Source organism: Pseudarthrobacter sp. S9 (assembly GCF_050156545.1).
Classification (GTDB): Bacteria; Actinomycetota; Actinomycetes; order Actinomycetales; family Micrococcaceae; genus Arthrobacter.
The window spans coordinates 57672-114300 of the sequence record NZ_CP189576.1; the positions used below are offsets into that span (position 1 = coordinate 57672).

Sequence of the window (56629 nt, forward strand, 5' to 3'; positions counted from 1 at the left end):
ATGTGGTTGGGGTCACACGTAAAATGTAATCTGTGATCACATATCAGGTCAATAGTTTGGTGTAACGGCTTTGTAAACTTGTTCCAACCCACCGCCCGAGCCCGCAAGGAAGCACATGACCGCCCAGCACGCCGCCCGCATCGTCCTGCCGCACGAGCTGCCATCAGCCCCTTGGGCCAACCGCGCGGGCCACACGAAGGAAATCAGCGTCAGTACCAAGAGCGGCCCCGAGTGCTCTTCGGACATGCGCTCCGTGGACTACGAGTGGCGGTTCAGCCTGGCCGAACTGACCCGGGCGGCAGATTTTTCGCTGCTTCCCGGGATCGACCGGGTCTTCACGCTCGCAAGCTACGGACCTTTGACACTGACCGTAGACGGCCTGGAATGCACTTTGCGGCTGGGTCAGAAAGTTAAGTTCACGGGAGAAGCAGCCGTAACGATCGAACTCGATACGGCTGAGCCCCAGCTTGGCTTGAATCTTATGACCCGCCGTGGCTCCTGCACCGGATCGATGAGCGTTGAGCGGCTGGACGGCAAAGTGGCGCTGGATCCCAGCACCGGCATTGTTGCGGCAACCGTCCTTGAAGGCACGGCTGCATTATCTGATGGCAGGAAACTGGCGGACCTGGCCACGCTGGTCCTGGGCGCACAATCCGAGGAGCTTGAAGCCGAAGGGTGCCTTGTGGCTATCGCAACGGTGCGCCCTGTGTAGTTGCCAGGTCCGCCGACGGCTTCAATCCGTCTCCGGCCCTGTGCAGTAGAAGCAACCGTCTACTGCGAGCCCGCTTCTGCAGACATCGTCGTCATCGGGCAGTTCCACGCCCTCTGCTTTAATCCTGTTCATTGGGTGAATTCCTTTCATGTTCGGAGGAAGGTGCCCGCGGCCAGGCAACTACTACAGTCGGGCGGCTGCCGAGAGGTCAAGAAATTTGGTTTCGGGGGCCTGCTTGTGGCAACCGAGCAGAAAGGCCAACCGTGGCCCCCCGGACGGCTGGCACGGGTAACAGTTGCCAACATGACCCCCCGCACTGCGTGCGGACTCGAAGGGTTGGACCGTCAGCGGCCTGATGGCCCGCACTATGCGGGCCATCATCGAAGCGAAGCCGTTGGCAGGACAGAGCTAAGCACGGAATTGCCACTGTTCTCAACCCCGGGAACCACTTTTAATTTGGTTCAAGTACACCTATTGTGTGATTTGTGATCACAAGATAATGTGGTTTGCACAACACTCGGAAGAGAGTTGGGCCACATTAACTGCCCGGGCCCCCGCATCCAGGGAATGGCCGGCAGCCGGGAACCGCGGTCCCACCGCGGCGACTCTTAGGAAGTGCACCTATGCCGAACAGACTTCTCCTGCATGTCGCAGAGAATAAGAAACTTGAAGCCATTGCCACGCGCAACCGGCTGACCCGCCCCATCGTGGACCGGTATGTCGCGGGCCGCGGCTTGGACGAAGCCTGGACTGCGACGAAGGCCCTCAACCGGGCTGGTATCGACGTAAGCCTGGACCTTTTGGGCGAGTCGGTACACCACCTTGCCCAGTCCAAAGCGGCCACCCAGGAATACCAGGGCGCCATCGAGAATATTCGAAACCAGGCCCCGGGCTCGACCGTCTCGGTGAAGCTCTCGCAGCTTGGCATCATGATCGACCCCCAGGAGTGTGCGAACAACCTGAAGGCGCTCCTGAACGCTGCCACCACCCACGGGGCGACCGTTGAGGTGGATATGGAGCACAGCTCGGTGGGCCGGGAAACCCTCGCCATCTACAAGAGCATCCTGCCGGACCATCCCAACACCCGGCTGGCCATCCAGGCCAACATGCGCCAAACGCCCGAGGACCTCTTGTCCTTCACGGACATCAAGCCCCGGATCCGTCTTGTCAAAGGCGCCTTTGACGAATCCTCGTCCGCTGCACTGTGCGATGCGGACGAGGTCACCGAGCAATACAAGTATCTTTCCCGCTGGGCGCTTCAGCACCTGCCGGACCCGGCCTTCGGAACCCACGACGACACCTGCATCGGTGTCGTCAAGGAAACCGCAGCCGAGCTTGGACTGGACAAGCGGGACTTCGAATTCCAGATGCTGTACGGAGTCCGGAGGAAGTTGCAGGATGAGTTGGTCCGCGACGGATACCGCGTCCGCGTGTACCTCCCCTACGGAACGCAGTGGTACCCGTACCTGATGCGCCGCATGGCGGAGAAACCAGCCAACCTGCTGCTCTTCCTTCGCTCCCTCATCGGAGGCTGATCTGGAATGACGTAAGCTGAGATGTGATCAAATATCACGTTTACCGCAGTGCAGCTAGAAACGGAGATGTCCATGAGCCTTCAAATGACCGGTCCAGTCACCCCCACGTTGGTGGCTGACCAGGTGTACGAGGTCCTGGAGAACGCCGTACTGACTGGAACTTTGGAATCCGGGTCGCCCCTCCGGGTCCGCGACCTGGCGGCCATGGTGGGCACCAGCGTCATGCCGGTCCGGGAGGCCATCCGCCGCCTGGAAGAAGCAGGGTTGGCCACCCGCATCCCCCACAAGGGTGCGGTGGTCAGGACGTTCACTGCCACCGAACTGATCCACATCTACGACGTACGGACCATCCTCGAGGTGCAGGCTGCCACCCAGGGAGCCCCCCAGGTCAGCCGAAGCAGCCTGCGGGAGATGGAAGCCACGTGCGGCAGGATGCAGAAGGCCGTTGCCGAAGGGCACATCATTGACGCCTTGGACCTGGACGAGGATGTGCTCCGGACCCTGTACCGGGCCTCGGGCAATCCCGTCCTCGTTAGCACCATCGAACAGCTGTGGCTCCAGTGCCGGCCCTACAAGGTGATCGGCGCAACGGAAGCCCTTGCCAAGAACGACAACACGCTCTGGACTCCGCAACCAGCGTTGGTCCAGGCACTACTCGACGGCGACACCGCCGCCGCCACCGCTATCACCGCGGACTCCCTGGCCAGCGCGCTGCGCCGGCTGGAGCTGCGGCTCGAAACCCAATAACCAACCCGCGGCCCCCGGCCCGGGAACGTCCAAAAGGAGAAACCCAGATAATGTCCACCCAATCTGTCAGCGTTACTGGAAACTTCAAGGTCCCTACGCCCTATAACGAGCCGTCGCGGGAATTCCGTCCCGGCTCACCGGAGGCGGCCTCGGTCAAGAAGATGATCGCCGAGGTCACATCCAGCGTCCGCGACCTGCCCCACGTCATCAACGGAGTACGCTCCATGACCGGCGAGCTGCGCAACGTCACAGCTCCCCACCGCCACTCCCAGGTATTGGGCCGCATCCCCACGGCCGATGAGGCAGTGGTCCAGTCTGCGATCGACGCAGCCCTGGCCGCCCAGCACGACTGGTCCCGGACTCCCTGGTGGGAAAGGGCCGCGATCTTCCTGCGCGCCGGAAACCTGGCCGCCGGCAAGTACCGTGACGAACTGGTAGCCACCACCATGCTCGGGCAGTCCAAGACGTTCCACCAGGCAGAGATCGACGCCGCCAGCGAAGTAGCGGACTTCTTCCGCTACAACGCCCACCTCGCCCAGCAGATCTTCGCTGATCAGCCCGAGTCCCTGCAGGGCGAAGGCAACTCGCTGGACCAGCGCGGCCTGGAAGGCTTCGTCCTGGCCATCACCCCGTTCAACTTCACCGCCATTGCCAGCAACCTTCCCACCACTGCCGCACTCATGGGAAACACCGTTGTCTGGAAGCCCTCCGAGAAGGCGGCCCTCAGCAATGACGTCCTCATGCGGATGTTCGAGGAAGCCGGCGTTCCGCCAGGTGTGATCAACCTCGTCCACGGCTCGGGCCGTGCGATCTCCGACCAGGCGATGAGCCACCCGGACTTTGCGGGCCTGACCTTCACGGGTTCCACGGACGTCTTCCGCAGCCTCTGGAAAAAAGCCGGAGACAACATCGACCAGTACCGCTCCTTCCCCCGCCTGGTAGGCGAAACGGGTGGCAAGAACGCTGTGGTGGCACACCCGAGCGCCGACGCCGATGCCCTGCGCGCTGCCCTGATCCGGAGTGGCTTCGAGTACTCGGGCCAGAAGTGCTCCGCGGCATCACGCACCTACATCCCGCGCAGCATCTGGAACCAAATCAAGGACGAACTCGTCGAGACCGTCAAGTCGCTCCGCGTGGGCGACGTGGCCGAGCACGAGACGTTCCTCGGAGCAGTCATCGACGAAACATCGCTCCGCAAGCTGGAAGGTGCCCTCGAGAAAGCCAAGGCCCTCCCGAGCCACACCCTCCTGGCCGGCGGCAGCGTCCACGCCGAAGAGGGCTGGTTCGTCGAACCCACGATCTTCGAAACCACCGATCCCCACGCGTTCACCATGAGCGAAGAGTTCTTCGGCCCCATCCTGACGGTCTACGTCTACGAGGACAACGAATGGGAGTCCGTCCTGGACCTGGTGGACCAGACCAGCAACTATGCCCTGACCCTGTCCATCTTCGCCAACGACCGTCGCGCCGTCTCGCTTGCCCTGGACAAGCTCCGCAACGCCGCCGGCATGACGTACATCAATGACAAGCCCACCGGCGCCCTCATGGGACAGGTCGCCTTTGGCGGCGGCCGCGGCTCCGGCACCAATGACAAGGCCGGTTCCCGCCTGGCCCTGCAGCGGTGGCTCAGCGGCCGGTTCATCCACGAGAACTTCTCGCCGTCCACCGAATGGCGGCAGCCGTACCTCGCCCAGTAACAAATCTAAGGCCCCACTGACCAAGGCCTCCCGTGACCGGCCGGGTGCGCGTCCGCGCACTCAGCCTCCAACCGCCGTCGGGTCCCTCGCAACGCTCCCAACGGCTCTCCAGCAGCCGCCGCCTGACCATGCTCAGGCGGCGGCTGCTGCCCCCTCCGGCCTTCCACACAGCCACGGAAGTTCTCCCATGAAGAAACGAATCCTCACCCGAAAAGCCATCCCGTCAAGCCAGACCGCGCTGGCGGCATCCCCCAAACGGCGGGACGAACGCGGAACGGCGATGTCCATACTTCTCCTGTTCGCCCGCCACCGGAGCCTCAGCAGCACGCAGATTTCAGGCCTTCTCCGGCTTCCCACATCCACCGTCTACCGGCACCTGCAGACCTTGCTGCAAGCGGGATTCGTGGTGGAAAGCCAGGTCATCGGCCGCTACTCGGCCGGACCTGAAGTGATACGGCTAGCGGACAACTACCACCAGGAGGCTCTGGCACAGGGTTTGGTAAGACAGAGGTTGGAGGAATTGTCGCGCGAAACCGGCGAACTGGCCGCCTACCTGGTGCAGAGCAGCCGCGAAGCCCTCTGCGTAGAATCGGTGGAAAGCACCCACATACTCAGTTGCAGCTACGCTGCCGGACGCTCCCGCCCCCTCTTGAATGGGGCAAGTGCACGAGCCATCCTTGCATTCTTGCCGGATGAGGAAAGCGACGAGATTCTTGCCAGCCATTTCCTGAGCAGGGAAGCAGAGGCCACCATCCGTGCCGACCTCTCAAATATCCGGGAGCGCGGCTACGCAACCAGCTCCGGCGCCCTCGCACCCGGCGTTTGGGGCGTCAGCGCCCCCGTCTTCAGCGAGACAAACAGCCTCGCCGGTGTCGTCACCACCATGGTTCCCCTCGAGCGCGCCGCCACAGAGGATGCACGTTCCCGGTTCATCAACAGCACGCGCCAGACAGCCGCGGACCTCAGCCACGTGGCTGCACCTGCCTGACGCGGGTTGCGGCATTCCTAAGGTCGACGACGGCGATGGCGGCACCGCGGCGAGGGGCGCCGCCGCCGTCAGCGAATCAATTCGTCCTCGCCGGCGAGGCCGTCTGCGGCACCCTCAGAGCTCAGCTGGCGATACCTGTTTGTCCTTGGCGTGCTGCCCGCCCGTTACCTTTTTTATAGCCCGTAGGCTGTGTTGGCCGGTCGGTCCCGGCATGGTTGCTGCCCCCAGTCATCAATGATCCGGGGGGGGTGTTGTCACCGGGAGCGGCTTGGCGGCAGCTGATCGCTGATAGAGGCACGACGACGGGTCCTTCGTAACGTGGATGCCGACTCCTGCCGCCGTTGACCAGCCAGCATACGACAGGGGACGCGCGAACGAGGGAGCGGGTGGTGCAGTGATCTTGGATCAGCAGGACATTGAGGTTTTCATCGGTTTGGACGTCGGGAAATCCGGCCATCATGCCGTGGCCATGGATCGTTCGGGGAAGAAGCTTTTCGACAAGGCGCTGCCGAACGACGAAGCCCGGCTGCGGGAGATCCTTGATTCCCTGTCCGGGCATGGGAAAGTCCTGCTCGTCGTGGATCAGCCGGCCACCATCGGCGCACCGCCTGTCGCGGTGGCCCAGGCCGCTGGCGCAGCGGTTGGCTACCTGCCGGGCCTGGCCATGCGCCGGATCGCGGACCTGCATCCCGGCCAAGCCAAGACCGACGCAGGGACGCGGCGATCATTGCCGAAGCCGCCCGCAGCATGCCGCACACGCTGCGGACTATCGCCCTGGACGATCAGACGCTGGCTGAACTCGCTGTGCTTTGCGGATTCGATGACGACCTCGCCGCCCAGATCACCGCGACATCGAACCGGATCCGTGGCCTGCTGACCCAGATCCACCCAGCCCTGGAGCGGGCCCTTGGCCCGCACCTCGATCATCCGGCTGTGGCAGATCTGCTCACCCGCTATCCGACCCCGGCAGCGCTGAAGACGGCTGGCCGCGGACATGTCCGGGCGCGCTTGAAGAAACAAGCGCCACGCGCTGCCGAACGCCTCACGAAAGCAGTCTTCGCTGCTCTTGCGGAGCAGACCGTCGTGGTCGTGGGCACCAGCGCGGCCGGGATCGTGTTACCCAAGCTCGCCGAACAGTTGCTGGCCCTGCGCCACCAACGGGACGACATCGCCGCCCAGGTCGAGGCCCTGGTGGAGGCCCACCCTCTTCACAAGGTCCTGACCTCGATGCCCGGCGTTGGGTCAGGACCTGCGCCCGAATCCTCACCGAAGTGACCGGCAAACACTTCGCCAGTGCCGCCCACCTTGCTTCCTACGCCGGGATCGCCCCCGTCACAAGACGTTCGGGAACCTCGATCCGCGGCGAGCACACCAGCCGGCGAGGGAACAAGAAACTCAAACGCGCCCTGTTCCTCTCCGCGTTCGCAGCCCTGCACCACCCGCCGTCGAGGGCCTACTACGACCGCAAGCGCACCGAGGGGAAACGCCACAACCAGGCACTCATCGCCTTGGCACGCCGACGCTCAGATGTCCTCTTCGCCATGCTCAGAGACGGCACGCTCTACCAAGACCCCGAACCGAGAACGCTGCCCTCAGCCGCTTGACGAAAACCATAGAGGCACCCCCCATTCCTCATCCGGAGAACCATCAAGGACACCGTGCACGTGACGACACCCGGAATACTCCCTGTGAGGTTATCGAACCCGAATATCCGCTACGCGTCGAGCGCAGTGCGGTTGCGGGGCACCGGCGGGAATTGTAGCCACCGAGGTAGCGACGGCCTGATCCGCGAGCCGACGCTCCCCTCGCGGACGTGCCAGCGCCAGTGTTGCGGAAGGCCCGTGGGCCGGAGATGCGGGCCGGGCTGTCACACGTTATGTGCACCTTGCCTCCAGCCTGGCATTGCCGGGCCTCAGGCAAACTCTTCTCGTCAGCGGAGCACACCTGCTGCGTCCGTTTCCAGGCCGATAAGTTCCTGAACCGTCTGACGGCGTCGTATCAGCGTGGTAATGTCGCCGTCGACGAGAACCTCAGGTACGAGCGGACGGGAGTTGTAGTTTGACGACATGCTGGAGCCGTAGGCGCCGGTGTCATGGAATACAGCCAGGTCGCCAACCCCGGCCTCAGGCAGCTTCATGGTCTGAACTTCGCCTGCCTCGGACTGCGTAAAGACGTCACCGGCCTCGCAGAGCGGCCCGGCGAGCACGACGTCGGAAAGCGGACCCGAGCGCGGGGATCCGTCGGCACCGAGGATTGTCACATGATGCCTACTGCCATACATGGCCGGGCGGCCAAGGTCATTGAAACCAGCGTCGACCAGCAAAAAGTGGTTGTGGGCAACCTGCTTGCTCGCCCTTATTTCGGCGGCAAGCACTCCTGACTGCGCGACAAGGAAACGACCTGGTTCAATTTCGAGTCTGACGCTGTGACCCAAATGGTCGCTGATCTCGCGTCTCGCGGCGTCCCAGACGTTGAAGTACCGTTCCGTGTCCACGGTCGGGTCATCCGGAGCATAGGGAATGGAGAGACCGCCACCGGCCGATATCGCCTCAAGGTCCCGGCCATGCCGTTTGACCTGCTGAACCATGGCGTCGCACACCTGCTCGAGATGGGAGTAATCGACGCCGGAGCCAATGTGCATATGGAAGCCGACCAGTTTCAACCCGTGCCGATCGACGAGGTCCAGGCTTTCTGCGAGATGCTCGTGCCAGATGCCGTGCTTGCTGTGATCGCCACCGGTGTTCGTCTTGCGGCTATGGCCGTGCCCGAATCCGGGGTTGATTCTGAGCCACACAGCGTGGCCGGGCGAGGCCGGTCCCAGCTGTTCCAGCATCTGTGGTGAACCTACATTCACCGGTATCCGTCGCTCAGCAACCAGCTTCAACGCTTCGCGGTCCAGCAGATCCGCCGTGAAGATAATCTGCTCCTCAGCCGTGCCAGGTGTGTATCCGGCGGTCAGGGCCCTTAGGACCTCGCCAGCAGATACCGCGTCCACCAGTACACCCAGCTCCTGCATCAGGCGGAGGATGTGGATGTTTGATCCTGCCTTTTGTGCGTATCGGATGACATCGAAGTTTCGAAGTTGATCAACTTGTGCCCGGATGGTGCCCGCATCGTAGATCCACACAGGAGTTCCAACGCGATCAACGATCCCCGCCACACGGGCTCCGGAAAGGCTTCCGGGAAGCGGCTTAATTGTGGGCTGATTGTGACGTTCGGACATTCGGTCCTCAGGGTTTCAGCACAGGTCGTCGGCCACGTTGCGCTGACGGCTGGGTTCGGGGCTCCAGCAGAAGGGGCAATCCAGCGAAAACTCTCCACCGGTGCAACCTGTCCAGGTGCGCTGGTCGGCCGCTTCCTGCTTCAAGGCTGGAAGTGCGTCGTAGTGCAGGCGCTGCTGGGTGGTTCTTGGGGCTGTCAGCTTCTTCATGGCTGCGGTTTCCTGGTCTTAGTGGCTTTGGACAATTATTGTCCTTGGGGCCCGGCCTCTGTCGGTGATATGGCACTGGGTGCGTGCCGCTACTGCTTACTTGACTTCTCTGGCGTGCTTGGCGCCTATATCCAGTTTAGATATGTGATCACAAATCACGCAATAGTTGGGCTGGAGATTTTTGGATCATGTTTAGTTTTGGAACGGCCTGCGCCCGAATGCAAAAGGCGGTCACCGAACGCCGCGTGTGGGATGCCTTGGATGATGACGAAGACCTGCTCCGCACTCCTGTACTCCGCGGGCCGCAACCCGGTCCTGATGGACGTCATAGAAAATCTCTGGCTTCAGTGCCAGCCCTACAAAGTCATCGGCGCCATGGAAGCAATTCAGCACGACGACGCCAGTCTTTGGACCCCCCAGCCCGCCATTTTGGAAGCCGCCCGGGCAAGGGACGTGAAGGCAGCCACTAAATTGACCAAGCAGTCCTTGGCCAGTGCTCGCCAGCGCCTCGAGAAACGCCTCGTCCCCCAGTAGGCATCATTCACCCGGAGCGGTCTCGTCAGGATCGGACTTTTGTAGGACACTCAAGGTGATGCCACCATCAGTAAACGTAGAGGACCCTTCCCCTCAACAGCTTCCATAAGCGGCTGGCCGTCTATTCAGCCGGCGGTCCCTTCCTTGATGGCTACGTCTTGAGCATCATCGGCGTTGCGCTGGTCCAAGCGACTCCACAACTGGAGCTGACCGTCTACTGGGAAGGCCTGATCGGCGCCTCCGCGCTCGTAGGAATCTTCTTTGGCGGATTCCTCGGCGGATGGCTGACCGATAAGTTCGGACGGCAAACGCTTTACACTCTTGACCTCGCCGCAATCGTCTTGTGTTCAGCGCTACAATTTTGGGTTCAGGACGCGCGTGGATTATTTGTGCTCAGGCTCCTGATAGGCATCGCGGTGGGCGCCGATTACCCGATAGCCACGTCGCTGCTCGTTGAGTTTACTCCTCGAAGATATCGGGGACCCCTAGTGGGCGGCCTGATCGTCATGTGGTTTGTGGGTGCCGCAGTCGCCTACATCGTGGGTGAACTGCTGCTCCAGCAGGACCTGACGGATGGCGGTGGATGCTGGCCAGCGCCACGTTCCCGGCTTTGGTCTTCCTCATCCTCCGGCACGGCACTCCCGAATCACCTCGATGGCTGGCCAACAAAGGGCGTATGGAAGAAGCGAGAGCCGTAGTTGCCCGGGTCTTCGGCGAAGGCGTGAAGCTGGCGAGCTTCGAGTCGGCCGCGGGCGATCGCGTGAGTGCCGGCGTCCTGTTCCGGTCCGGGTACGGCGGCCGTATCTTCTTCATATCCGTCTTCTGGACCTGCTCCATCATTCCTCTGTTCGCGATTTATGCCTTCGCGCCCAGGATCCTCGACGCGCTCGGCCTAGTAGGGACCATGGCCAACTTTGGATCCGCTGCCATCACCGTCCTCTTCCTGTTGAGAACGCTGGTGTTCGTCCTGTTAATCAATCGACTGGGCCGCAGAAAGGTGATCCTCCACAGTTTGTTGTGGTCGGGCCTTGCCCTGCTGGGATTGGGCCTTTTCCCCCAGTCTTCCCCGACCGTCACAATGATTCTTTTTGCAGGATATGCGCTTTTTATTGGAGGAACCCAAATCCTGCAATGGGTGTACCCCAACGAACTCTTTCCGACCGAGGTGCGGGGAACCGCCGTTGGACTCGCATCCTCGCTGAGCCGGATTGGCGCGGCAGCAGGCACCTACCTTGTTCCGCTCTCGCTGACCGAGCTGGGGATCGGAGCGACGATGCTGATCGCCGCGGGCATCACACTGGTCGGCTTCCTCGTAAGCCTTCGGATGGCACCCGAAACTCGAGGACTCGCACTGGAGGAGGCGGCGTCGCTTTAGCTGCTGGGGAGGCTCGCCGAGCCGTGCCCGTGGAGCCCTATCTACCTCGGGCAAGCACCGTCGCCGAAAACCAAAAAACCTGGATCCCCAACAGTCTGCACTCGACACTCGTCTACTCGATGGCTATTCAGGAACGATATGGCGTCCAACTAGGAAGATCTGCCTGCGCCCACAGGCGGACCTTCTCAGTACCTTGACCGATCGACCGAGGACGGGTTCCTATTGCCGCTCCGTTTACAACTTGCCCGTCCTCGCGTCTGCACTGCCCTTAAGGATCGGAGAGTCGCTGCGCCAGTTCTCCGGTTGGACCCTCTCCCAGAGACTTCCCTTGCCGAGGTCTTTGCCCAGCTGGTCTTCCCGCCTGAACCACTGTTCGGCACTCCTGATCCTGTTAGGGTGAATTTCGTCGAGCAGAGCATAATCCCTGGTGATGATTCCGTATTTCCATACATTCCAGAAGCCCGTGAAGTTATCCCGGAAGCTCATGGTGCTTTTGTCGTTGGGATCGGCGTTGTATCCGGCAGGCAGATCCGCAGCGCCGCTCAGCGGACCACCCCAATACGCGTCTAAATCTGTGTCGATGTATTGTGCGGGATGCCCCGTGACCTTCTCGAATGCGGCAGCCATATCGGCATAGGTCATGTGTTCGATAGCGACTTCGAGGTCCATGCCGTTCGCCCGTTCCTGATTGTCGAAAAGCCAGCGAACATAGAACCCGCAATCTTCCAGGGACACGTGGGGAACTGCGCCCTTTCCGAGCGGGACCCGCCACGTGAGAACACCGTCCTCGATATTGGGCGTCATGGGCGTGAGCGGTGAGATCACCATTTCGATGTAAGGACCCGAGGTGAAGACCGCTGCTCCCATTCTGTCCTTGTTCTTCTGGTTCTGGAACAGCACCCATTCGGCTATGCGGCCTTTACCGTCGTAGTGGCCGGTGCGGAACTTGGAGTCGTAGCCGGATTTCTTGAGTGCGTAGTCGAGGTTTCCGTAGACGTAGAACTTGATTCCTTCCTCTATCGCTATCTCATAACTGCGGATGGCCCAGTACATCTCCGTTTTCTCACCGGTATTGAACCCGTCGATGTTGACGTAGGCCCCGTCGCAGCCGCGGAATCCTTCCCGCAGCACATCTTCGTCGGCGAATGACCCTTCGAGGATGGAGACGTTGCCCAGCGCGAGGAGTGCCTGGGCCCTCGGGGAGGTGGCGTCGCGGGTGAGGACCCGAACTTTGTATTTTTTGTCGGCCACAAGACCTTGGACGATGGGCATCCCTTGGGCCCCTGTTCCGCCGATGATGAATATTGTGGGTGTGGTCTGGGAAGACATAGTTTTCGACTCCATAAGTTGAGGACGGACGCGATCAATACGCATTGGGCGGCGTGCTTGAAACCGATCGGTTTCAAGGAGCGTATACCGATCGGTTTTGATACTGCAAATGGTGCCCCACCCGTCACGGACCGATCGGTTTTATTTTCGGCGAAGTTCGCGCTAACCTCGCAGTATGCCCACCGCGACGAATCTGAGTTCCCGAGAGCGACTACTGGAGGCAGCGGCAACGCTTACTTACCGGGACGGTGTGGGGATCGGCATCCAGGCGCTATGCAAGGCGGCCGGCGTGTCCAAGCGCTCGATGTACGAGCTGTTCGACAGCAAGGATGAACTGCTGGCCGCGAGCCTGGAGCAACGCTCCTCCGCCTTCGTAGCGGGGCTCCTGCCTACGGCGGGCGATGGCCGTTCGCCTCGGGAGCGTATCCTGCACGTCTTCCAGCAGGTGGAATTGCAAGCTGGCGCGCCTGAGTTCCAGGGCTGTCGGTACCTGGCAGTGCAGATCGAGCTCAAGGATCAGAGCCACCCTGCAAGCCAGGTGGCTCACCGAGTCAAGGGAAACCTGACAGCTTTTTTCCGCGCTCAGGCTGCCGGGGGTGGTGCGAGTGATCCTGACCTGCTGGCCCGGCAGCTCAGCCTGGTCTTCGACGGCGCCAGCGCGCGGGCGGGCATCGGAGCCGACAATCTGAGAGGGCTCATCTCACCTACCGTCAACATACTGCTCGACGCAGCAGATATGCGTTAGTAATCGCGTTCTCGACCAAGGACTGTGACTTAGTGCCCTCCCAGAATCGAAGGTGCGGGTAGCGCTTCGCACCGATTCATAACCCTGCGGTACACCCACGACTGGAGGGGCCGGACCGTGCGAGTGCTGAGCCGCCTGCCGTCCGACACGGAGACGCCGTGGTTGCATCGGTGCTCGAAGACTTGCCAACTCGCTGGATCGCTCTGGATCCATGACAGGGGCCATCCAGGTTGCAATGACAGGACCGATCGGTTTACGGTAATAAAACCGACCGGTTTCACAAAGTTCGAAGCCAGCTATCACAGCACCTTAGGGTGGGTTCGAACTTGGTCAAATCCCGTTCACCGCTGCAAGTCATTGGAACGCAGCCGAAGAAGTAGCCCTCAATCCAGATTTGCAGGAGATCCTTGTGCTCAGTTCACTCACCCACCGCTTCGTCGACGTAAATGGGGTCCGGCTGCACATTGCCGAGCAGGGCGAAGGCCCGCTGGTGCTGTTACTCCACGGCTGGCCAGAGAGTTGGTACTCCTGGCGTCACCAGTTCGGGGCGCTTGCGGCGGCCGGGTACCGGGTTGTGGCCCCCGACCAGCGCGGTTACGCCCGCAGCGAGCAGCCGGCAGATGTCACGTCATACACGCTGCTCCACCTCGTCGGCGACATGATCGCCCTGATCGAGGAGCTGGGCGAGGAGCAGGCGATCCTCGTGGGGCACGATTGGGGCGCACCCGTTGCCTGGACCGCGGCAATGTTGCGCCCGGACAAGGTCCGCGCCGTGGCCGGGCTCAGTGTCCCGCCGATTCTGCCCGGCGGGATGGTCCCGCCCTCAATCACACGCACCCAATACGGCGAGGGCTTCTACCAGGTTTACTTCCAGCGGCCGGGAGTCGTTGACGCGGAGCTCGCGAAGGACATCCCGGACTCCTTCCGCCGCATCCTCGTCGGTGCCTCAGGTGACAACCCGGACAGCACGGAGCCCCGCCCATTGGTCATACCCGACGGTCTGGGCCTTCTGGACACCATGCCCGAGTCGCCCGCTCTCCCGGACTGGCTGACGGAGGACGATATCCAGGTTTACGCCGAGGACTACGCCCTGCACGGCGAGCAGGCCTTCACCGGAGCCTTCAACTGGTACCGGAACATCGAACGCAACAACGAACTGCTCGCGCCTTTCCGGGGCCTGGGGATCGACGTCCCCGCGCTGTACCTGGTGGGAGACCGCGACATGGTCACCTCCCTAAGCGGCCCAGGCGGGCTGGCCTCGCTGACCGCGCTGGTGCCTCGACTGCACGACCCGGTGGTGCTGCCGGGCTGTGGGCACTGGACTCAGCAGGAGCGTCCCGCCGAGGTCAACGCCGCACTCCTGGACTTCCTCGCCGGCATCGACGGCTCGACGGCCCGATGACACGACGCAGAACCGCCTGGCCGGCAAGACAGTCGCCAAGTACATCCTGGACGCTCTGAACATCTGACCCACCACAACCAGACAACCCCAACCAGACAAAAGGACACAAATGACAGAGCGCAATCCCATCCTGATCACCGGCGCGGCCGGCGAAATCGGTGGTGTGAGCAGGACGATGGTCAACATGCTGATTGAACAAGGGCACCCGGTGCGCGCGTTCGTGCGACAGGACGACGAACGCGCGCACTCGCTCCGCCAGGCCGGGGCCGAGGTCTTCGTCGGTGACCTGCTCAACATCGCCGACGTGACAGCCGCGCTGAAGGGCTGCCGACGCATCTACTTCAGCATGAGCCTGTCGCCGTACTACACCGACGCCGTCAGTCTGATGGCCGCGGCGGCGCGGGCCCAGGGCGACATCGAAGTCTTCGTCAACATCTCCGAGTACGAGCAGTGGTTCATGCCGTTCGAGAAGATGACCGCACCAGTCGAAGAACGGCGTGAGTGGCTCGGCGGACTCGTCACGGATTGGTCGCCGCAGCATCGGGCCCACTGGGTGGCCGAGCAGGTGCTGGACTGGTCCGGTGTGCCGACCGTCAACGTGCGGGCGGCCATCTTCGTAGAGAACCCCATCCTGACCTGGCTGGCGCTGGAGCCGCTGGGCAATGGCGAACTGCGCCTGCCCTTCGGCGCCCAGCGGTTCGCGCCCATCGCCGGTTACGACGTCGCGGAACTATGCACAAAAATCCTCCTCGACCCGGCACCGCACATCTCGAAGTCCTACGAGCTCACCGGTCCGGAACTGAAAGACATGCACGAGTTCGCGGAAGACTACGCAGCCGCGCTGGGACGCCAGGTCACCTACCTTCCCGAAGATGTAGAAACCTGGAACACGAAGTACGTGGACAGTGCCATGGGCGCCCATCCACACATAGCGGAGCACCTGAAGTCCCTGACCCGACTGGTCGCCGGCGGACGCTACGGCGCCGCCGGAGTCAGCGAACAGCTCGAAACCCTGCTCGGGCGCCCGCCAAAGACCATGCGGTGGGCGCTGGAGAACCATCCCCGCATCCGGAAAATGGCATCTGTGAGCCACTGAGCAGTCCAAAGCACAACCAGACCCCCGTATTGGAGTCCCCGGACCAGGGACTCCAATACGGGGCCGGGCTGCGGTTCAGCCGCGCTTCCTCTTCCAGGACCCTGGGACACTATTCTCAGCGGTGCAGTTGTCGCTGTCACCGCCGATGTGGATCCGCCTCCACCGCTCTTGACGACTACGACCTAAGCTTGACAGGGCACCAAGCAGAAGACGCCCAGAGAGCTCATGATCAAAGAACGAATTGCGACCATGCTAATCCGAAAGGAGGGTGTCGTGTCGGCTGAGGAGTTGGCTCTGAATCTGGAGGAAGTTAGTTTTGTAGATCCGCGTGCTGCCCGACTGCGGGATCTGCTGAACAAGGAACTCCTCGCCCTGTACGCCACGACGGAAGAGCCCACCCTTCCGGCCGCCGCCAGGTCTGCATTAAGCGTCCCGGCCGAAGACTTTGTCGCGAATGTCCTCGTGGTCACCTCCTTCGGGCACGCGATAGGGCACGGGGCACTTCGCCTGCTGGACGGGGAGTGGGAAGTCAAGCGTGTCATCGTTGACCCCGCAGCGCGTGGCCTCGGAGCCGCGACTCAACTCATGGCCGGACTGGAGCAAATCGCCGCCGCGGCTGGCGCCAGGCGGGTCATACTTCAAACCGGCGGCAAACAACCAGAAGCAGAAGCCCTCTACCGAAAGATCGGCTACAAGCAAATACCGGTGTATCCGCCCTACAACACGGCCATACCGTCGTCAGTCTGCTTCGAGAAGGAACTTGAGGCTTGAGTCCCAGCAACCTCAACGGAGCTCGCTTTCAAGCGCGTCACCGGTAGAAATTAGCCCGCGCACAGTCTGAAACTGTAGGATTCGGTGTCGTTGCAACTCACGCGCCAGCTAGACGCAGGGCCAAACCTTCCCGGAGGTGGTCAATGACAGCGGTGATGCGTCTGGGGGTCTGCGAGGTTGCCGAATAGAGGGCATGGATGTCGGCGTGCGGGGTGGGGACGTGCTGAAGGACCTGGCGGAGCGTCCCTGCGCGGATCAGTGGATCGACGTGCCAGCTCGAGCGCATGATTAGGCCCAAGCCCTGGGCGCACCAGCCGGTGACGACGTCTCCGTCGTCGCTGACCATGTTTCCGATGACGCGTACGTACTGCTGCTGGTTTTCGGCGCCGAATCGCCATAGCGCGTAGTCGGCGTTGTTTTCGCGCAGCACGATGCAATTGTGACGCTCCAGGTCCTCGACAGTCTCCAGCGGTGGCCTGTTGTCCAAGTACTGCGGAGCCGCGCAAGCGATTCTCCGGTTCCGTGCGAGCAGTTTGGCCTTGAGCCTCGAATCCTCCAGCGCGCCGACGCGGATGGCAATGTCGAAATTCGTGCCGGAAATGTTCAGCGGAAGGGCGGAGAGTTCCAGATCGATGTGAATCTGGGGATGTTGCAGCATGAATTCACCGAGCAGCGGTGCGATGTGGGTTCGCCCGATTCCGAGTGTGGAGTGGACGGTGATCCTGCCTTTAAGTTCGCCGTGCTGGTGTGAGACGAGGTCTTCGAGGTCGGCCTTTTGTTGCAGGATCGCGAGTGCCCCGGCGGCGTAGCGGTGTCCTTCCTCGGTCAGCGTCAACCGACGGGTGCTGCGTCTGATCAGCGTCACGCCCAGGCGGGCTTCCAGCGCTGAGAGGCGTTTGCTGACCGAAGCCACTCCTTTACCCCAGGTCCTCGCCGCTTCGGTGAGGCTTTGCGAGCGGGCGATCTGCTCAAAGAACTCCAGGTCGTCTATCTGGTAGAGGTCCATGATCGATTCTTTCTTTTGAGGAAAAATTGCATTGTCTCACAGCCCGTTAATTGTGGGCTTTTTGTTTCGTACGCTTGTGTGACTGGAAGCACAGCCGGAACCAAAGGCCCTCTGAGGACACGGCTCGATTCGGGACAACGGCGTTCACACGAGAGAAGGACCATCATCATGACCAGGACACACCGCATCGCAGTCATCGCCGGAGATGGCATCGGCCAGGAAGTCGTGCCGGAGGGCCTGCGGGCCCTGGAATCAGCCTCCGAGGCGTTCGACTTCAAGCTGGAAACCACCCAGTTCGACTACGCGAATGCCGACTACTACCTCAAGCACGGCAAGATGCTGCCGGACAACTGGTTTGAGGAACTGAGCACTTTCGACGCGATTTTCTTCGGCGCCGTGGGCTGGCCGGACGTCGTCCCGGACCACGTCTCGCTCTGGGGCAGCCTGCTCCAGTTCCGCCGCGGTTTCGACCAGTACGTCAGCCTCCGCCCGGTAAAGCTGCTGGCAGGAATGGACAGCCCCCTGGCCGGCCGCGTGCCCGGGGACGTGGACTTCTACGTCGTGCGGGAGAACACGGAGGGCGAATACTCCAGCATCGGTGGAAAAATCTTCGAAGGCACTGACCGTGAAACGGTGATCCAGGAAACCGTCATGACCCGCACCGGTGTTGACCGGATCCTGAAGTACGCCTTCGACCTTGCGCAGAGCCGGCCGAAGAAGCACCTCACGTCCGCGACAAAGAGCAACGGCATTTCCATCTCGATGCCCTATTGGGATGAGCGCGTGGAGCAGATGGCCAAAGGCTTCACTGACCTGAAGGTCGACAAGTACCACATCGATATTTTGACGGCTAACTTCGTGATGCACCCGGACTGGTTCGACGTCGTGGTCGCCAGCAACCTGTTCGGCGACATCCTCTCGGACCTAGGCCCGGCCTGCACGGGGACCATCGGCATCGCCCCGAGCGGGAACATCAACCCCGAACGCAAGTTCCCCAGCCTTTTCGAACCGGTCCACGGCTCCGCGCCGGACATCGCCGGCAAGGGCATCGCGAACCCGGTCGGCCAGATCTGGAGTGCTTCGATGATGCTCGAACACCTCGGCGAACGAGGGGCCGCGGCAGTTGTCCAGCAAGGTTTCGAAAACGTCTTGGCACGCGGCGGCAAGCGCATCCTCACCCCGGATCTGGGCGGCGAAGCCACCACGGAAATCCTGGGCAAGACTGTCGCCGAAGAGATCACGGCCGTGGCCCTGACCGCAACGGACCACTGAAATGACCGTTACCCCAGTCGAAGACCGGCTCCGCGTCAGTGGAGCAGGTCTCTCGGTGCTCATCGCGCCGGACAAGTTCAAAGGCTCCTTGACCGCATCCCAGGTGGCCCGGGCCATCGCCCATGGCCTCCGCAAGGAACAGCCTGGACTGAATGTGATCGAATTGCCGGTCGCCGACGGGGGCGACGGGACCCTAAATGCTTTTCTCGCCAGCGGATACGTCGCGCATCCGATTTCCGTGACCGGACCGGATAGCGATTTCCAGCCCTCGACCCTGGCTCTCAAGGACGGCACGGCCGTGATCGAGACCGCACTGACCTCAGGCCTGGCCATGCGCGGTGACCGGCCCTTGTCACCGTTGAGCGCCACCAGCCGGGGTGTCGGCGACGCCATCCTGGCAGCGCTCGACGCCGGCGCGCACCGGATCATCATTGGCCTCGGCGGCAGCGCCTGCACCGACGGAGGAGCCGGGATGCTCCAGGCACTCGGTGTGTCCCTCCGCGACGGATCAGGTGCCATCCTGTACCCGGGCGGAATCAGTCTGCTTGACCTTCATACCGTGGACCTCTCCCGGCTTGATCCACGCGTTTACGAGACCGAGATCATCCTGGCCACCGACGTCACTAACCCGCTATGCGGCCCGGACGGCGCCGCCGCCGTCTACGGCCCGCAAAAGGGCGCCAGCAGCGAGGACGTCACCGTCCTTGACCGGGCGCTTGGCCATTTCGCCTCTCTTGTCGCCCCCGAAGCCGCGCACCTTCCCGGTGCCGGTGCCGCGGGCGACATCGGCTACGCCGCGCTGGCGGTGCTCGGCGCCACGGCCCGCCCGGGAATCGAACTGATCATGGAACTGCTGGACTTCGAATCCCATCTGGCCGGCGCGGACCTCGTCATCACCGGCGAAGGCCGCCTGGACGATCAGTCCTTCCACGGCAAAGCACCGATGGGCGTGCTGATGGCAGCAGCCCGGCACAACATCCCCACCATCGCCGTATGCGGGTCCAGCCAGCTCACGCCGGCACCCCGTCACCCGGACTTCGACACCATTCACGCGATCACGGACATAGCACCGGATATTGCCGCGGCCATCCGCAACGCTGAACCGCTGCTCGAACGCCTCGCAGCACAAATCACGGTCCGGAAGCGATCCGCCCGCTCCGCGAACTAACGGACAAGACACCTATCACCCGGGCAGCGACGCCCACCCTCCCAATGAAGCGAGAAACCACTATGAGCACCACCACAGAAAGCAAGGAAGCACCAACGCGCGTCCCCCGGTTCCAGCTGGGCGGAGTGCCACTGATTGTCCCGGTCATCATGGCCGGCATCGTCATCACCGCCGGCGCCCTCGACGCGGTCCCCGCCAACATGATCGGCGGCCTGGCAATCATCACAGCCTTCGGCATGCTGCTCGGCCCGCTGGGCAATCGGCTCCCGGTTATCTCCAAGATCGGCGGCGGTGCCCTGGTCTGCCTGATGGTCCCGTCCCTGCTCGTCTACTTCGGCGTCTTCAACGCCAACATGCTCGAAGCAACCACGGCCCTGATGAAGGAAGCCAACTTCCTCTACTTCGTCATCTGCACCCTGGTCGTCGGCAGCATCCTTGGCATGCACCGGACCATGATGCTCCGGGCCCTGGTCCGCATCTTCCCACCCCTCGTCGCCGGAACGGCCGCGGCCGTAGCCGCCGGCATCGGCGTCGCCATGCTCTTTGGCTACAGCTTCGAACGCGCCCTGTTCTACATCGTGGTCCCCATCATCGGCGGCGGTATTGGAGAAGGCGTCATTCCCCTCTCCGCCGCCTACGCCAACGCTCTGGGCGGAACGCCCAAGGACTTCATCGCGCAGCTGATCCCGGCCGCTGTCATCGGCAACATCGTCGCCATCATCCTCGCCGGCATGCTCCGCCGCCTAGGTGAACGCAAAGCCCACCTCGACGGCGGCGGCATGCTCGTCAAGCCCAAGAAGGGCTCCAACGACGCCGAGATCTTTGAAGCTGCGCACCACGACACCGTCCAGGCCAACCCGAACTACGCCATGGGCATCCTGCTCATCTGCGGCATGTTCGTCCTGGCCAGCCTCGCCGAACCCTTCCTCCACCTGCCCGCACCGGTGCTGGTCATCGTCTTCTCCGTCATCCTCAAAGTCGCAGGCATCGTCCCGGCCAGCGTCGAAGGCTCCGCCCGCGCCGTCTACGCCATCGTCTCCAAGCACCTGATCTACCCGACGATGATCGGACTCGGGATGCTCTACGTGCCGATGGCCGACGTCATCAGCGTCCTCTCCATCGGCTACGTCGTCACCTGCATGGCAGTAGTCATCACCATGGCCCTCGTAGGCTTCTACGTCGGCAAGGCGCTGGGCATGTACCCGGTGGACGCCTCCCTCGTTACCGTCTGCCACAGCGGCCTCGGCGGCACCGGCGACGTCGCCATCCTCTCCGCATCCAACCGTATGAACCTCATGCCCTTCGCCCAGATCTCAACCCGCATCGGCGGAGTCACCACCGTGATCTCCGCGGCGTCCCTCATCCACCTCACGGCCAGCTAAACGGCTCAACTCCAGGCACACCACGCAGCGGGGCGGAACCAATCACCGGTTACGCCCCGCTGCACGGCTATATGAAAGCGATACACCATTGGGCAGAACGCAAGAAGCCCCAGCACAGCCCGCCGGCTACGGATACCCACGCTCATCCATCGCTGACTGGCGGGAACTCACCGCTGGCGACGACGTGGTACTGCTAAGCCCGGAACGGGGAGGAACCCCGTTCGCCGGACGCGTCGATGCCGTTTCAGCTGACGGTTCCCTCATCTGGCTTCGGCAGGGTGGGTGTGAGGGGCGCCGCCTGTTCCACCGTCAGGACGGATACAAAACCCTTGTTGACACCAGACCGAGGCCGCCCCTTGGGGACTCGGACTGAGAAGAGGGCGGCTTGCACGGAATTCCCCGGCGCGGGCGGGACCTTTCTTTGCGCCGAAGCCGAAAGCGAGCAGACCCGGACGGACCAGTACTGGTATGAGCTGTCGTCCTGCTGTTGTGGCATGAAATGAGCACTAACTGCTCGCCAAGGAGGGCGGCATTGTTGAGCATTCTGCACGACGGCCCGTCTACAGGAAGATTTCCTCGAACTCCTAACAGGTCTATATGCCCGCAAGCATGCAGTCGCAGCATGTTCGCATGAGGCGCGCTCAGCGCTGCTTGTCTGTTGCGGGTGTTGCTGGTACTTCAGGCACGGGCAGAGCGTAGTTTCACCGTGGCAAGGATCAGGGTGGCTTGCACGAAATCCCTGGTCTGGGCGACGTTGCCGCTGGTGGTGCTGGATGCTTCAGGCGCGGTGGTGCGCAGTTTCACGGTCGCTGAGGCCAGGTCAGGATGCCGGGGACCACCACGAACAGTGCCGGAGCATCCAGACGAACACCCACTGCCCCGAACAGCGCGGCCACCAGCAGGAGGGACCCCGTCCAGTCCCGAACGGACACGGCCTGGCCGGTTTCGAGTGCGGAGCGCCGGGCGCCGGCCAGGTCGCCGGCCGGGTCGATGGCCGGGTCGCCGGCAAAGTCCGACCAGGCCGCGGTGGCGCGCAGGAGCAGGACGGCGGCCCCGGCAGCGAGAATCAGGGTGACAGGCAGCACGACTTCCCGGCCGGGCAGCTGCCCCATCCAAGCGAGCAAAAGGGTAAGGACAATCACGACGGCGGCCACCGCCGTCGTGATTCCCAGCTTCCGGCTGCCCGGCAGGGCAGCCTTGAACGTGCTCCAGAGGCTGCGGACGGAATCGTCCCGGCCGGAGAGGTGCCGTTCCAGATGGGCGACCGCCGCCGCATACGCGGCGGGGATCGTCACCAGCGGAATGGACAGCATTGGCCTTCCGGCTCTTAGCCCTTGAGGCCCTGGGTGGAGACGCCTTCAACAATGTAGCGCTGGAACACTAGGAAGAAGATCAGCACCGGCAGCAGGGCAAGGACGGACATGGCGATCATGGCTCCGTAGTCCGAGGACTGGGTCTGGTCTACGAAGAGGGACAGGGCCAGCGGCAGCGGGTACTTTTCGGGGGTGTTCAGGTACAGGAGCGGGCCCAGGAAGTCGTTCCAGTTCGCGATCCCTTCATGGCCAGGTGTTCCGGCTTTTAGCCGCCGACGACCTCTGTGCTGATCGCCCATAGCCGGGCAGCAGAGTCCGGATCCATCGCATGGCCGGCGACGCCTTCGCGGGTCACGAAGGGCGGATTGACTACGGGAGCTTGCTGGCCGTACTCGAAGTAGCGCCCGCCGAGTCCGCGCAGGGTCGGGGAGGCGGCGAGCAGGACGGAGGTCGCGGCTCCTTGTTCCGCTGTCGAGAACGTCTTCGAGGGATCCTCGCGGGTGACGGCCAGGACGCTCGGCGGGAGGTGCCGGGAGAGCGCGGTGAGGATGCTCCCTGGTTGGAGGGTATTGACTGTGATGTCGTCTGCGGCCCAGCGCTCGTGCGCGGCGACGGCAAATAAGACGTTCGCCGTCTTGGAACGCCCGTAGGCGAGCTGCGGGTCGTAACTCGTGGAGAGAGAACGGATGTCGTCGAAATCGAGTGGGGCCGCGAGGTGCGCTGCGGAGCTGACCACGACCACGCGCGCGTCCGACGCGGCGCGAAGGGCCGGGAGCAGGCTGGTGGCGAGGGCGAAGTGACCGAGGTGGTTCGTCGCGAACTGCAACTCCCACCCGTCCGACGTCCGCGTCTCCGGTGGCGCCATGACTCCCGCATTCGCGACAAGGATGTGCAGCGGGCCGCTCCACTCCCGCACGAACCGCGAGATCGACACCGGATCAGCAAGGTCCAGCGCTGCGACGACTATCCGTTCGCGGCCGACTTCGGTGCGCAAAGCCCGCACGACGTCTTTGGCCCGGCCGGGATCCCGGACCGCGAGAGTCACCTCGGCGCCCGCACCGGCGAGGGCCCGGGCGGTCTCGGTTCCCAACCCGGAAGCCCCTCCAGTAACGATCGCGCGGCGACCGGTCAGCTCAACGCCCTCAACCACCTCTCGAGCCGTGGACTGCGCGGTGAACGGGGTCCTGATGAGCGAGGACATGGCATGCTCCTTCTGCGGGTGGGGTCTCCGGCAGCGATACGTTTGACGGGTGCAGTCGGGCTCGTGGTCCGCGCGTACGGCGCGGACCACGAGAGTCTGCTAAGTCAGGCTTGTTGCGGCCTGGTTCTCGGCCTCTGCCGAGAGCCATGCCCACTCGTTCCACTCCTCGAGGCGCGTGCCGTAGATGTGCGGGACGAGCTGCAGCGGCGGCGTGCCGAAGAAGACACGCAGTGGCGGGTTCTCGGCGTCGACGAGCTTCAGGATCGCCGGGCCGACACCGTCCGGATCGCCCATCTCGACATCAGCGAAGCCGCTCATGAATGCGTTCCGCACCTCGTCGTACTCGGCCAGCGGTGCGGAATACGACGAGGAAGTGCCGAAGTCGGTCGCGAACGCGCCCGGCTGGACGACCGTCACCTTGATGCCGAAGCCGGCAACCTCCTGCGACAGCGAGTCGGCGAGTCCCTCGACAGCAGCCTTGCTCGCGGTGTACCCGCCGGTAGTGGGGAAGGCAGCAATCCCGAGCATGCTCGAGAGCATGATGATGTGCCCGCTGCGCTGCTCGCGCAGATACGGCAGGGCGGCCTGGGCGACCCAGAGCGATCCGAACACATTTGTCTCGAACTGCGCACGGACGTCGGCCTCGGTCAGTTCCTCGAGAGCTCCGAACAGTCCGTAGCCGGCGTTGTTCACGACGACGTCGAGTGCACCGAAGTGTTCGTGCGTCCGAGCCACGGCACGGGCGACCTCGGCCCTGTCGGTGACATCAAGCTGCAGCGGCAGGACCGCGTCGCCATACGTCTCCACGAGCTCCGTGAGGGTGTCGGCCCGGCGCGCGGTCGCCGCGACCCGGTCCCCGCGGGAAAGGGCCGCTTCCGCGAAACGGCGGCCGAAACCGCGGGACGCGCCAGTGATGAACCAGGTCTTGCTCATGAACGTTCTCTCCTTGATGAGTAGCTTGCAACCGATTCTGGGACGTTATCACAAAGTGGTACTAAGTACCATTTTAGGCCGGTGTACTATTTAGGGATGGGAATCTCAAGCACCGACGGACAGCTCAAGAGCACTCCGCCTACGCTGCGGGAGCGGACCAGGCGGGCCATGCGCGCAGAAGTCATCGAGGTGGCGTTCCGCCTGTTCGCTGAGCACGGCTTCGACCAAACAACCGTTGAGCAGATCGCCGCCGAAGCGGGCCTGTCCCGGACCACCTTTTTCCGCTACTTCGGGACGAAGGAAGATGTCGTATTGGGGCGGATGGCCGAATTAGGCCATGACATCGCGTCGGCGCTCGACGCACGTCCTGCCAACGAGCACCCATGGCTTGCGTTGCGGCGAGCAATCGACGTCGTCACGCAGGTCGATACCGAAAATATGGACGAAGCCCGAAAGTTCATGCGGCTGATGAGCGACGCCTGCGCGCTCCGTACTCACGAGTGGGAGCGGACGCAAGGCTGGCAAGGCATACTGGCACCCCGCCTGCAGCAACGCCTGGGGAAGCAAAAGACAGGCGCCGACACTCGGGCCGCCGCCCTGGCCGCCTCCGCGATCGCATGCCTGAATGTCGCCACCGACTCATGGATGCAGGCCGATGGCGCGCGTCCTCTCAGCGAACTTGTCGATGAGGCAATGGGCGCCGTAGCACCACTCGAATAGACCGAGCGGCCCGCTACAACACATGCAACTGTAAGGTATTTCCAATGGGCCTCCTGTGCTCCATACGCGCCCAAGGCTACGCACTTGACCCAACTACTGGATGATGTGATCCGCCCACGAGCCGGCTGGGTTCAGTGGGAGGATCACATAACCGCGGGCAGTTGCCCAAGGGCAAAAAAGAAGGCACCTGTCCCGTGCATTCGGACAGGTGCCTTCTTGTCTCAGCGTCGCAGCGCTCGGTCCCGCGATGGCCCGCACTCGGACTTGAGGCTGCTGCCCTCCACGGACACCACCGTGGCGTACTGGGGTCAGATCATGGTTCCGGCTTTGCGCTGGACGCGTCCTGAGTGGAGGGCCAAGGTGCCTTGATCCAGGAGCTGAGGATGCGGAGCTTTTCGTGGGTAGGTGAGCCGGGTTCTGCGGACCACATAATCAGCTGCTGGTCGGGGTCGCCTGCCCACCGGAAGGCGTCCCCGTCGATGGTGAGATCGCCGAGGTCAGGGTGCCGGATTGTCTTGGTGCCGATTTCCTGGCGGGCTACGTTGCGGGCGGCCCACCAGCGCCGGAACTGCGGATAGGCGACGGACAGCTCTCCGACGAGGGCTGCGAGCCGCGGATCGGTGGGGTTGCCGACGGCTTGCATGCGCATGAGGGCGACGCCGGTGCATGTTTTTCCTCTTCGCCGCCATCAACATCGGGACACTCATCTTCTACATCCGCTCGATCCCGGAAACAAAGGGTCGCACGCTCGAACGAGTGGAAGAAGAACTCACCCTCCGCTTCACCGGCCCCATCCCCCTGCCCAAGCAGTAAACGGGCAGGCGCTCGAAGGGTCGACAAATCCACGGCGGTGCACACGAAAATCCGATTGTGCTTGGGTACAAGGCCAGGGCTAATGCAAAGTCGCTGGTGATGGCCTGATTCGTGCGAGTCTGAGGGCCCGGTGGGCGTTTCTGGCGGTGTGTCTGGTGGCCTTGGCGATGTTGGTCGTTTTGGCCATCCGGTAGAGGCTGATGGCGAGGTTCCGCAGCGAGGCCATGAGCCGCGGCGCGTTGCCCGTGCGCACCTGGGAACCATCCTCGGCGAACGTGACGTCCCGGGTCCAATGCAGCCGGTTCTCGATCGTCCAGTGCCCGCGGACCCAGGCGTTGAGCTGCGCGGGGCTGGCTTTCCGGGCCGGCAGGGACGTGATCATGTAGACCGTTTCAACACTCCATTTCCGGCTGGTGAGCGGACGGGACCGGCGGGTGATTTGGGCGGCCTGGGCCGCGTGGGGGAAGAGGATGCCGGCCTCGATGGTGACGACCTTGATGACCCGGGAACCGGTGCGGCCGTGGCTGCGGTACCGCTGGCGGTCCCCGACGGGTACGTCCTTCCAGGGCAGCGCTTTCAGCTGCCGCTGCAGGCTCCTTTGGTTTCCCTTGACGCAAAGGACATAGTGCGCGCCGCGGCCGTGCAGGTAGGTGGCGTGGGAGCGTTGGGTGTGCATCGCATCGGCGGTGACCACCATGCCGTCAAGGTCCGTGAACTTGTCCAAAAGAGTCGTGAACAAGGTGATCTCGTTGGTCTTCACGCCCACGTCGACCTGCCCCAGGACGGTGCCGGTGGCGTGGTCCACGGCGGCCATCAGATGCACCCGGGAGCCGCCGCCGTTCTTCGCGCCGCGGACTTCCTTGCCGTCCACGGCGATGACGGCCGGCTTCACCTGCGCGGTGACCCATGCCCCGATGGCGGTATCGAACGCATCTCCATCGATCCTGGCCAAGACACGCTGGATCGTGGTCACGTGCGGGACGCCAATTCCCGCTTTGGCCAGGGGTTGCGGCCCGTGTCGGCCGCCCATTCGGCGATCTCGGCGAAGGACTTCGCCCCGGAGAGGACGGCGCAGATTGCCAGCGCCAGGATTCCCGTCAGCCCGTACCGGATGCCCCGGCGTTTCCTGGGATCCGGGACGGAATCCAGGACGTCCCGCATCGTGCCGGGCGTCACGGCCGGCTTCGCCTGTGCCGGCATGTCCTCCAAGTGGCGTGCGAGGGCCTGGATGGGGGAAGATGGCATGAAGGAACTCCTGCTAAGCGGCGATCTAGACAATCACCTGTTTAACAGGAGTTCCCCTTCTTTAAAAGCACCCATCCAGCGCGTGTCAGCGCCTACTCGCCGGGCATGCTCAACGACTTTGCATCAGCCCTGGGTACAAGGCAAGGGCCAGTCAGCATGTTATAGCTGCGGATCTGGGCGTAGAAGAGTTCAGAGGGGGACGCCACGGCGCAGCGTGCTGTTTCTTCCGGCTGCCGAACCAGTGGGTACAAAACAGCAGCCAACCTGCCGCCCCAGCGCCATCTTCCCGGACTGCAAAGGTCATGAAGCGATGCGAACTGCTCGGCTATCGCGACCCGGAGGGCACATTCATCAGCGACCTGTTCGAAGAGGCGATGGGTTAGCGCACGTCTGCTGCATCGAGCAGAGTGCCCACGGTAGGCGTGATGAGCCCGGCGAGGTTGTCGGCTCCAATTCCGGCACGGGCGCTGGCGCCGTCGAAGACCAGGCTGAGCTGCCGGGCCAGCAGGTCCGGATCATTCGCTCCACCCTGGGCAGCCTCGGCGCGGAAAAAAGCTGTCAGGTTTCCCTTGATCCGGCGCGCAACCTGGCTTGCAGGGTGGTTGTGATCCTTGAGCTCGATCTGCACAGCGAGGTACCGGCAGCCGTGGAACTCGGGTGCGCCGGCCTGCGATTCCACCTGCTGGAAGACGTGCAGGATACGCTCACGAGGTGAACGGCCGTCGCCCGCCGGAGGCTGGAGTCCCGCCACAAAGTCGGCGGCGCGTTCCTCCAGGCTTGCGGCAAGCAGGTCGTCCTTGCTGTCGAACAGCTCGTACATGGAACGCTTGGACACCCCAGCCGCTTTACATAGCGCCTGGATGCCGATCCCCACACCGTCGCGGTAAGTGAGCGTTGCCGCTGCCTCCAGTAGTCGCTCTCGGGAAGTCAGATTCGTCGCGGTGGCCATACTGTGAGGCTAACGTGAAGTTCGCCGAAAATAAAACCGATCGGTCTATGACGGGCGGGGGTAGTGGGCGGAGCTTTGCATAAGCCACGATCGGCGTTGAGGCTCCGCCCCAACCGCTCATTGCAAGCTATCTACGGCCCGCATACCCATCGGAGATCGGCCGGCCGTTGGATTCCACGCACTCCCGGCAACTTGCGGTCCTGAAACCGATCGGTATACGCTGCTTGAAACCGATCGGTTTCAAGCACGCCGCCCAATGCGTATTGATCGCGTCCGTCCTCAACTTATGGAGTCGAAAACTATGTCTTCCCAGACCACACCCACAATATTCATCATCGGCGGAACAGGGGCCCAAGGGATGCCCATCGTCCAAGGTCTTGTGGCCGACAAAAAATACAAAGTTCGGGTCCTCACCCGCGACGCCACCTCCCCGAGGGCCCAGGCACTCCTCGCGCTGGGCAACGTCTCCATCCTCGAAGGGTCATTCGCCGACGAAGAAATGTGCTGCGGGAAGGATTCCGCGGCTGCGACGGGGCCTACGTCAACATCGACGGGTTCAATACCGGTGAGAAAACGGAGATGTACTGGGCCATCCGCAGTTATGAGATAGCGATAGAGGAAGGAATCAAGTTCTACGTCTACGGAAACCTCGACTACGCACTCAAGAAATCCGGCTACGACTCCAAGTTCCGCACCGGCCACTACGACGGTAAAGGCCGCATAGCCGAATGGGTGCTGTTCCAGAACCAGAAGAACAAGGACAGAATGGGAGCAGCGGTCTTCACCTCGGGTCCTTACATCGAAATGGTGATCTCACCGCTCACGCCCATGACGCCCAATATCGAGGACGGTGTTCTCACGTGGCGGGTCCCGCTCGGAAAGGGCGCAGTTCCCCACGTGTCCCTGGAAGATTGCGGGTTCTATGTTCGCTGGCTTTTCGACAATCAGGAACGGGCGAACGGCATGGACCTCGAAGTCGCTATCGAACACATGACCTATGCCGATATGGCTGCCGCATTCGAGAAGGTCACAGGGCATCCCGCACAATACATCGACACAGATTTAGACGCGTATTGGGGTGGTCCGCTGAGCGGCGCTGCGGATCTGCCTGCCGGATACAACGCCGATCCCAACGACAAAAGCACCATGAGCTTCCGGGATAACTTCACGGGCTTCTGGAATGTATGGAAATACGGAATCATCACCAGGGATTATGCTCTGCTCGACGAAATTCACCCTAACAGGATCAGGAGTGCCGAACAGTGGTTCAGGCGGGAAGACCAGCTGGGCAAAGACCTCGGCAAGGGAAGTCTCTGGGAGAGGGTCCAACCGGAGAACTGGCGCAGCGACTCTCCGATCCTTAAGGGCAGTGCAGACGCGAGGACGGGCAAGTTGTAAACGGAGCGGCAATAGGAACCCGTCCTCGGTCGATCGGTCAAGGCACTGAGAAGGTCCGCCTGTGGGCGCAGGCAGATCTTCCCAGTCAGAAGCCATATCGTTCCTGAATAGCCATCGAGTAGACGAGTGTCGAGTACTGACTGTTAGAGACCGGTTTTGTTTGGCTTCGGCGGCGGCACTGAGCGTTCCCTGCGGATTCGAGCCGGCCGCTGGCGCCGTTGATTGCTTCTTCCGTGAGCTGGTGAGCGAGTAGCGTCAGTCGTAGGGTCGAAAAAGACACGCGGTGCAAGCCGGCCAAAGTCATCTCGCCGATGTCAAGGTAGGGCGGGGGTGCCAAGCCGGAACGTGTTGGTTGGAAACTGCCCCTTGCCCTGTTTCTGGTCTTCGACGTTTTGGCTGCTGTCCTGATCTCGATACCGAACGAAGTTCCGCGCGGCCGTTGTAGGGTCGTGGCTACCCAGGGGATCCCGCCACGCGCCGGTCGACGACCTCCGACGGGTCGCCAAATCCCGCCTGCTCAGGACAACCCTCAACGCGCCGACGGGACCCTCAGCCGCGACTTCCCGATCATGTCGTGTCACCGACTCGTGCAAGAGAGAATTAGTGGTGAATCGAACAAGGAAGGGACTTTATGAAGTGATCACAGGCGCACTTATCTGATCAGGGTCACTGCAGAAAACGGATCAGGTGGGGGTGGCTTCCAAAGCTGTCTTACGCCAAACGATGACCATTTGCCTTAGGAGACGTTGGAATTCCATACGTTGCGGCACCTTCCCCTGCCGACGGTAAGTATGGGAGGAGGACCTGGTCGTCATTGGGTCCGCCGCCCGGCACCGTGGAGCAGGGTGTCAACGACCAGCTCAGCCAGGGCATCGGTGTCGGCGTCTTCTGATCCTGGGGTGGGCCGCTGCAATGCCTCGCTCATGAGGGCGTAGTAGACCTGGCGGGTCCACTCCAGGTCTGCGGCCGCGTCCAGTAGACCCTCTCGCCGTGCCCTAGTGAGCAGATCCATGCAGCGCGTGTTGATCCTCTCCCAGATTAACGCGGCGGCGCTGGTGTCTGCCGTGGGATTGCCGAGGGTGAATTTCCAGGCGTTCTTGGTCTTCAAGACGTTGGTGGTTACCCGGTACAGCGCCACCAAAGGTGGGGCTGTATCTGGCCTGCCCTCTTCGATGGCTTCGGCCAGCTGTTGTATGGCCGAGATCGCCAAGGCGTCGATGAGGGTCTGGCGGTTGGCGAAGCGGCGATGAACCGTCGTCCTGGCCACCCCGGCAGCGTCGCCGATCTGCTCCATGGAAGCGCCTGAATCATGGCTCAGCACTTGTTCTGCTGCTTCCAGAATTGCCCGCACACTTCTCTCTGCGTCAGCCCTTAGGGGTCTCGCCACAGTTCCTCCGATCTTCCTCCGTCCATCGTAACCGCTACCGTCAAGCCGCACCTAACCGAGCAACTAGAACAGAACTGTTGCATTTCACTCGATAAGAGCTACTCTAGTGATAATCTTTAACCTACCAGCAGCAGGAGCAGACAATGACAACAGCACGGCAGGTAGCCCTTATAACCGGGGCATCTTCAGGAATCGGGAAGGCGGCAGCTGCCGCCCTGGCGGAAGCGGGATACGAGGTTGTCGGGACCAGCCGCGCCTCGGCAGGCGTCACGCCCGTCCCCGGAGTGACATTCGTTGACCTAGACGTCACCAGTGACGACTCCGTTGCAGCTGCAGTCCAAGAGGTCATCAACCGTTTCGGAAAGATCGATGTCTTGGTCAACAACGCGGGCATCGGGTCCTCGGGGGCAGCCGAAGAAAGCTCGCTTGACCAGGATCGCCGCGTGTTCGACATCAATGTGTTCGGCGTCATGCGGATGACCAAGGCGGTTCTGCCCCACATGCGCGCCCGGAAATCGGGGCGGATCGTGAATGTTTCTTCGATCGTCGGCCTCATTCCGCAGCCGTACATGGCCACATACTCTGCCTCAAAGCACGCGATCGAGGGGTACACGGAATCCCTTGACCACGAACTCCGCGAGCACGGTGTCCGCGCCGTCCTGGTCGAGCCGGCCTGGACCAACACCGATTTTGAAGCCAACAACCTGCAGGCCGACAAGCCCATGGATACGTACGCCAAACAGCGTGCGATCTTTACCGAGTACATGGCTGGCGCCATGAAGGAAGGCCATCCAGCATCAGTGGTTGCCGACGCAGTAGTTGCCGCCGCTCAGGATTCCAAGCCCAAGCTCCGCTATGCCGCCGGCTCCCGCGTCCGGCAGGTCAGCATGCTCCGACGCTACGTCCCTGCATCGGCCTTCGACAGCCAGATTCGCAAGCTGAACCACCTGCCCAGCTAACTAACGCGCTTCCCAGCAACCTTTTTGATGAGCCACCCCGGCTCTCCGGCACCATTCGGCTGGGACAGGGCCCCTGGGTCTTTGTGGAGGCTGTCATCTTACTCATCACCTTCGCCCACGGGGAGGACTTCTTCCACCTCCAGCAGCCCACGACGGTCGCCAAGTACATCCTGGACGCTCTGAACATCTGACCCACCACAACCAGACAACCCCAACCAGACAAAAGGACACAAATGACAGAGCGCAATCCCATCCTGATCACCGGCGCGGCCGGCGAAATCGGTGGTGTGAGCAGGACGATGGTCAACATGCTGATTGAACAAGGGCACCCGGTGCGCGCGTTCGTGCGACAGGACGACGAACGCGCGCACTCGCTCCGCCAGGCCGGGGCCGAGGTCTTCGTCGGTGACCTGCTCAACATCGCCGACGTGACAGCCGCGCTGAAGGGCTGCCGACGCATCTACTTCAGCATGAGCCTGTCGCCGTACTACACCGACGCCGTCAGTCTGATGGCCGCGGCGGCGCGGGCCCAGGGCGACATCGAAGTCTTCGTCAACATCTCCGAGTACGAGCAGTGGTTCATGCCGTTCGAGAAGATGACCGCACCAGTCGAAGAACGGCGTGAGTGGCTCGGCGGACTCGTCACGGATTGGTCGCCGCAGCATCGGGCCCACTGGGTCGCCGAGCAGGTGCTGGACTGGTCCGGTGTGCCGACCGTCAACGTGCGGGCGGCCATCTTCGTAGAGAACCCCATCCTGACCTGGCTGGCGCTGGAGCCGCTGGGCAATGGCGAACTGCGCCTGCCCTTCGGCGCCCAGCGGTTCGCGCCCATCGCCGGTTACGACGTCGCGGAACTATGCACAAAAATCCTCCTCGACCCGGCACCGCACATCTCGAAGTCCTACGAGCTCACCGGTCCGGAACTGAAAGACATGCACGAGTTCGCGGAAGACTACGCAGCCGCGCTGGGACGCCAGGTCACCTACCTTCCCGAAGATGTAGAAACCTGGAACACGAAGTACGTGGACAGTGCCATGGGCGCCCATCCACACATAGCGGAGCACCTGAAGTCCCTGACCCGACTGGTCGCCGGCGGACGCTACGGCGCCGCCGGAGTCAGCGAACAGCTCGAAACCCTGCTCGGGCGCCCGCCAAAGACCATGCGGTGGGCGCTGGAGAACCATCCCCGCATCCAGAAGCTGGCATCTGCCTGAGCCACTGAGCGGCCCCGACGAGAACCATGACGCCGAACTGGAGTCCCCGGCGTGGGGACTCCAGTGCGGCTGGGAGCAGAGCAGCTCCGCCCAGAAAACTCATGATCAAAGTAGGAATTGCGACCATGCTAATCCGAAAGGAGGGTGTCGTGTCGGCTGAGAAGTTGCCTCTGAATCTGGAGGAAGTTAGTTTTGTAGATCCGCGTGCTGCCCGATTACGGGATCTGCTGAACAAGGAACTCCTCGCCCGGTACGCCACGGCGGAAGAGCCCACCCTTCCGGCTGCCGCCAGGTCTGCATTAAGCGTCCCGGCCGAAGACTTTGTCGCGAATGTCCTCGTGGTCACCTCCTTCGGGCACGCGATAGGGCACGGGGCACTTCGCCTGCTGGACGGGGAGTGGGAAGTCAAGCGTGTCATCGTTGACCCCGCAGCGCGTGGCCTCGGAGCCGCGACTCAACTCATGGCCGGACTGGAGCAAATCGCCGCCGCGGCTGGCGCCAGGCGGGTCATTCTTCAAACCGGCGGCAAACAACCAGAAGCAGAAGCCCTCTACCGAAAGATCGGTTACAAGCAAATACCGGTGTATCCGCCCTACAACACGGCCATACCGTCGTCAGTCTGCTTCGAGAAGGAACTTGAGGGTTGAGTCCCAGAACCCGCAAGACCCGCAGAGAACCTAAAGAGGAAACCCCTATGTCAACCAACACGTCAGCGGAACGCTCGGAAACCTTCACCTGGAAGGATCCAGCAATGGCGCTCGAACAACTGCCACGACTGTCTGGTCTGGACTACTTTTCCGGCCTCCGCGACGGCAGCATTTCGCCGCCACCGATCGCTTCCCTCATGAATTTCGATCTCGTCGATGCGGAGTACGGACACGTCGAGTTCGAGTGCTGGCCGGGAGAAGCGCACTACAACCCCCTCGGAAACGTGCACGGCGGGCTGGCCTGCACGCTCCTCGACACGGTGCTCGGCTGCGCAGCACACAGTACGCTGGAAGCAGGGATCGGCTACACCTCCATCGACCTGGCGGTCAAGTACCTGCGACCCATCACGCTCCAGAAGGGTGCTCTTCGCGCAGAGGGGTCAGTCGTGAAATCCGGCTCGCGCGTGATATTCACCGAAGGCCACCTCAGCACCGCCAGTGGAGAGCTCCTCGCCACGGCGACGAGCACGCTGCTCATCTTCACCCACCAACCGGGCGCCCTGACATGATGACTGATACCGGTACCGATGTTGCGCTGACGCCTACATCTCAGGGTCGCGCCTTGTACCCGGCCACCCCTTCGGGAATGCCGGCTTTGAGCCGCTTCGGCATTCCCTTGGGGCTTGCCGGTCTCGGCGGCGGCTGGTCGGCCGCGAGGAGCTCTCTCGGATCCCCGATGTGGCCGGAGGAAATTCTTTACGGAGCAGCCAGCTCTCTGTGGCTGGTCCTGACCGCCGTCTACGTGTTCCGTGGCCTTCGCAGAAGAGGAGCATTCCGGGCCGACCTGAGACATGAACTGGCGGGGCCCTTTGCATCCTTCATCCCGCTGGTGGGGATCCTGCTTTCGTCGCACTACAGCCAGTATCTGCCGCCATGGGGCGCCTGGCTGTGCACGGCTTTCATTGCCGCCCTTGCCATCGTCGCTGCCCAGCTCCTCGCTCACTGGGTCACCGGCGGGGTATCCATGCAATCCATCCATCCCGGCTACTTGCTGCCCGTCGTGCCCGGATTCTTCGTTGCCAGCATCGGATTCTCAACCGTCCACGCCCATAGTGCGGCCATGGCCGCGTTTGGCATCGGCGCGTTCTTCTGGCTGGTCATAGGAACCGTCGTCACCGTGCGCCTGATGACCGGCGGCGAGCTGCCACCAGCTGCCAAGATCGGACTGTCCGCATATCTGGCTGCGCCTGCAACGGCCAATATCGCCTGGATGGTGTCACATCCAGGACCCGTGGGGGGAGTGCAGCTCGGCCTAACAGGCGTGCTGTTGATCATGGCGCTGATGCAGGTCATGCTCCTCCCCGAGTACCGCAGGCTTCCCTTCACGCAAATGTTTTGGGTATTCACTTTTCCTGTTGCTGCCACCTCGAACTATGCCATCCGCTGGCTAGCGACAACCGATATCCCCGGCCGGGAAATTTATGCCTGGACGGTTCTCGGCCTCGCAACAGCCTTTACCCTGTTCATTGCCGCGCGCACCGCCCTCACCGCCATTTCCCCAAAGTCAGCTGCAGGAAAGCAGGTCCGAATCCCGCTTTCGAGTGTTGGCCCCTAGTACTACAGTCGCGTTTATGGGGTGTGTCCGCGGGCCTTGTAATGACAGTATCGGGCGCGGTGTTGGTGTTTCCGTCGCCAGGTTGAGTGTTCCAGGACGTGTTTCGGGCTGGTGGTGCGGTGCCAGACGAGCCGGACGAGCAGCCGCCTGATTTCAGGCAGCGAGAGCCGGATCAGTTCCCCGTCTCCGGCGGCAGCGCCCCTTTTTTGGACCGGATTACGGTCAGGAAGGCTTGGGCGAACATGGAGAGGGTGATGTGCCGGTACCAGCCGGTGTATTGGCGGACCTGGTAGTGGTCCAGGCCCGTTTCGCCTTTGGAGGTTTGGAAGGTTTCCTCGATCGCCCAGCGGGCGCCGGCGATCCGCACCAGCTCGGCGAGGGAGACCCGGTTGGGGCCGTGGCAGATGTAGTAGGCCAGATCGGTTGGGTCCTTCAGGGAGCGGCGGGCCAGCAGCCAGTGTTCTCCGGTTTCGGCGGGTCCGTTAATGCGGGTCCGTGCCCAGGTGTAACGGCGGTCGCCCTTGGTTCCTGCCCCGGCAGTGCGGGTCCGCCAGGCATTGGCGCGCAGGGAAGCGATGAGTTTATCCGCGCGCCATTGCTCGCCGATCCCGGCGGTGGGAGCGATGATGTTTTGGTTCATGGGAACGGCCAGCACGTAGTGCAAACCCCTGGCTTCCAGACGGCGGCGCAGCCCCGAATGCTGCCCGTAGACCGCGTCCCCGGTGGTCCAGCGGGCAAGGATCCCGGCGTCCAGGGCGCGGTCGATCATATCCGCGGCGAGCACCGGTTTCGTGCCGAATTCCCTGCTTTTGGGGATCCCGGCCCGGGTGCATCTTTCCCGGTCATCGGCCCAGGTTTTGGGCAGGTAGAGTTCCCGGTCCAGCAGGCTGCGCCCGGCCGGGGTGGAGTATGTCAGGAACACCCCGATCTGGCAGTTCTCCACCCGCCCGGCGGTGCCCGAATACTGGCGTGCGACCCCGGCTGAGGCGGCGCCCTTCTTGAGGAATCCGGTCTCGTCGATGATCAGGATCCCGTCGGGATCGCCCAGGTGGCGGTTGACGTAGGTGAATAGGTCATCCCGCACAGCATCCGGGTCCCAGTCGGCGGTCGAGAGCAGGCGTTGCATGCCATCCGGGGTGCCGTGCCCGGCGCGTTCAGACAGGGTCCAGGAGTTTTTGCGTTCCTCATCCGAAAGCAGCCCGCGCACATACCCAACAGCATTCCGCCGTGGTTCGGACCGCACAAACCGCGGCCCAATGAGATCGCCGATTTCCTCCAGACCTTCGGCCCACTCTTCTACGTCCGCCACACAAATATCATCACTCACCACCAACGATTAACAGGCCACGACCGGAAAGTCCGATTAAACCGCCGAGGTTCGCCAAAATAAACGCGACTGTAGTACTAGGGCGTGTCTCCTAATGCTGGGGGTGGCTTTTTGGCAAAATTGAGTGGTGAGTTCGCGTTATGCCTTGTTGTCCGATGCCCAGTGGGAGTTCATTGCCCCGTTGATGCCTGATTCGTCGGGGAAACCGGGGCGGCCGTTCAATGACCACCGGTTGATGACAGAGGGCATCATCTACCGCTACCGGGCAGGTATCCCGTGGCGGGATCTCCCTTCCCATTTCGGGTCGTGGAAGACCGTGTGGAAGCACCACCGCCGCAACAGCGCCAGCGGGACCTGGGACAGGGTGCTGGCTGCGCTGTTGACCCGTGCCGACGCACAAGGGCTGATCAACTGGGAGGTGTCGGTGGACTCCACGGTCAACCGTGCCCACCAGCACGGCACGAACCTTCCCCGCCACACAGGGGGACCTCTCGAATTACAGGAATCTGCTTGATGAGCCGGATGATCATGCCGTCGGACGCTCCCGCGGCGGCCTGACCACGAAGATCCATGCCCTGGTTGACGGCAACATGCGCCCCTTGGTCCTGCTCCTGGGGCCCGGGCAGGGCGGGGACTCGCCCATGTTTGAAAACCTCATGGATGCCCTGAAGGTCGAACGGGAAGGTCCCGGCCGGCCCCGCAGCCGCCCGGACCGGGCCATGGCTGACAAAGCCTACTCATCCAAAGCGATCAGGAGCTACCTGCGCGGGCGTGGCATTGAATGCGTCATCCCCGAAAAGGACGACCAGAAAGCCAACCGGAAACGCAGGGGCTCCTCCGGAGGACGGCCCGTCACCTACGACAAGGACGCGTACAAGCGGCGCAATGTCGTCGAACGCAGTTTCAACACCCTCAAGCAATGGCGCTCCCTGGCCACTCGCTACGACAAATTGGCCCTCACCTACCGCTCAGCGGCCGTTCTGCACGCCGTCGTCATCTGGAGCACACGATTAGGAGACACGCCCTAGTGTGGACGCGGCTTCTTCAGTGAGGGTGCCGTGTAGGGAGAGCAAATGTCTGACATCGTTCCGGTTGAGTCCGGGTGTACGGCCGGTGTGGTTGCGGTGGTTCAGTTTAACGAATACATCCTCGAGCGTTGGCTCAGAGCGGTTCTCCGGGTAGCGACAGCCTCGGCAGACCCAAGGGTTTAGGGTGGAACGGCGCGGTTCAGGCAACTTGAAGATCCTGTCAGCTGGGATCCAGGTCGCTCCACAAATTCCGCAGACACCTGAGTACTTGGAAACGACACCGAAATTCTCCTCATAGTTTCCTCCTGCCTGTTTCCCAACCTTCTGGAGTCGAGATTGCGGCAAGTTCTCCGTATTCGTCATGGCATTAACCTACTGCGTCACCAGCAGGGATCTCCCCTGAACTGCGGAGACAGTGAGCAGGTGGTATTCGATCGGCATCCGGGGCCCTGACGATACCTGAACTACGCAGGAAAAATGCGGAGCTCAGGCCAGTTCGGTGGCGGCGCGGGCGAGACGGGGAGGTCAGCGGGTCACATTGCGACACCCATCCTCCTGCATTTCACCCCGTTGTCGGTGAGGGCAAGACGACGGACGAAGCGGCCCTGCCGGTCGCTTCGTCAGGCGATTTGGATTCGTTCGTCGCCGAGTTCAACCTCAACACGAAGTCGGCCGCCGAGCGCCTCAACGTATTTCCGCAAGGTGTCTACCTGGGCGCGATCAATGTCACCATGTTCAATGCGGGATACCCTGTTCTGGCTGACGTGCAAACGTCCAGCCAGCTCGATCTGCGTCAGCTCCGATGCCTCACGGAGCTCCCGAAGCCGGTAGGCCCGGACTTCATCGAGCATGCGCTTCTTGTGGGCATCCACAGCAGTCCGGTCAACCGGACGCTCAGCCAGCAGTTCCTCAATGGACTTCGCCATTATGCCTCTCCTTTCAGAATCCTCAGATGATCGTCAAACAGGTCATCCGCAACTGGAATGTTCGTCTTGTACCACTTGGTCCAGTTGCCCGCCTTGTCCCCCGCGACAAGCAGGATCGCCCGCCGCTCCGGATCAAAGGCAAATAGGATTCGCAGTTCCGACCGCCCGCTCGATCCCGGGCGCAGCTCCTTCATGTTCTTATGCCGTGAACGAACCACCGTATCGACCAGTGGACGACCAAGTTGAGGTCCGCGCTCGGCGAGAAGCTCCAGCGCAGCAACAATCTGCTCATACGAATCTTGGTCAAGACCTATCAGCCACGGCTCCACGAGTCCCACGTCAACATTCCACATCGTGTCCATCATACAACTCACAGGTGATACAACTCAAGCGTTATATTGCCCGTCGAAAAGAAGGCCCGCAAGAAAACTATCTCGTCGTATTCGAGGTGGGACTCACGCATCCTCAAGACGCTTCAGCAGCCCAGCATCACGGCTCATAACGAAGTCCGTACCGGCCACGATACATAGGACGGGGCGATGATCGGCGCCTCGATGAGGCCCCGGCTCGGACGTTGGTCGCTGTCATCTGATGTTGATCTTCCGCGGATCAGGGAATCCGAGTGAGACGTACCCTGGCGCCCGTTTGCTCAGGGACGCTGCGAGTACGGGTGTGGATTCGTCGTAGTAGTCGTGAACGGTTGCTACAGTTTTCCCCGGGTATGGCCGGATAACCCGGCCGACGTACTGGACCAGTCTGCCTTTGAACGACACAGGCGCTGCCAGGAACAGGGTATCCAGTTTGGGGCAATCAAAGCCTTCTCCAATGTATGAGCCGGTGCCCAGGACCAGCAGCGGCTGCGCATCATCGGTGGTAGCAAGAAGGTCGACGGCGGCCTGCCGTTCCTTGGCTTTCATGGCGCCGGTAAAGACCACTGGCTTCAGACCAGCCGCCTCGAACCGGGATCTGAGGGATTCTAGATGGGCTTTCCAGGTCGTCAGTACAAGGATTCGGGAGTTCTGTTCGTAAGCTTCGATGACGTCGTCGTAAACTTGCTGGATGCGTTCCGCATCCGCGATCAAGTCCTTGTAGATGGCAGAAATCCCGCCCGGCTCGCTGGGGTCCGCGGCGCCATCGTACGCGTATGTTGTCCGGTGCAGTTCCAAAGTCAGCGCCGGCCCGACTATCTCGCGTGCGTGCGTTGGCAGTTGTTGCGGAACGGCTGGGGAAATCGTGTGTGAGATTTGGCCGAGCTGGTGGTAGATCAGCGAGTCCAGCTTGTCCCGCCGGTACGGTGTGGCCGTCAGCCCCAGCCAGTACCGGGCGTGGATCTGGTTCATGACGTGGGTGAACGCTGCCGCCGGGACGTGGTGACATTCGTCCACGATGACGAAACCGTAGCCGGCGGTCAGCTCGGCAACATTTTCCCGCCGTGCCAGCGTAGGCAGGAGTGCGACGTCGAGCCGACCCGTCGTCTTTGCACGCCCGCCTCCGATTTGGCCGCATTGCTCGTCTAAGAACTCACGGATGCGGCTGCGCCATTGCTCCGCCAAGGCTTTGCGATCAACCAGAATAAGCGTTGAGACGCCACGAAGTGCCATCGCAGCACACGCGATTACAGTCTTTCCGGTACCGGGCGGGGCCACCAGGACTCCATGCTCGGCGGCAGTGGCGGCGTCCACGGCATCTTGTTGTTCCGCGCGCAGGCGGGCCGAGCACTCGAAACTGTGAGCAGTGCCTTCCGCCCGTTGATCATCGATGCGCAGCGAGCTGCCACTCGATTCGACGAGTTGCTTCAAGAAGGGCAACAACCCACGCGGCAGAATAAGGTCGCCGTCAAGCGTTTCGTCGTAGTTGCGTAGGTATCGGGGAATATTCCAGGTGGATCGCCTCTGGCGTTGGCGTTCATAGAACTCAGGGTTCGGCATGGAAGCGGCATGCTTGACGGCTGAGATCATGGCTGGGCCAAGGTCTGCTGCCTTGATAGTAAGGCGTGATGCGAATGCGACTCGGACGATCAGAGCGGGGCGTGGAACGATCTTGGACGATTGCGGCAGTTCAAGCCGGCGAACCTCTTGTCCCAACTTGACGGCGGGCAGCCTTCGGACATGGGTACAAGCTTCTCGCTCCGAAAGCCGATCCAGGCTGGACAGGTACGCCCATTGGTCCTCATATGGTTCGAGGGTCGTAGTGTCGAGGAACAACGTCGTGCCGTGGTGTCGGCGCTTGCCGTTCAGCGGCGCAGCAATCAGGTTACCCATGCCTTTGCCCGAATGAACGTCCTGGGCGGGGAAAAGCCTGTCATAGCTGGCCAGGCTCATGCTGCCACGCAATGCCATCGCCTCGTGGATGAGACCGGTGCCAAGCTGGCGTGCTACGGACGCCGGTACTGCGGTGCTGAAGAAGATCCACACGTGGGCGCCACGTCCTGATTGGGATACTTCCAACGCTGCGGGAATTCCACGAAAGCGAGCAGCCTTGATGTACGCCAAAGCATCCAGCATTGCGGCGCCGCCGTCAAAGTCCGCCGCCACCCACCAACAGGTGTCCTGTTCGGTCAAGGGATAGAGGCCAATGTGCTGTATTCCGCGTAAATGATCCGCAACAACGAACGGAGTAAGCGCCAGGAAACTGGCACCCGCGATGTTTGCGCCCTTGCGCCAGCCACCGGCGACCGCAGGAACCCAGCCGAGCGACCGTCCCGGGAGTTTTCCCACCGAACGGCATAGACGTCGCTGCGCGCCCTGAACAAGTCCTGAAAAAGACGGACTTTCGCTTCCGGAGACGATTCCATGGTTACAGGGCCATGGTGCAACACCGCGGGAATTACAGCCTGGGCCAGGTGCGCTGCCTTTGACTCCGCTTCCGTGAGTTCCAAGAGTTTCCGCAGCCTGGCATTGTCGAGACGAAGCTCCTCGAGCTCACGTCTGACCGCCCTGTCTGCCGCAGCGGACAGGCCCGGCAATGCAGGTTGACCACCAGCTTCGGGAGTGTCTTCAATCACGGTTCCATTGTTGTCGGTAGAAGCCACTACACCGAAACCAGAAAAAAATCATTACCCCGAAGGTGGTAATGCCGAACGTACCGCCAACTGCGCCCGTCCCCCAGCTTGGGACGAGTCATGTAGTCGCCGCCCCACCCCGCTATGAAGTTGCAAGAACACAGGACTATCGGTCACCCAAGGAAAACGAGGCACCAGGCCAGATCAACGGCCCCCAACAAAAAATGGCCCCCAAAGGGGCCCCTATGTGAACATTTGTCCACACTCAGAGGCCCACAAGCCCCTGAACAGGGAAAACACGTGCCCGAGGTGGGACTCGAACTGCATTCCAGGCCTTGGAAACATAGGGGACTCGCGAAAACATGCGGAAACCAAGCCAATCCGACCGATCTCCGACCCGATCCGAAGCCAAAGGTGTTGACAGTGTCAACACCTTTCTTTTCGCCTATCCGGACGGTTATCGCTCAGAGACCCAGCTTTTGATGCTACTTACAGGAGCTTCCCTTCATCTCGTTGAGCACAAAGTCTCTGAGGACTCTTTAAGGGGCAGCGCATGGGCTACGCCCACTACTTTCCCGGCCTAAGCGCCACGCCCATAGTCGTCGCCGACGCCAGCAAGATCATCAAAGCATCTGTTGTGCCGATCTGCGGACCGCGACGCGAGGGAACGCCCGTCCTCCGCTGCATGTTGTCATCCTGAAAAGCCCGATAATAGCTGGGCCGGTCCTCCGCGCAACCAGGGCGCTGCCGCGCCGGCCCGGAACCGGAAACTTCTCCACCGCGACGTGACTGCTCCTAGGGCCTCACGAAGTCTCCCAACCCCGTTGCCGGTTCCCCAAGTTGCCCTCCAGCCCCTCAACCAGCAGCTGGTCCCCTACCAGAACGACGCCCCAGCCCGACCACAGTGTAATCACGATTAAAAAGCCACCACCCAAGCGCGTCCACAGACAACGCAACTGGCATCGCACAGCACCAACTGGCAACTTGACGGGAGGTCCATTATCGGCGTTCAAAGTCGGGAGTCCGGCGAAAGGGAGTCACCACGACGCTGATTTTGGCCGTTTGGGCCTTGCGTAGGTCACTGTTGAAGAAACCGGCGGAATTTGGGTACTTCGACGTCGACGAGTCGACCGCCACGGTCGTCCACCCTGTGGAGTACGCAAGCGCACCGCACATGGCGAACCAAGACCTTCCGCGGCTCTGCATCCTCGACGGCGACAATCTCACCTTGGACTCACCGCCCATGAGCTCCAACGGCGAGGACCTTGGCAGTTACATCAAGTGGACGCGGAGCTGGATCTGAGGGGCGCGCCATGGACTCGATTCGCCGTATCGTCACGGGACATGATTCAGCAGGCAAGGCTGTCTTCCTGGAAGACGGCGACCCCCTACATCCAGGAGATCATCGGACCGCGACCGCTGACTTCTGTCAGTGATGGTCGAAAACTGAGCCGTTTTGTGGGCGGCGGAATTCAGTGGTCGTTGCAACGGTTTATGGTTCTGTCGGTTGGTGAAGACAGTCTAGCCAGGTGCTCGGCGGGGCTCTGCCAGCTCAGGATTTCGCGAGGCCGCCGGTTGAGTTCAGCGGCGACTGCGGTGAGGTGTTCTGGACTATGGACGCTTAGGTCTGTTCCTTTCGGGAAGTACTGGCGGAGCAGGCCCATTGGTGTTCTCATTTGACCCGCGTTGCCAGGGGCTGGCGGGATCACAAAAGTAGACGGGTATGAGAGTGCGCTGGGTGAAGTCCTGGTGGCAGGCCATTTCGGTGCCCTGATCCCAGGTGAGGGAACGGCGCAGATGGGCAGGGAGGATGCTCATCGTTGCTTCCAAACGGTCGCGCACGTTCTCCGCTCCGCGGTTGCCTGCCAGGTGCACGAGGAGGACGAAGCGCGTGGTGCGTTCAACCAACGTGCCAATGGCCGAGCGACTGCCCTTTCCAATGATAAATGGTCTCCGGCACAACGTGCATTTCCGGTTGTCCCGGATAATCCGAGCGCAGACGCTTGCTGATCTGACGGGGGCTCCAGCGTTGTTCCAGGCGCTCGTGCACGACGTCCCGCAGCTCCTGGTTGCCGGCGATCTTCCCGGTGCGCTGACGGCTCCTTCTGCGCTCGGCGCTGCGCTGGGCAGTCCGGGGACGGTAGTTGCCGGATGGTTCATGGACGTTGCGGCGGATCTCCCTGCTCACGGTCGACGGACTTCGCCCGAGCTCCACGGCAATGGCACGGATACTGTGGCCGGCGTGCAACAGGTCCGCGATGGTTATCCGGTCTGACTCGGATAAAAACCGGGCTGAGATTACCGCCGGCCGCTGGTGGGAAATCGGAGGGTACGTCTTGATGTCTCCGGACTTCAAGACGACTTCGTGGCCGTGCCGCCAGCGAGTGCCCGAGCTACGGCTGATCCCCACGATCCGACAGGCTTCTGTATTGCCCATTCCCTGCTTCATCAGCTGATCATAGTGAACCCGGGCAGCGTTCTTGGGAGGGGCGCCCCGGGACTTTCTTGGTCTTTTCATCTCTCCCAATTGCAACTCCTAAAAGCTCAGGTGTTGCAACGACCACTGGACGCCAAGCCGTCACAATGGCTCAGTTTTCGACCGTCACCGACAACTTCTGGCAGAACACGCACACGCCGGCGGATAACGAGAAGGACTACTTCTCAGGAGGCGCTACCCTGCGTCCGCCGCCCAACGGCAGTGTGTCTAAATGCAGCACGGGGATCGCTCAGTTCGGGGGCTTGCAGCTCGCTTCCGTCAAGCTGTCCTTCGAGCGTCAATCTGTCCTTCGACATGATCAACCTTTCAGAAGGTGGCGGTGGGGGGCTTGGCGAGGAAATGGTAGTCCGGCGCTGTTACGAAGGATTGGTGGAGGTCGCCGATGCTTTCGATCCAGGTGTCAAGCCTGTCGCCGGGTTGTAGGAACAGTGGAGGGTTTCGGCCCACTCCGACCCCTGCGGGCGTACCCGTGAAGATGACATCACCCGGGTAAAGGGCAGGGCTAATGCAAAGTCGCTGGTGATGGCCTGATTCGTGCGAGTCTGAGGGCCCGGTGGGCGTTTCTGGCGGTGTGTCTGGTGGCCTTGGCGATGTTGGTCGTTTTGGCCATCCGGTAGAGGCTGATGGCGAGGTTCCGCAGCGAGGCCATGAGCCGCGGCGCGTTGCCCGTGCGCACCTGGGAACCATCCTCGGCGAACGTGACGTCCCGGGTCCAATGCAGCCGGTTCTCGATCGTCCAGTGCCCGCGGACCCAGGCGTTGAGCTGCGCGGGGCTGGCTTTCCGGGCCGGCAGGGACGTGATCATGTAGACCGTTTCAACACTCCATTTCCGGCTGGTGAGCGGACGGGACCGGCGGGTGATTTGGGCGGCCTGGGCCGCGTGGGGGAAGAGGATGCCGGCCTCGATGGTGACGACCTTGATGACCCGGGAACCGGTGCGGCCGTGGCTGCGGTACCGCTGGCGGTCCCCGACGGGTACGTCCTTCCAGGGCAGCGCTTTCAGCTGCCGCTGCAGGCTCCTTTGGTTTCCCTTGACGCAAAGGACATAGTGCGCGCCGCGGCCGTGCAGGTAGGTGGCGTGGGAGCGTTGGGTGTGCATCGCATCGGCGGTGACCACCATGCCGTCAAGGTCCGTGAACTTGTCCAAAAGAGTCGTGAACAAGGTGATCTCGTTGGTCTTCACGCCCACGTCGACCTGCCCCAGGACGGTGCCGGTGGCGTGGTCCACGGCGGCCATCAGATGCACCCGGGAGCCGCCGCCGTTCTTCGCGCCGCGGACTTCCTTGCCGTCCACGGCGATGACGGCCGGCTTCACCTGCGCGGTGACCCATGCCCCGATGGCGGTATCGAACGCATCTCCATCGATCCTGGCCAAGACACGCTGGATCGTGGTCACGTGCGGGACGCCAATTCCCGCTTTGGCCAGGGGGTTGCGGCCCGTGTCGGCCGCCCATTCGGCGATCTCGGCGAAGGACTTCGCCCCGGAGAGGACGGCGCAGATTGCCAGCGCCAGGATTCCCGTCAGCCCGTACCGGATGCCCCGGCGTTTCCTGGGATCCGGGACGGAATCCAGGACGTCCCGCATCGTGCCGGGCGTCACGGCCGGCTTCGCCTGTGCCGGCATGTCCTCCAAGTGGCGTGCGAGGGCCTGGATGGGGGAAGATGGCATGAAGGAACTCCTGCTAAGCGGCGATCTAGACAATCACCTGTTTAACAGGAGTTCCCCTTCTTTAAAAGCACCCATCCAGCGCGTGTCAGCGCCTACTCGCCGGGCATGCTCAACGACTTTGCATCAGCCCTGGGGTAAAGGGGCGTGAGCATAAACGATCTCTACGGAACCGGCTGTCTTGGCATGTCGGGGAGAGGAAGAGTGGCTTCGGCAGCGGTATTCATATCGGTCGTGCTGCCCGTCGAATGGCCTCAATATGGTGAACGCGAAGCTCTACGCCGCGGGCCTTCTCCAGGAGCCGGCGGTCACAATGGCTATCAGCAGCGGCCCAGGCGATGGAAGAGTCAGCGGTGGCCGAATCTATTAGTCCGGTACTTGCCAAGCGTCCATGAATCCATATTTCAACTTCAGCTCCCGGCAGCTTACTCCAGTCATCGAACCGGACGATCACGTTGGAATCTCCCTTTTGCTCTTGAGATGGTGTGAATTATGTCGCTATGCGCGAGGGAAGGACCATGAGGCCGCCGATCGTCCGGGGATCGACTCATTCTCGGGCCTTAGAGCTCGCCCGAACCGACCGCGCCAGGGAATCTTCGTCCGGAAAAGACTCTTCCGAGAGCAGTTAGATGACCATCGTCAGGCCCCTCATCAGAATCTTGGCGGAGCGTCAGGCGGGCTTACGGTTCCGCAGAGTTTCCGATGGCGATAGTCCGTACCTGTTTCGGTATGCGGCTGCAAATCGCGGCACATGGCTAAAACCCCATTTGTAAGCGATGTCTTTGACGTTCGTTCCGTCTTCAGCGTTGGTCCTAAGAAGGTCCTCATGTGCCCTTGCCAAACGGATATCGCGCAAATACGCCATTGGAGTTGTCCCTAAATGAACTTTGAAGCTGTCCTCAAGTGTGCGCAGACTGACCCCGGCGGCCTGCGCCAGATTTGCAGCAGAGTATTGTTCTTCGGGTGCTTCCTGGACTAAGTCAATGACGCGCTTTACTGTCCGCGGACGAACCTCGAGTGTTCCGTCACGGAGGCTAGCCGAGTAATTGTTGGATTGCGCGTGCAGTAGCTGAACCATCAGCAGGTTTTCGAAATTGGACAGGATCAGCGGTTGGTGAAGAATGTCGGGATCCTCCCTAAGATCGTCAAGCAGAATCCGGAGCGTCCTCCGCCAGGCCCTGACTGGGTTATCGGAGGTCCTCATGCCGGGATCGAAATGCAGCGGAGCGTCCAGGCGATGTCCGAGTGCCTGGGACAGGTGCTGTTCGATGGCTTCACGGCTGATCTTGATGCACAGTTGCTCGCATCCTTCGCTCCACCGCATTTCCGACCGCTCCGCTGGGTCAAGAACGACACCGAGCTCCGGCCCTGAATATATGGTCTCTTTGCCGCTCTTGGAGATTGTCGTTCCGCTTATAGGTAGATTGACCTGAAAGTAGCCAAGCCTGCCAGTGCGAATAATCACTTCGGGCCCGTGCCCCAGCTGAGCTATCGTCAGATTTTTCAGTCTGGCTGCCGATAGCCGGACGTTCAGTTGGCTCCCCCCCTCAGCGGGAACAAGCTCATGGGGGCTGAACAGGGAGGAAATCCTCCGCTGGGCATCGTCCCTGTTCTCCGATCGATAGGTGTCGGTGGCACCGATTAAATTTTGGTCCTCTTTGACCATGAATACTCACTACCTCAGTAGGCTGGGCCAGTCAGATTTTGTGGTGCATCAGGTTCAACGTTACTCGCGGACTCAGGTTCCTGGTGTGCGCGTGGCGCGTAGGGTTACGGTGTTTCCGCCAGGAAGTCCTCGACAAGACTGACAAAACGCGCGGTGTGCTCTATCTGCACCCAGTGCCCACACCTGCCGAAGACATGCAGCTGTGAGTTGTCGATCAGGTCAAGAAGACGGTAGGAGTTCTGCAACGGGATGACTTGGTCATCCCGGCCATGAACAATGAGCGTACTGTGGGAAATCCCCTTGATCAGCTCCTCACTGACGGCCATTCTGTTCACTGATTCCTGCCGGGGAGCAGGAAACATTGAAGAATATGCCTCTTGGACGCCGGGACGGATCGCAGCCGTCAACCTCAGCGCGGCGAGTTCCCTGTCGTTGGCAAGTGAACTGTCAAAAGCGAAGACCCCCAGAAGTTCTTGCATTGCTTCCAGTGAAGGCTTAAACCCCCAGACTTTTTCGAGACCTTCGGTGATGGGAAAGGAAACCCCGACGCTCCCCATCAGAACCAGGCGATCTATCCTTTCCGGGAAGCGTGTGGCGAGGTGAAGTGCCAGTGATCCGCCAAAGCTGTTCCCGACGATGGACGCCTTGTCTACGCCCAGTGCATCAAGAAGGCCCACGAGGTGGGATACCCAGAGGTCGGCACTGTACTGCTCCCCCTCGAGCCGCTCGGTGTATCCGAATCCCCTGACGTCCGGGGCAATCACGCGGTGCTTCTTGGACAACTCGGGGATTACAAGCCGCCAGTTCGCCCAGGCGGTAACGCCGGGACCGGAGCCATGAATCAGGACAACGACCGGACCCTCGCCCTCGTCGTGATAATTCGTGGATATCCCATTCACCTCGACGGAGCGGGAGATTTCGGGCGTACTGGCTGTGGTGGTCGACATGATTTTCTCCTGAATTTGGCGGGCGTTTCATCGCTCTGCAGCGAGCGTACATCACGCAGGAAGGCCAAAAGTGAGTCTCCTCACACGTAACTGCGAGATGTGGATCATCGCTGCGCAACCCGGATCGCCACGCTGATTCTGAATCCTAATGTTGATCACACGCAGGCCGATGGGGAGTGTCAAGGCATCCCCGGACAAGGAGGTCCCATCATGAAAAGCGCGACACTAGTAGAACCCGTAATCTTCCGGGAAGCCCTTAGCCGCTTTCCCTCGGGAGTGACGGTCGTAGTAACTGAAGACAGCCACGGAGGGCTCCGAGGATTCACTGCAAGTGCCTTCACCGCGCTGTCTCAGGATCCCCCCCTGGTCCTGGTTTGTTTGGCCCGGACCGCCGATTCTTTCCCGGCCTTTCTCACTACGTCGCGATTCGCCATTCACATCGCCGCTCAAAGCGATAAGGACGTCGTCATGCGATTCGCCACCAAGGGAGCGGACAAATTTGCCGGCGACGATTTCCAGACGCATCGTGACGGGCTGCCCGTTCTTAATGGCGGAGCTGCGCGCCTCTCCTGCACCACGCAGGCAGTCCACGACGGCGGTGACCACGTCATCCTCGTCGGCCTGGTCGAGGATGTGGACCTCGGAGACGATGAGGCGCTGGTTTATCACGACCGCAAATTTAAGACGATGGCAGAGATGTCGAAGGCACAGTAGCGCACTAACGGGGTGCGGCCATCCAGCCGCGCAGCTTGCATCAGCAGTTAGACCAACGGAGGCGAAAAAAATGTCAACAGTGTCGTTGGCCAACGGAATCAGCATCGGATACGAAGAACAGGGCGATGGCTACCCTGTCGTACTGTTGCCTGGTTCCGCCGTGGACCACCAAATATTTACTCCAGGAGGGCAATTCTCCGCTCTTAGCGAGAATTTCCGCGTCGTCGCCCTGGACTGGCGGGGGACGGGCGAATCCGACCGTCCAGGCAACGAGTATTGGGCCCCAGACCTTGCCGATGATGTCATCGGCGTATTGGATGCCCTCAACATCGACAAGGCCCACATCGTGGGCATGTCCCAAGGCGCAACCATCGCAATCCGCCTGGCCGCCGAACATCCGGAAAGAGTTAACCGCCTGGTTCTGTACAGCCCTTGGGACCACTCCGATAATTTCCTCGCCCGGCAATTTCGAATCTGGCAGCATTTGTACGCCACAGCCGACCCGTTGGAGTACGGCAAGGCCACGCTCTGGTGGCTGCTATCCCCGGAATTCATCAACGGGCACCCTGACATGGTCGACGGCATAGCCGAAGCCTCTTTTGCCGGCGAGGCTGCCGCCAGCCGCCATGCCCAGGTGCGTTCAGCGCACATAAACGAACTGCATGACGCACGGGACCAACTCCCCGACATAAAAGCACTGACGCTAGTCATTGCAGGAGAAGACGACCGGACGATCCCAGTGGCATATTCGCGTCGGACAGCCGAAGCGATCGCCGGGGCAAAGATCGAGGTCCTAACAGGACCTGGTGCCAGCCACGCTCATTTCCTGGAGCGAGGCGAGGAAGTCACCAAACACACAGTGAACTTCCTTCTGCCCTAAGGGCTTTCACGCAGGAAAACCAGTTTTCAACTCGAACATTAAGGAGGATCCGATGTCTTCTCAAGACGCACGATTCGAAATTGCACACCTGGCCACAGCCGAACTCCTTACCCCTGATTTGGAGGGTTCCCTCTGGTTCTTCACGACGCTGCTTGGCATGCGCGAAACAGGCAGGAGTAACGGGTCCGTCTACCTTCGCTGTTACGAAGACCCATACTCGCACAGCCTCAAGCTGACAGAATCGGACAAGCCCGGCATTGGGGGGCTACGTTGGCGGACCACTTCAGAGGATGCGCTCAACCGGCGCGCAGCTGCCCTTAGCAAGGCCGGTCTGGGAAAGGGCTGGACCGCCGGCGATCTCGGTGTCGGCAAGACATTCGCGTTTGACACTCCCGATGGGCACGCAATGGAGCTGGTCTGGGACATCGAAAAGCACAAGGCAACAGGCGCTGAACGTTCTCCCATCCTGAACCGCCGCTCCAAGCGCCCGCTGCAGGGACTTCCACCCAAGCGCCTGGACCACGTGAACATCATGGCTTCCAACGTACGAGAACAGCGTCAGATCCTTGAACAGACCCTCGGATTCGGAACCCGGGAACAAGTCGTCTCCGGGGACGATGAATTCGGGGCCTGGATGAGCGTCAATATCCTTGGCCACGAACTCGCAATCATGAAAGACCAGACCGGTGCCAAGGCACGCCTTCACCACCTCGCCTTCTACTTCGGGATCCCCCAGCACAACACCGACTTCGCCGAAATCTGCCGCGAGTACGGCATCCAGATCGAAGCCGGCCCCGACGTCCACGGGGTCACACAAGGTGCATTCCTGTACGTCTTGGAACCAGGCGGAAACAGGATCGAACTCTTTGGGAACGCCGGCATTCTTCAACTTGAGCCGGACTGGGAGCCCGTCGTGTGGGACCTGGAAGAGTTCGCCACCGGTGCGGGCCTGGCCGTCGGTGGAACCGTCATGCCGCAGGAATTCCTGCTCTACGGCACGCCCGCAGTCACAGGCCAAGAAGCTATGTTCAGGCAGCAAGCACGCGATTCGAACTACGACTTCCGTGCAATCAAAGTTCCCTAACCAGCGACAGTACCTATCTGCACGAAATACCAACTAAACGGAGGAAAACCCAATGGTTAAGTCCTGGGCATTTGACATCTTCAACTACCCCTTCGACACTCGGGCCGAACACTTCGACCCGGAAGCAACGCAGGAACTCTACGACTGGCACATGGAATCTTGGGTCAAGGCCGAGGAACAAGGATACGAAGGTGTGCTCTTCAGCGAGCACCACTTCACGGCATACAACGTCACGCCCTCCCCCAACCTGCTGATCGCAGCACTCGCACAGCGCACCTCGACACTTCGCATGGGTGTCATGGGCAGCATCCTGCCGTTCCACAACCCCCGCAGGGTCGCCGAGGAAGCGGCCATGTTGGACTACCTCACTCACGGCCGGCTCGAAGTCGGACTGGGGCGAGGCGTGGACGAGCAAGAGTTCAAAAAGGAAAAAATCCGGATGGAAGACACCCGCAGCTATTTCCTGGAATCCCTGGAACTCATCGAAAAGGCCTGGCGAAATCCTGTCTTCACCCATCATGGAGAGCACTTCCATTACGACGACGTCAGCATCTGGCCCCGGCCCCTGCAAAAGCCAACCCCGCCCGTATGGATGTTGTCCTTGAGCCCCAGCACCCTGCAAATGGCCGGCGAAAGAGGTTACAAAGCGACATCGGCCTTCATGCCTGTCGGACCCACTGCAGAGGCCTTCGAAACCTTCCGGACAGCTGCCCGATCTGCCGGGCAGCCGGCGAATAGCGACATGGTCGGCGTACTTCGTCCCACCTTCGTCGCTGAAACGGATGAGGAAGCCCGGCGCATCGGTGAACCGGCGCTGAACCACATGTTCGGCCTCTTCAAGGAAGCTGCCCTCTTTGAGGACATGGATAATGTACCCGAGGGCTACGAGTTCTACAGCTCCTTCTTCCGGCCCTTCGTCGGCGGAGACATGAGCTGGGACGCCCTGAAGGAAGCCGGCGTCATCATCGTCGGCTCACCTGAGACGGTCCGTGATCAGGTCATTGAGCAGGCAAAGACCCTCAACTGCGGCAACTTCTTCATCTGGCAGAGCTTCGGCACGCTCACAAAGGAGCAGACCCTGCGCTCCTACGAACTCTATGCCGAACATGTCATCCCCGCATTGAAGCAACTCGAACTCGACTCGGAACCAGCCAGCGTCTGACGTCGAAAAAAGCTGATGACGCTGGCTCCATTTTGGGGCCAGCGCCATCAGGCCGAAGTACCGACGAAGCGAACCGCCGAGCTGCCGAATTGCGCTGGTTTGCTGGAGCCTGCCCGGTCCCTCCGTGCTCAGGTCGCTGACAGCGACCCCCCCAATGCTCGAGGCCCCGCAGAGTGGGGCAGAACCTGCTTAATCGAAAAAGCTTGAGCACGCTGCTGGACCTTCCGATTCAGAATGGACATCTTGTGACTGCCTCCTTAACAAACGAGCCATCCGAAATCATTCGGACCTTCATCGCTGAACTGCTAACCGCTACGGAAACCTTGGAACCCGTACCACCTCTGCGGAACCGGATGGAAGGGATGACGTTGCAGGACGCCTACGACGTCCAGGACGCACAGCTACAGCACCATCTGACTAGCGGCCGGGTGCTCGTCGGCCGGAAAATCGGCCTGACCTCGTTGGCCATGCAGAAGCAACTGGGCGTGGACTCACCGGACTTCGGCTTCTTCTTTGAAGACATGGTGCACCACGACGGCGCGGACATCTCCGCGTCCAATTTCATCCAGCCCAAGGTGGAACCCGAGTTCGGTTTCGTTCTCAAGCATTCCCTCCAAGGTCCCGGCGTCACACTTGAACAGGCAGCTGCCGCGATCGACGCTGTTTACCCTGCGATCGAGATCATCGACTCGCGCATTACCGACTGGGACATCAAACTCGTCGACACCGTAGCGGACAACGCCTCCTGCGGAGCCATCGCAGTCGGGTCTACCGCTCTCGACGTCGATCCCTCCGTTCTCATGGAGATCTCCTGCTCCCTGGTGATCGATGGCCAAACGATGGGAACCGGAACCGGCGCCGACGTCATGGGCAACCCCGTGGCACCGCTGGCCTGGCTGGCCAACGTCCTAGGCGAACAGGGCGTCGTGCTCGACTCCGGCCAGCTGATCCTGCCCGGTTCCTTCACCAAGGCCGAGCCTGTCACCGCCGGGAGCACCGCGGCCGCGGATTTCGGTCCGCTGGGCAAGCTCACCATCAACTTCATCTGATCCCCAGTAGGGACAACACCAAAGGACACCCCATGGCCAAAAAAACCGCCGCGATCGTCGGATCCGGCAACATCGGCACGGACCTGATGTTCAAAATCATGCGCCGCAGCACCAACGTCGAAGTCAAATACATGATCGGCGTCGACCCTACCTCCGACGGGCTGGCACGGGCCGCCGGGCTCGGCGTCACCACCTCCGCCGAAGGCGTTGACTGGCTCATGGCCCAGGACGAGCTTCCTGACTTCGTCTTCGAATGCACCTCCGCAAAAGCCCATGAAGCCAACGCTCCCAAGTACAAAGCCGCCGGCATCCATGCGATAGACCTGACCCCCGCCGCCATCGGCCCGTACCTATGCCCCGTGGTAAACCTCGACGCGCTCGAAGACGTCCTGAATGTCAACATGATCACTTGCGCCGGCCAAGCCACCACCCCCATCGTTGCCGCCGTCTCCTCCGTGGTTCCCGTCGAGTACGCCGAGATCGTTGCTTCTATCGCGTCCAAGTCCGCCGGCCCGGGTACCCGGGCGAACGTAGACGAATTCACCGAAACGACGGCGAAAGCACTGCAGGAGGTCGGTGGTGCTAAACGCGGCAAGGCCATCATCATCATCAACCCGGTCGAGCCGCCCATGATCATGCGCAACACCATCTACGCCGCGATCCCCGCGGCAGCCGCCGAGCCCGGTGAACTCCGGGACAAAATTGTTTCTGCGATCAACGATGCCGTGGTGAAAATCCAAGACTACGTCCCCGGGTACTCCCTGCGCGTGGAGCCGCAGTTCGACGCGGCCCGCGAAGACTGGGGCGGCAACGGCCGGGTCGGCATCTGGGTGCAGGTCAAGGGCGCAGCGGACTACCTGCCCGAATACGCGGGGAATCTGGACATCATCACCGCCGCCGCCACCCGGACAGCTGACCTGTTGGCCGAACGCATGGACGCCCACGTCTCTTCACCCGTAGGAGCATGATAATGAGTACCCCCGCCGAGCTGAGCGTAAGGCTCACCGACACCACACTTCGCGACGGCTCCCACGCCATGAGCCACAAATTCACTGAAGCGCACGTCCGCTCCGTGGTACGCGCCCTCGACGACGCCCACGTCGAAGTTATCGAAGTCACCCATGGCGATGGGCTCGGCGGCTCGTCTTTTAACTACGGTTTCTCCCTGACCCCCGAGCTGGACCTGGTCCGTGCCGCCGTCGACGAGGCGAAGAACGCCAAAATCGCCGTTCTAATGTTGCCTGGTCTAGGCACCATTCATGATCTGAATCGTGCTCACGGTGCCGGCGCATCCGTGGCCCGGATCGCCACACACAGCACCGAGGCCGACCTCTCCATCCAGCACTTCCAGCACGCGCGGAAGCTGGGCATGGAAACCGTCGGATTCCTCATGCTCTCCCACCGGACCACTCCCGAAAACCTCGCGAAACAGGCACGTATCATGGCCGATGCGGGTTGTCAGTGCATCTACGTTGTCGACTCCGCCGGAGCCCTGATTCTGGAGAACGTGTCTGAACGTGTCTCGGCCTTGGTCGCCGAACTCGGCAGCGACGCGCAGGTGGGTTTCCACGGCCACCAGAACCTCAGCTTCGGCGTCGCGAACTCCGTCTACGCAGCACGGGCCGGGGCCAAGCAGATTGATGGCACACTCCTTGCCTTGGGCGCAGGGGCAGGAAACTCGCCCACCGAGGTGCTGGCAGCCGCCTTCGAACGTCTGAACATCCATACCGGCGTCGACGTCCAAGCGGTAATGGCCGCCGCGGAAGACGTCGTGAAACCCATCATTACGCGCATGCCCATCATGGACAGGGCCTCCATCATGCAGGGATACGCCGGCGTCTACTCCTCCTTCCTCCTCCACGCCGAACGCGCCGCTGAACGTTACAACGTCCCCGCCTGGCAGATCCTCGAAGAAATCGGCAAGGCAGGCTACGTCGGCGGCCAGGAAGACATGATTATCGATGTGGCCGTGCAACTGGCCGCTGCACGCTAGCCACCTCGGTTAGCGGTACCGGGAGAGGCCGTCGGGCTGCATGTGATCCGATGCCCTCTCCCACCGGTGCAACACCCAAGCAGCGGAATAGCCGAAGGGGCTGCAGGAACGATTGAATGGCCCGGAACCGTTCGTCAACCCGAGGAGAAATCTATTGCGCCTGCGTGAAAACCGGAACAAGGAAGACTATGAACATCGGGAACCCACCGCAAAGCGTCGCGATACCCTCAGCCGATACGTCAGCGATCCCCTCCACCCAAACAGTAGTTGCGGTTGTCATCGAATGGCGAGGAAAGATAGCACTGCTCAAGCGAAGCCGGGACGTCCACAACGACCGAGGCCTGTGGCACTGCATCACCGGTTACCTCGAGCCCGGAGCCTCTCCGAAGCAGCAGGCACTTCAAGAACTTATCGAAGAAACGGGCCTGCATGCGGCAACTCTGCTCGACCTCAGGGCTGGGCCTGATTTAGTCATCATTAGTAAAGACGCGACGCCATGGCTGGTGCACACCTTCACAGCCGTCACATCCCAGCGTCGGCTGAAAATCGACTGGGAGCATGATGCTTACCGCTGGATAACACCAAACAAGGTAAAACGATTTGTCAACCGCGTAGCATGGCTGGACGACGTACTACATGCAGCACTCCTCACCCCATAGGTCCGACACCGAATCGACTTAACCAGGGAACAAACCTCTGACCTGCATCCGGTGTCACAAGGGGAATCTAAGGCATGGCTTCTTGGAGTCTCTTCGTCGCCAAAGGCGCCCCCGAACTCACGCAACTGCATTGGGTCCTAATCGCTGGGCTCGTCCGACCTCTCAGAAGACCCCCTCCGGGGGTGGATCACAGGGTAGGGCTTTGAGCTTATTCCACGCGTGGCCCTCACAAACGGGCCGCCCGATTGGAGGGATCGTAGGCCGCAAATGGAGGCTCGGATTTCGGCGTCGTGCTTGCCGCCCATCCAGGGCACTGTTTCAAGCAGCGCTGCGGGGTGGGCGCGTCAGTGCGTCGAGCGCAGCCTGTCCAGCTCACCGAGGTCGGCCAGCGAAGGCCGCAGACCACGATGAAGCACTATTCCTTCGGGCAGGCCCGTCACCTCCACC

Annotated in this window: 54 protein-coding genes and 6 pseudogenes (1 of these 60 running past the window's edge); 35 read left to right on the forward strand and 25 right to left on the reverse strand. The window is 61.7% G+C overall.

The features are described 5' to 3' along the window. Positions 1-115 precede the first annotated feature (115 nt). The 6 genes and pseudogenes from ACQCSY_RS00300 to ACQCSY_RS00325 all read left to right on the forward strand — a co-directional run bounded on the left by ACQCSY_RS00300 (position 116) and on the right by ACQCSY_RS00325 (position 7283). A complete protein-coding gene (locus ACQCSY_RS00300; RefSeq protein WP_427132235.1) occupies positions 116-712 on the forward strand; it encodes a HutD/Ves family protein in 597 nt (198 codons plus the stop codon). A 623-nt stretch (positions 713-1335) separates the two neighbouring features. Further along, positions 1336-2247 carry a proline dehydrogenase family protein gene (locus ACQCSY_RS00305; RefSeq protein ID WP_427132196.1) on the forward strand — a complete coding sequence of 304 codons (912 nt, stop codon included), beginning with the start codon at positions 1336-1338 and terminating at the stop codon, positions 2245-2247. Positions 2248-2319: 72 nt separating this feature from the next. Then, positions 2320-2994, forward strand: a complete 675-nt coding sequence (locus tag ACQCSY_RS00310) for a GntR family transcriptional regulator (RefSeq protein WP_427132198.1) — start codon at positions 2320-2322, stop codon at positions 2992-2994. A gap of 50 nt (positions 2995-3044) precedes the next feature. Next, positions 3045-4691, forward strand: coding sequence for an L-glutamate gamma-semialdehyde dehydrogenase (gene pruA, locus ACQCSY_RS00315; protein ID WP_427132237.1), 1647 nt, complete (start codon positions 3045-3047; stop codon positions 4689-4691). 187 nt (positions 4692-4878) lie between these two features. After that, positions 4879-5679 (forward strand): IclR family transcriptional regulator, encoded by an 801-nt coding sequence (locus ACQCSY_RS00320; RefSeq protein ID WP_427132200.1) that lies wholly within the window; start codon positions 4879-4881, stop codon positions 5677-5679. 397 nt (positions 5680-6076) lie between these two features. After that, positions 6077-7283 (forward strand): annotated as a pseudogene (locus tag ACQCSY_RS00325) (IS110 family transposase). Positions 7284-7609: 326 nt separating this feature from the next. Here ACQCSY_RS00325 and lysA read toward each other — a convergent pair. Both lysA and ACQCSY_RS00335 read right to left on the reverse strand, forming a co-directional pair. Then, positions 7610-8902 (reverse strand): diaminopimelate decarboxylase, encoded by a 1293-nt coding sequence (gene lysA / locus ACQCSY_RS00330; protein WP_427132239.1) that lies wholly within the window; start codon positions 8900-8902, stop codon positions 7610-7612. Positions 8903-8917: 15 nt separating this feature from the next. Next, positions 8918-9109, reverse strand: coding sequence for a hypothetical protein (locus ACQCSY_RS00335; RefSeq protein WP_111907055.1), 192 nt, complete (start codon positions 9107-9109; stop codon positions 8918-8920). A gap of 261 nt (positions 9110-9370) precedes the next feature. Between ACQCSY_RS00335 and ACQCSY_RS00340 the strand changes: the two genes are divergently transcribed. The 3 genes from ACQCSY_RS00340 to ACQCSY_RS00350 all read left to right on the forward strand — a co-directional run bounded on the left by ACQCSY_RS00340 (position 9371) and on the right by ACQCSY_RS00350 (position 11018). Then, a complete protein-coding gene (locus ACQCSY_RS00340; protein WP_427132241.1) occupies positions 9371-9643 on the forward strand; it encodes an FCD domain-containing protein in 273 nt (90 codons plus the stop codon). A 113-nt stretch (positions 9644-9756) separates the two neighbouring features. Continuing rightward, complete coding sequence (locus ACQCSY_RS00345; RefSeq protein ID WP_427136014.1) at positions 9757-10341, forward strand: MFS transporter; 585 nt, start codon at positions 9757-9759, stop codon at positions 10339-10341. Continuing rightward, complete coding sequence (locus ACQCSY_RS00350) at positions 10227-11018, forward strand: MFS transporter (RefSeq protein WP_427132243.1); 792 nt, start codon at positions 10227-10229, stop codon at positions 11016-11018. Before ACQCSY_RS00345 ends, ACQCSY_RS00350 begins: the two co-directional genes overlap by 115 nt. A gap of 234 nt (positions 11019-11252) precedes the next feature. Here the strand turns inward: ACQCSY_RS00350 and ACQCSY_RS00355 are convergent, their stop codons facing one another. Further along, the gene (locus ACQCSY_RS00355) at positions 11253-12347 is read right to left on the reverse strand and encodes an NmrA family NAD(P)-binding protein (protein WP_427132245.1); all 1095 of its coding nucleotides are present in this window, start codon (positions 12345-12347) and stop codon (positions 11253-11255) included. Positions 12348-12522: 175 nt separating this feature from the next. Between ACQCSY_RS00355 and ACQCSY_RS00360 the strand changes: the two genes are divergently transcribed. The 4 genes from ACQCSY_RS00360 (at position 12523) to ACQCSY_RS00375 (ending at position 16361) form a co-directional block, all read left to right on the forward strand. After that, the gene (locus tag ACQCSY_RS00360; RefSeq protein WP_427132247.1) at positions 12523-13092 is read left to right on the forward strand and encodes a TetR/AcrR family transcriptional regulator; all 570 of its coding nucleotides are present in this window, start codon (positions 12523-12525) and stop codon (positions 13090-13092) included. A 409-nt stretch (positions 13093-13501) separates the two neighbouring features. Next, the gene (locus tag ACQCSY_RS00365) at positions 13502-14494 is read left to right on the forward strand and encodes an alpha/beta fold hydrolase (RefSeq protein ID WP_427132249.1); all 993 of its coding nucleotides are present in this window, start codon (positions 13502-13504) and stop codon (positions 14492-14494) included. 109 nt (positions 14495-14603) lie between these two features. After that, the gene (locus tag ACQCSY_RS00370; RefSeq protein WP_427132250.1) at positions 14604-15590 is read left to right on the forward strand and encodes an NAD(P)H-binding protein; all 987 of its coding nucleotides are present in this window, start codon (positions 14604-14606) and stop codon (positions 15588-15590) included. A 273-nt stretch (positions 15591-15863) separates the two neighbouring features. Continuing rightward, complete coding sequence (locus ACQCSY_RS00375) at positions 15864-16361, forward strand: GNAT family N-acetyltransferase (protein ID WP_427132252.1); 498 nt, start codon at positions 15864-15866, stop codon at positions 16359-16361. 97 nt (positions 16362-16458) lie between these two features. Here the strand turns inward: ACQCSY_RS00375 and ACQCSY_RS00380 are convergent, their stop codons facing one another. Next, entirely contained in the window at positions 16459-17367 is a 909-nt protein-coding gene (locus tag ACQCSY_RS00380) for a LysR family transcriptional regulator (RefSeq protein WP_427132253.1), read from the reverse strand. Positions 17368-17535: 168 nt separating this feature from the next. On the opposite strand from ACQCSY_RS00380, the gene ACQCSY_RS00385 reads away from it, so the two are divergent. The 3 genes from ACQCSY_RS00385 (at position 17536) to ACQCSY_RS00395 (ending at position 21189) form a co-directional block, all read left to right on the forward strand. Further along, complete coding sequence (locus ACQCSY_RS00385) at positions 17536-18639, forward strand: tartrate dehydrogenase (protein WP_427132255.1); 1104 nt, start codon at positions 17536-17538, stop codon at positions 18637-18639. 1 nt (position 18640) lies between these two features. Further along, on the forward strand, positions 18641-19807 hold the full coding sequence (locus ACQCSY_RS00390; protein WP_427132256.1) for a glycerate kinase: 1167 nt from the start codon (positions 18641-18643) through the stop codon (positions 19805-19807). A 62-nt stretch (positions 19808-19869) separates the two neighbouring features. Beyond that, the gene (locus ACQCSY_RS00395; RefSeq protein ID WP_427132258.1) at positions 19870-21189 is read left to right on the forward strand and encodes a 2-hydroxycarboxylate transporter family protein; all 1320 of its coding nucleotides are present in this window, start codon (positions 19870-19872) and stop codon (positions 21187-21189) included. A 789-nt stretch (positions 21190-21978) separates the two neighbouring features. On the opposite strand, the pseudogene ACQCSY_RS00400 reads toward ACQCSY_RS00395, so the two are convergent. The 4 genes and pseudogenes from ACQCSY_RS00400 to ACQCSY_RS00415 all read right to left on the reverse strand — a co-directional run. After that, a pseudogene (locus tag ACQCSY_RS00400) lies at positions 21979-22502 on the reverse strand (Poxvirus protein I5); the annotation flags it as partial. Positions 22503-22516: 14 nt separating this feature from the next. Further along, a pseudogene (locus ACQCSY_RS00405) lies at positions 22517-22741 on the reverse strand (carbohydrate ABC transporter permease); the annotation flags it as partial. Positions 22742-22767: 26 nt separating this feature from the next. Continuing rightward, positions 22768-23703: an SDR family NAD(P)-dependent oxidoreductase gene (locus tag ACQCSY_RS00410; RefSeq protein ID WP_427132259.1), complete on the reverse strand. Its 936-nt coding sequence runs from the start codon at positions 23701-23703 to the stop codon at positions 22768-22770. Positions 23704-23802: 99 nt separating this feature from the next. Next, positions 23803-24636 carry an SDR family NAD(P)-dependent oxidoreductase gene (locus ACQCSY_RS00415; RefSeq protein ID WP_427132261.1) on the reverse strand — a complete coding sequence of 278 codons (834 nt, stop codon included), beginning with the start codon at positions 24634-24636 and terminating at the stop codon, positions 23803-23805. Positions 24637-24804: 168 nt separating this feature from the next. On the opposite strand from ACQCSY_RS00415, the gene ACQCSY_RS00420 reads away from it, so the two are divergent. After that, the gene (locus tag ACQCSY_RS00420) at positions 24805-25356 is read left to right on the forward strand and encodes a TetR family transcriptional regulator (protein WP_427132263.1); all 552 of its coding nucleotides are present in this window, start codon (positions 24805-24807) and stop codon (positions 25354-25356) included. A 313-nt stretch (positions 25357-25669) separates the two neighbouring features. Here the strand turns inward: ACQCSY_RS00420 and ACQCSY_RS00425 are convergent, their stop codons facing one another. Continuing rightward, positions 25670-26005, reverse strand: a complete 336-nt coding sequence (locus tag ACQCSY_RS00425; protein ID WP_427132265.1) for a hypothetical protein — start codon at positions 26003-26005, stop codon at positions 25670-25672. Between the two features lie 17 nt (positions 26006-26022). Here ACQCSY_RS00425 and ACQCSY_RS00430 point away from each other — a divergent pair, with 17 nt between their 5' ends. Further along, positions 26023-26169 carry a hypothetical protein gene (locus tag ACQCSY_RS00430; protein WP_427132267.1) on the forward strand — a complete coding sequence of 49 codons (147 nt, stop codon included), beginning with the start codon at positions 26023-26025 and terminating at the stop codon, positions 26167-26169. 79 nt (positions 26170-26248) lie between these two features. On the opposite strand, the gene ACQCSY_RS00435 is transcribed toward ACQCSY_RS00430, so the two are convergent. The 3 genes from ACQCSY_RS00435 to ACQCSY_RS00445 form a co-directional block, all read right to left on the reverse strand. Next, complete coding sequence (locus ACQCSY_RS00435; RefSeq protein ID WP_427132269.1) at positions 26249-27142, reverse strand: ISAs1 family transposase; 894 nt, start codon at positions 27140-27142, stop codon at positions 26249-26251. Further along, complete coding sequence (locus ACQCSY_RS00440) at positions 27139-27414, reverse strand: transposase family protein (RefSeq protein ID WP_427132271.1); 276 nt, start codon at positions 27412-27414, stop codon at positions 27139-27141. The genes ACQCSY_RS00435 and ACQCSY_RS00440 overlap by 4 nt, the downstream gene beginning before the upstream one ends. Positions 27415-27793: 379 nt before the next feature. Beyond that, complete coding sequence (locus tag ACQCSY_RS00445; RefSeq protein ID WP_427132272.1) at positions 27794-28363, reverse strand: TetR/AcrR family transcriptional regulator; 570 nt, start codon at positions 28361-28363, stop codon at positions 27794-27796. A gap of 301 nt (positions 28364-28664) precedes the next feature. On the opposite strand from ACQCSY_RS00445, the gene ACQCSY_RS00450 reads away from it, so the two are divergent. Continuing rightward, positions 28665-28973 carry an NmrA family NAD(P)-binding protein gene (locus tag ACQCSY_RS00450; protein WP_427132274.1) on the forward strand — a complete coding sequence of 103 codons (309 nt, stop codon included), beginning with the start codon at positions 28665-28667 and terminating at the stop codon, positions 28971-28973. Then, positions 28865-29761: an NmrA family NAD(P)-binding protein gene (locus ACQCSY_RS00455; protein ID WP_427132276.1), complete on the forward strand. Its 897-nt coding sequence runs from the start codon at positions 28865-28867 to the stop codon at positions 29759-29761. Before ACQCSY_RS00450 ends, ACQCSY_RS00455 begins: the two co-directional genes overlap by 109 nt. A gap of 811 nt (positions 29762-30572) precedes the next feature. On the opposite strand, the gene ACQCSY_RS00460 is transcribed toward ACQCSY_RS00455, so the two are convergent. Next, entirely contained in the window at positions 30573-31199 is a 627-nt protein-coding gene (locus tag ACQCSY_RS00460) for a TetR/AcrR family transcriptional regulator (protein ID WP_427132277.1), read from the reverse strand. 92 nt (positions 31200-31291) lie between these two features. On the opposite strand from ACQCSY_RS00460, the gene ACQCSY_RS00465 reads away from it, so the two are divergent. The 5 genes from ACQCSY_RS00465 to ACQCSY_RS00485 all read left to right on the forward strand — a co-directional run bounded on the left by ACQCSY_RS00465 (position 31292) and on the right by ACQCSY_RS00485 (position 35583). Then, positions 31292-32107, forward strand: coding sequence for an oxidoreductase (locus tag ACQCSY_RS00465; protein WP_427132279.1), 816 nt, complete (start codon positions 31292-31294; stop codon positions 32105-32107). A 233-nt stretch (positions 32108-32340) separates the two neighbouring features. Then, a complete protein-coding gene (locus ACQCSY_RS00470) occupies positions 32341-33321 on the forward strand; it encodes an NAD(P)H-binding protein (protein ID WP_427132280.1) in 981 nt (326 codons plus the stop codon). A gap of 149 nt (positions 33322-33470) precedes the next feature. Continuing rightward, positions 33471-33968, forward strand: a complete 498-nt coding sequence (locus ACQCSY_RS00475; protein ID WP_427132282.1) for a GNAT family N-acetyltransferase — start codon at positions 33471-33473, stop codon at positions 33966-33968. A gap of 47 nt (positions 33969-34015) precedes the next feature. Beyond that, positions 34016-34537 carry a PaaI family thioesterase gene (locus ACQCSY_RS00480; RefSeq protein WP_427132284.1) on the forward strand — a complete coding sequence of 174 codons (522 nt, stop codon included), beginning with the start codon at positions 34016-34018 and terminating at the stop codon, positions 34535-34537. 53 nt (positions 34538-34590) lie between these two features. Beyond that, complete coding sequence (locus ACQCSY_RS00485; protein ID WP_427132285.1) at positions 34591-35583, forward strand: TDT family transporter; 993 nt, start codon at positions 34591-34593, stop codon at positions 35581-35583. Positions 35584-35755: 172 nt separating this feature from the next. On the opposite strand, the gene ACQCSY_RS00490 is transcribed toward ACQCSY_RS00485, so the two are convergent. Then, positions 35756-36898, reverse strand: coding sequence for an IS701 family transposase (locus tag ACQCSY_RS00490; protein ID WP_427136016.1), 1143 nt, complete (start codon positions 36896-36898; stop codon positions 35756-35758). A 196-nt stretch (positions 36899-37094) separates the two neighbouring features. On the opposite strand from ACQCSY_RS00490, the gene ACQCSY_RS00495 reads away from it, so the two are divergent. Continuing rightward, positions 37095-37938, forward strand: a protein-coding gene (locus tag ACQCSY_RS00495) for an IS5 family transposase (RefSeq protein WP_427135584.1) whose coding sequence is annotated in 2 segments (ribosomal slippage) — positions 37095-37400 and positions 37402-37938 — 843 coding nt in all. Because the reading frame shifts where the segments join, the coding sequence is not laid out codon by codon here. Positions 37939-38558: 620 nt separating this feature from the next. Here ACQCSY_RS00495 and ACQCSY_RS00500 read toward each other — a convergent pair. The 4 genes from ACQCSY_RS00500 to ACQCSY_RS00515 all read right to left on the reverse strand — a co-directional run bounded on the left by ACQCSY_RS00500 (position 38559) and on the right by ACQCSY_RS00515 (position 41868). After that, positions 38559-38864, reverse strand: a complete 306-nt coding sequence (locus tag ACQCSY_RS00500) for a helix-turn-helix domain-containing protein (RefSeq protein ID WP_427132286.1) — start codon at positions 38862-38864, stop codon at positions 38559-38561. Beyond that, positions 38864-39202, reverse strand: a complete 339-nt coding sequence (locus tag ACQCSY_RS00505) for a type II toxin-antitoxin system RelE/ParE family toxin (protein WP_427132287.1) — start codon at positions 39200-39202, stop codon at positions 38864-38866. The genes ACQCSY_RS00500 and ACQCSY_RS00505 overlap by 1 nt, the downstream gene beginning before the upstream one ends. A gap of 246 nt (positions 39203-39448) precedes the next feature. Continuing rightward, entirely contained in the window at positions 39449-41509 is a 2061-nt protein-coding gene (locus tag ACQCSY_RS00510) for a TOTE conflict system archaeo-eukaryotic primase domain-containing protein (protein ID WP_427136018.1), read from the reverse strand. Continuing rightward, positions 41422-41868 (reverse strand): TOTE conflict system archaeo-eukaryotic primase domain-containing protein, encoded by a 447-nt coding sequence (locus ACQCSY_RS00515; protein ID WP_427136038.1) that lies wholly within the window; start codon positions 41866-41868, stop codon positions 41422-41424. The genes ACQCSY_RS00510 and ACQCSY_RS00515 overlap by 88 nt, the downstream gene beginning before the upstream one ends. A 1081-nt stretch (positions 41869-42949) precedes the next feature. Here ACQCSY_RS00515 and ACQCSY_RS00520 point away from each other — a divergent pair. Beyond that, positions 42950-43168 carry a hypothetical protein gene (locus tag ACQCSY_RS00520; RefSeq protein WP_427132289.1) on the forward strand — a complete coding sequence of 73 codons (219 nt, stop codon included), beginning with the start codon at positions 42950-42952 and terminating at the stop codon, positions 43166-43168. A 169-nt stretch (positions 43169-43337) separates the two neighbouring features. Here the strand turns inward: ACQCSY_RS00520 and ACQCSY_RS00525 are convergent. From ACQCSY_RS00525 to ACQCSY_RS00550, 6 genes and pseudogenes are all read right to left on the reverse strand, one after another. Beyond that, a pseudogene (locus ACQCSY_RS00525) lies at positions 43338-43906 on the reverse strand (IS30 family transposase); the annotation flags it as partial. A gap of 180 nt (positions 43907-44086) precedes the next feature. Continuing rightward, positions 44087-44383: pseudogene (locus ACQCSY_RS00530) on the reverse strand (IS30 family transposase); the annotation flags it as partial. Positions 44384-44668: 285 nt separating this feature from the next. Beyond that, entirely contained in the window at positions 44669-44869 is a 201-nt protein-coding gene (locus tag ACQCSY_RS00535; RefSeq protein WP_427136020.1) for a fumarylacetoacetate hydrolase family protein, read from the reverse strand. Further along, positions 44865-46031, reverse strand: a complete 1167-nt coding sequence (locus ACQCSY_RS00540; RefSeq protein ID WP_427128838.1) for an ISAs1 family transposase — start codon at positions 46029-46031, stop codon at positions 44865-44867. Before ACQCSY_RS00540 ends, ACQCSY_RS00535 begins: the two co-directional genes overlap by 5 nt. Positions 46032-46698: 667 nt before the next feature. Next, a complete protein-coding gene (locus ACQCSY_RS00545; RefSeq protein ID WP_427132291.1) occupies positions 46699-47694 on the reverse strand; it encodes an AraC family transcriptional regulator in 996 nt (331 codons plus the stop codon). A gap of 104 nt (positions 47695-47798) precedes the next feature. Continuing rightward, positions 47799-48641, reverse strand: coding sequence for an alpha/beta fold hydrolase (locus tag ACQCSY_RS00550; RefSeq protein WP_427132293.1), 843 nt, complete (start codon positions 48639-48641; stop codon positions 47799-47801). Between the two features lie 210 nt (positions 48642-48851). Here ACQCSY_RS00550 and ACQCSY_RS00555 point away from each other — a divergent pair, with 210 nt between their 5' ends. The 8 genes from ACQCSY_RS00555 to ACQCSY_RS00590 all read left to right on the forward strand — a co-directional run bounded on the left by ACQCSY_RS00555 (position 48852) and on the right by ACQCSY_RS00590 (position 56182). Further along, positions 48852-49355: a flavin reductase family protein gene (locus ACQCSY_RS00555; RefSeq protein WP_427132295.1), complete on the forward strand. Its 504-nt coding sequence runs from the start codon at positions 48852-48854 to the stop codon at positions 49353-49355. A gap of 70 nt (positions 49356-49425) precedes the next feature. After that, complete coding sequence (locus ACQCSY_RS00560) at positions 49426-50235, forward strand: alpha/beta fold hydrolase (RefSeq protein WP_427132297.1); 810 nt, start codon at positions 49426-49428, stop codon at positions 50233-50235. 52 nt (positions 50236-50287) lie between these two features. After that, positions 50288-51319 carry a VOC family protein gene (locus ACQCSY_RS00565; protein WP_427132299.1) on the forward strand — a complete coding sequence of 344 codons (1032 nt, stop codon included), beginning with the start codon at positions 50288-50290 and terminating at the stop codon, positions 51317-51319. Positions 51320-51371: 52 nt separating this feature from the next. Next, entirely contained in the window at positions 51372-52481 is a 1110-nt protein-coding gene (locus ACQCSY_RS00570; RefSeq protein ID WP_427132301.1) for an LLM class flavin-dependent oxidoreductase, read from the forward strand. 362 nt (positions 52482-52843) lie between these two features. Then, entirely contained in the window at positions 52844-53530 is a 687-nt protein-coding gene (locus ACQCSY_RS00575; protein ID WP_427132303.1) for a 2-keto-4-pentenoate hydratase, read from the forward strand. 32 nt (positions 53531-53562) lie between these two features. Then, positions 53563-54498, forward strand: a complete 936-nt coding sequence (locus tag ACQCSY_RS00580) for an acetaldehyde dehydrogenase (acetylating) (RefSeq protein WP_427132305.1) — start codon at positions 53563-53565, stop codon at positions 54496-54498. Positions 54499-54500: 2 nt separating this feature from the next. After that, positions 54501-55523 (forward strand): 4-hydroxy-2-oxovalerate aldolase, encoded by a 1023-nt coding sequence (dmpG, locus tag ACQCSY_RS00585; RefSeq protein ID WP_427132307.1) that lies wholly within the window; start codon positions 54501-54503, stop codon positions 55521-55523. 188 nt (positions 55524-55711) lie between these two features. Next, positions 55712-56182 carry an NUDIX domain-containing protein gene (locus ACQCSY_RS00590; protein ID WP_427132309.1) on the forward strand — a complete coding sequence of 157 codons (471 nt, stop codon included), beginning with the start codon at positions 55712-55714 and terminating at the stop codon, positions 56180-56182. Between the two features lie 344 nt (positions 56183-56526). On the opposite strand, the pseudogene ACQCSY_RS00595 reads toward ACQCSY_RS00590, so the two are convergent. Then, positions 56527-56629, reverse strand: a pseudogene (locus ACQCSY_RS00595) (glycogen debranching N-terminal domain-containing protein); it runs 2053 nt beyond the window's last position.

Bases quoted from the DNA above. Each gene is read 5' to 3' on its own strand.
- ACQCSY_RS00570 (WP_427132301.1), top strand. From the start codon at position 51,372: ATGGTTAAGTCCTGGGCATTTGACATCTTCAACTACCCCTTCGACACT.
- ACQCSY_RS00390 (WP_427132256.1), top strand. From the start codon at position 18,641: ATGACCGTTACCCCAGTCGAAGACCGGCTCCGCGTCAGTGGAGCAGGT.
- ACQCSY_RS00580 (WP_427132305.1), top strand. From the start codon at position 53,563: ATGGCCAAAAAAACCGCCGCGATCGTCGGATCCGGCAACATCGGCACG.
- ACQCSY_RS00565 (WP_427132299.1), top strand. From the start codon at position 50,288: ATGTCTTCTCAAGACGCACGATTCGAAATTGCACACCTGGCCACAGCC.
- ACQCSY_RS00500 (WP_427132286.1), bottom strand. From the start codon at position 38,864: ATGGCGAAGTCCATTGAGGAACTGCTGGCTGAGCGTCCGGTTGACCGG.
- ACQCSY_RS00380 (WP_427132253.1), bottom strand. From the start codon at position 17,367: ATGGACCTCTACCAGATAGACGACCTGGAGTTCTTTGAGCAGATCGCC.
- ACQCSY_RS00340 (WP_427132241.1), top strand. From the start codon at position 9,371: ATGATGACGAAGACCTGCTCCGCACTCCTGTACTCCGCGGGCCGCAAC.
- ACQCSY_RS00415 (WP_427132261.1), bottom strand. From the start codon at position 24,636: ATGAGCAAGACCTGGTTCATCACTGGCGCGTCCCGCGGTTTCGGCCGC.
- ACQCSY_RS00410 (WP_427132259.1), bottom strand. From the start codon at position 23,703: ATGTCCTCGCTCATCAGGACCCCGTTCACCGCGCAGTCCACGGCTCGA.
- ACQCSY_RS00370 (WP_427132250.1), top strand. From the start codon at position 14,604: ATGACAGAGCGCAATCCCATCCTGATCACCGGCGCGGCCGGCGAAATC.
- ACQCSY_RS00355 (WP_427132245.1), bottom strand. From the start codon at position 12,347: ATGTCTTCCCAGACCACACCCACAATATTCATCATCGGCGGAACAGGG.
- ACQCSY_RS00470 (WP_427132280.1), top strand. From the start codon at position 32,341: ATGACAGAGCGCAATCCCATCCTGATCACCGGCGCGGCCGGCGAAATC.
- ACQCSY_RS00545 (WP_427132291.1), bottom strand. From the start codon at position 47,694: ATGGTCAAAGAGGACCAAAATTTAATCGGTGCCACCGACACCTATCGA.
- ACQCSY_RS00480 (WP_427132284.1), top strand. From the start codon at position 34,016: ATGTCAACCAACACGTCAGCGGAACGCTCGGAAACCTTCACCTGGAAG.
- ACQCSY_RS00555 (WP_427132295.1), top strand. From the start codon at position 48,852: ATGAAAAGCGCGACACTAGTAGAACCCGTAATCTTCCGGGAAGCCCTT.
- ACQCSY_RS00420 (WP_427132263.1), top strand. From the start codon at position 24,805: ATGCGCGCAGAAGTCATCGAGGTGGCGTTCCGCCTGTTCGCTGAGCAC.
- ACQCSY_RS00310 (WP_427132198.1), top strand. From the start codon at position 2,320: ATGAGCCTTCAAATGACCGGTCCAGTCACCCCCACGTTGGTGGCTGAC.
- ACQCSY_RS00395 (WP_427132258.1), top strand. From the start codon at position 19,870: ATGAGCACCACCACAGAAAGCAAGGAAGCACCAACGCGCGTCCCCCGG.
- ACQCSY_RS00560 (WP_427132297.1), top strand. From the start codon at position 49,426: ATGTCAACAGTGTCGTTGGCCAACGGAATCAGCATCGGATACGAAGAA.
- ACQCSY_RS00550 (WP_427132293.1), bottom strand. From the start codon at position 48,641: ATGTCGACCACCACAGCCAGTACGCCCGAAATCTCCCGCTCCGTCGAG.
- ACQCSY_RS00350 (WP_427132243.1), top strand. From the start codon at position 10,227: ATGCTGGCCAGCGCCACGTTCCCGGCTTTGGTCTTCCTCATCCTCCGG.
- pruA (WP_427132237.1), top strand. From the start codon at position 3,045: ATGTCCACCCAATCTGTCAGCGTTACTGGAAACTTCAAGGTCCCTACG.
- ACQCSY_RS00445 (WP_427132272.1), bottom strand. From the start codon at position 28,363: ATGGCCACCGCGACGAATCTGACTTCCCGAGAGCGACTACTGGAGGCA.
- ACQCSY_RS00575 (WP_427132303.1), top strand. From the start codon at position 52,844: ATGACGTTGCAGGACGCCTACGACGTCCAGGACGCACAGCTACAGCAC.
- ACQCSY_RS00305 (WP_427132196.1), top strand. From the start codon at position 1,336: ATGCCGAACAGACTTCTCCTGCATGTCGCAGAGAATAAGAAACTTGAA.
- ACQCSY_RS00430 (WP_427132267.1), top strand. From the start codon at position 26,023: ATGTTTTTCCTCTTCGCCGCCATCAACATCGGGACACTCATCTTCTAC.
- ACQCSY_RS00360 (WP_427132247.1), top strand. From the start codon at position 12,523: ATGCCCACCGCGACGAATCTGAGTTCCCGAGAGCGACTACTGGAGGCA.
- ACQCSY_RS00320 (WP_427132200.1), top strand. From the start codon at position 4,879: ATGAAGAAACGAATCCTCACCCGAAAAGCCATCCCGTCAAGCCAGACC.
- ACQCSY_RS00590 (WP_427132309.1), top strand. From the start codon at position 55,712: ATGAACATCGGGAACCCACCGCAAAGCGTCGCGATACCCTCAGCCGAT.
- ACQCSY_RS00440 (WP_427132271.1), bottom strand. From the start codon at position 27,414: ATGCCATCTTCCCCCATCCAGGCCCTCGCACGCCACTTGGAGGACATG.
- ACQCSY_RS00425 (WP_427132265.1), bottom strand. From the start codon at position 26,005: ATGCGCATGCAAGCCGTCGGCAACCCCACCGATCCGCGGCTCGCAGCC.
- ACQCSY_RS00540 (WP_427128838.1), bottom strand. From the start codon at position 46,031: ATGCCATCTTCCCCCATCCAGGCCCTCGCACGCCACTTGGAGGACATG.
- ACQCSY_RS00450 (WP_427132274.1), top strand. From the start codon at position 28,665: ATGTCTTCCCAGACCACACCCACAATATTCATCATCGGCGGAACAGGG.
- ACQCSY_RS00385 (WP_427132255.1), top strand. From the start codon at position 17,536: ATGACCAGGACACACCGCATCGCAGTCATCGCCGGAGATGGCATCGGC.
- ACQCSY_RS00300 (WP_427132235.1), top strand. From the start codon at position 116: ATGACCGCCCAGCACGCCGCCCGCATCGTCCTGCCGCACGAGCTGCCA.
- ACQCSY_RS00335 (WP_111907055.1), bottom strand. From the start codon at position 9,109: ATGAAGAAGCTGACAGCCCCAAGAACCACCCAGCAGCGCCTGCACTAC.
- lysA (WP_427132239.1), bottom strand. From the start codon at position 8,902: ATGTCCGAACGTCACAATCAGCCCACAATTAAGCCGCTTCCCGGAAGC.
- ACQCSY_RS00465 (WP_427132279.1), top strand. From the start codon at position 31,292: ATGACAACAGCACGGCAGGTAGCCCTTATAACCGGGGCATCTTCAGGA.
- dmpG (WP_427132307.1), top strand. From the start codon at position 54,501: ATGAGTACCCCCGCCGAGCTGAGCGTAAGGCTCACCGACACCACACTT.